Origin of the sequence: Belliella pelovolcani, assembly GCF_900156785.1 — a bacterium.
Classification (GTDB): domain Bacteria; phylum Bacteroidota; class Bacteroidia; order Cytophagales; family Cyclobacteriaceae; genus Belliella; species Belliella pelovolcani.
Genome location: NZ_FTOP01000009.1, coordinates 1 through 57,671, shown reverse-complemented (window position 1 = coordinate 57,671; position 57,671 = coordinate 1). Strand labels below are relative to the sequence as shown.

Here is a 57,671-nt window from a genome sequence, read left to right as displayed (position 1 = left end):
TCCAAACATCGTAGCCAATACTCGATCATATGCCATCGGTGTCCCTCCTCTTTGAATATGTCCCAAAACTGTCTCTCTAATTTCAGGTTTGCAACCTGCTGCCTTGAGTTCATGTGAAAGCTGAAACGCTACTCCTCCTAGCCTCAAATGCTCGGAAACAGTTTCTCGTACAGAGCCTACTACTTCACCTCCTCTAGACTTGGCTCCTTCTGCAATGACAATATTGACAAAACCTCTCCCCTTTTCGTAACGACTGTCTATTTTAGCTTTGACCTTGTTGATATCATAAGGGATCTCAGGTATGAGGCAGACTTCTGCACCTCCTGCTATAGCAGTATGCAACGCAATCCAGCCAGCATCTCTGCCCATCACCTCCATGATCATCACGCGATGATGACTTTCTGCGGTGGTGACCAACTTATCAAAACTATCTGTAGCGATCTGAACGGCTGTCTGAAAACCAAAAGTCGTATCTGTCGCCGAAAGATCATTATCTATGGTCTTGGGCACGCCAATGATTGGAACACCAAGTTTAAAAAGCGCATTCGAGATTTTTTGAGAGCCATCTCCACCAATATTGATCACTGCATCAAAGCCTAATGATTTGATTTTTTCAGAAAGTGCCTCGGTACGGTCTTCAAAAACTATATCCCCATTTTCATCTTGAACCGGGAATTGCAATGGGTTTCCCTTGTTGGTCGTCTTTAGAATAGTCCCTCCTTTTACATGAATACCTCCAACATTAGATTTCTTTAACTTGATCAAAAAAGGTGGTTCTGCCATCACACCATTAAATGCCTCAATACTTCCATATACTTCCCATTCTTTTGTTTTTTTTGCAGCTTTGAAGATTCCTCTGATCACTGCATTGAGTCCAGGACAATCTCCACCTCCAGTGCAAACAAGTAGCTTTTTCATTTTTCCAAAATTTAATTTCTCCGATTAAAGAATAATTGCTTTTATATAAAGATAGCTTGGATATATTTGTTTTCTGACGATCAACAAAAATTTTATGAGCATTCATCGATTAATCATCCCAATTCTTGGCCTATTTCTTTACCAAACCTCAGTCGCCCAGCGACTAGATGGGTTTCAAGTAAATACAAATGACAAGCAATTAGAATTAGAAAAAACTTTCTTGGATAAAGTTGATTTTGGACGGTTCAAGACGCATTTGACAGCGATCACTTCAGAGCCTCACCCTGCTGGTTCTGAGGCGAACGAAAGAGTCAAAGACTATATGGTCAAAGCTATGCAGGAAGCAGGCTGGGAAGTGAAGGTCCATCCTTATGATGTTTATCTTTCCAAAGAACCTGGAGAATCGCTTGTAGAGATTGTAAGGCCCTTTAGAATGCCTCTCAATCAACAGGAAAATTTTGTTGCAGAGGATCCATATGCTGATCATCCAGCGCTATGGAAAGGCTGGAATGCTTTCTCTGGAAGTGGTGATGTCACCGCAGAAATCGTCTATGCCAACTACGGCACCAAAGCCGATTTTGACAAACTCAAAGAATTGGGTATAGATGTCAAAGGCAAAATAGTCTTGGCTAGATATGGAGGAAACTTTAGAGGATTTAAGGCCAAATTTGCAGAAGCTGCTGGTGCTGCTGGACTACTAATCTATACAGACCCGGGAGACTCAGGCTATATGCGAGGCTTGACATATCCTGATGGCATTTTTTACAATGAGACCTCCATACAAAGAGGTTCATTACTTACCGTTGATTGGACAGGTGATGCCTTGACACCATTTGAACCAGCATTGCCTTTGGATAGCAAGGAAAAAATCAAAAGACTCAATCCAGAAGAAGTAGGTTTGCATACCATTCCTGTGACCCCTATTCCTTATGGTTCAGCCAAGGAAATCATGTCCCTAATGAAAGGTCAAGCCGTGCCTACTGGCTGGCAAGGAGGCCTTCCATTCACTTATAGGCTAGAAGGTGGAAAGGAGCTAAAAGTCCGCGTTAAGGTTGATCAAAAACGAGAGTTTGTCCGTGCTAATAATGTAGTAGGCACACTCAAAGGAAGTAGTAAGCCTGACGAATGGGTCATCTTGGGTTGTCATTATGATGCTTGGTCTTTTGGCTCTACCGATCCAAACAGTGGTACTGCCATGCTACTGGCATTGAGTGAAACTTTGGGGAAATTAGCCAAAGCAGGTCAGCGACCTGAAAGATCTATTCTGATTGCACACTGGGATGCTGAAGAGCATGGAGTCATTGGATCTACTGAATGGGTGGAGCAGTTTAGAGATGAACTTGGAGCCAAAGCTGTCGCATACATCAACTTAGACGCAGCAGTGTCAGGCCGAAACTTCGGTGCTTCTTCTTCACCAACCTTGAAAAAAATCATCATGGAATCTGCTAAGGCAGTTAGTTTTCCTGATTCTTCCAAAACGGTCTTTGAAGTATGGGCCAAAAACCAATCAGAGCCTAGCATAGGTAATCTAGGTGGTGGCTCGGACCATATCGCTTTCTATATGCATGCTGGTATTCCTTCGATGAGTGGTGGTGCAAGTGGACCTACACTTTATCACACGAATTATGACAACCTACATTTTTACGAAAAATTTGCAGACCCAAGCTTCAAAATGGGTGGAGCAGTAGAACAGCTTGTGGGTATAATCAGTCTGCGATTGGCCAATGCTGACATTATTCCATATCAAGTCAGTCGCTATGCAAAAGACCTTGAGGGACATTTCAGTGGGGCTGTCAATCAAATCAGAAGATTTGAAAAAGATTTTGGGGGATTTATGAAATCCCTTGAAGCAATCAGCAGCCTAAAAGAAAGTGCTGAAAATTTTGACAAGCAGCTGGCTGAGAAACTAGAAAGTGGAACATTCGATTCAAAAAAAGCTAAAGCTATCAATCAAGATCTATTATCATTGGAAAAATCTTTTATCGACCCAAAGGGTATGTATTTTGGAAATTGGTACAGGTCACTTTACGCTTCAAATGATCCTTTTAGTGGCTATGCATCTTGGATTCTACCAGGCATACAATACGAAATCGAGCTTAAATCTACAGCAAGGTTACAAGAATGGGACGACCGTTATGCAAATGCTATCTTAGATTTGAAAAGGAAGATTGATGATTTGTTAGAAAAGTTATAATTCATAAAAGGCGTTGAGAAAATCAACGCCTTTTTACTTTGGCAAAGTAAAATAGAAAGTACTACCCTTTCCTACTTCTGATTCCAGCCAGATTTTCCCTCCTAGATTATCAATGATTTTTTTCACAATAGCTAGTCCAATTCCAGTTCCTGAATATTCTTCTTTGGTATGAAGCCTCTGAAAAATAACAAATACCTTATCAAAGTATTCCTTTTCGATACCAATTCCATTGTCAGAAACTGCGATTTCCCAAAATTTTCCGATATCATTAGCACTAATTTTGATTTCAGGATTGATATCTGGTTTTCTATACTTAAGGGCATTACCAATCAAGTTGTTGAATACTTGCTCTACAGAAAGCTTGGTGGCTATTACTTGTGGAAGATTATCAGTCTCAATAATTGCATGATTTTCTTCAATAGCCTGTTTTTGCAGCTTTTTCACATCTTCTATGACAGCCATCAAATCAATTTTGACAGGAGCTTCTTCATTTCTTCCAACTCTTGAAAAATCTAATAAATCCAGAATGATTCTGCGCATTCTCACCGCACCATCCATAGCATATTCTATATAAGTCTTCCCTTTTGTATCAAATAGCGGCCCATATTTCTTTTGTATCAGTGCAAGGAAGCTCGTCACCATTCTCAATGGTTCCTGAAGGTCATGTGAAGCAACATAAGCAAACTGTTCTAATTCTTGGTTTGATTTTGCTAAAGCTTTGATTTGCTCCTCGATCTGGAACTCGGACATTTTTCTATCAGTAATATCCTGAAAACTACCGTAAATCCTGACACACTTACCATTTAAAAAGTCTGCTTGCCCCATAACCCTTGCCCATTTTTCATTCCCCAAAAAACTTATAATAGGTAATTCAAAATCAAAGGATTCACCAGTATCAATACAACGATATACTAATTCTGAAACTTCACTCCTGACATCCTCTCTATAAAATTGAAGCCCTGATTCAATAGTCATTTCAAGATCATCTGGAACCTCATGGATAGTCCTAGTCATCTTTGACCATTGATTTTTACCCGTATTTAAGTCTACCTCCCAGCCTCCAATTCTAGCCATTTCAGAAGCTGTATCCAAAAGTCGTTTCAATTCTTTTGTCTCGGTGACATCTCTGAGAATTCCAATCATCCTAGTAGGCACACCTGATTCATTTCTGATGATAAATCCAACTACTTCAACAAAAGCAATAGATCCATCTTTTTTTAGTAAACGGTGTCCTTTTTCTAGTTTACTAATTTCAGGATTATTCATAAACTCCGTGATATCTTTTGAAACCTCGTCAAAATCATCCGGGTGAATCAATGCATTCCAGTCCTTAGATGTGAATATTCCATTGTGCTTATATCCAAAAAAACGTTCAAAACTCTCTCCCCAATTTACGCTATCTTCCATAATATCCCACTCGTAAACAGCTTCATTAGTCGCTCTATAAATAAAAGCATTCAGTTCATTGATATGTTTGATTTGAGCTAAGTCTGAATACCTTTCTAGGATTAAAGATGCTAAGCGATGCGCTCGATTAATCGCAATCTTTTCAATTGGCCTTGGCTCACGTTTTTCATTATAATAATTAGCAAAAGTAGCTACAACCTCACCCTGCTTATTGAAAATAGGCCTTGACCAACAAGCTTGAAAACCATACAACTTTCCAAGATGACTATAATTCTCCCATCTCGGATCAGTCGACACATCTGAAACAATCACTTCTTCTTGTAAAAATGCTGCCGTACCACAAGATCCTGCTCTGGGACCAATCGGTTGCCCTGTTATCGACTGAAGATATTCTGCAGAAAGTGAAGGAGAGGCAAGGTTATATATTTTCTCATTTTTAATCTTCAATGTAGATGCCCTCATCTCTGGGAAGATTTCTTCTAATTTCCTCATTTGAAGCGTAAGTACTTCCTCAAGAGTAGCCTCTACTTCCATGCTTTTTTCCATCACAGACCTTTCCATCTGCTCTAGCTTTTGGTTAAAAAAGGAACTATTGATGTCAACCAATATCCCTTTCAATCTATTGGACTTACCCTTGGATTTGAGGACAGCTACCCTATCTTGCAGAAGAATGTATTCCCCAGATTTTTTCTGCATTCTATATTCAAAAGTATGGTCTTTACCATTCTCAATATTGGACTTACAAAAGCTGTAGGCATAATCTCTATCTTCTGGATGAATGTGATTGAGCCAAAAATCCTTTTCCTTCAGCCATTCTTCTGGTGAATAACCAAGGATCCTTTGAACTTGTGGACTTACAAATGAAAATTCGAAAGTATTGGCATCAGCTTCCCAAATAATCCCATCCACATTTTCAATCAGTGTTTGGTAATTATCTAAGGTCTCTTGGATTTTTCTTTCATTCTCAATTGCTTCTGTAATATCCTGAAAAACACCAATCAATTTGGCTGGTTCTCCATCGGGATTTTTAATCAAAGAGCCCCTAGAAAGTATATGCTTTATTTTGCCATTTTCTAACTGAAATCGCTTTTGAATTTTATATTCCTTTCCGGTATTCATGGTATCTTGCATAGCCTGAATGGCAATGGCCTGATCATCAGGATGGATTACACCTAGACCTCTTTCAAAAGTCACTTTAAAGGACTGTGGCTCAAACTCACATATCAAGAAAACACCATCACTCCATGTTAATTCATTTGTCTTGAGATCTAGCTCCCAAGTACCAAAACCAGACACCATCTCAGCATGACGCATCAGGGCTTTTTGTGCATCAAGACTCTGCTTGATTTGATTCAATTCAAGTGAATTTTCGGGTTGAATTCCCATAATGAAAAAAGGTTTGATTAAGCTGAGTAATTAATTCAAAACAAGTTACTTAAAATAGAGGATGAAAACAATCATTATTGGTAATGGGGGATATGTTCTGAAATTATCTTAATTCAAGGGGAATTCAACTTCAAATAAGGCCCCTTGCCCCTTGCCATCACTTTGTGCTTTGATTTTCGCTCTATGCCTTTCAGTAATTTTTTTAATCCCTGGTAAGCTGTAGAATTTTTTTAATAATTGATTCATGACAAGTAGTGTTTATTTTGATTTAAATACAAAATACTACTCTTTTCTATATTATTTGAATTCAACACCACACTAAATTCCAGGTTTCAACAAATTTAAGCGTTTATTATATTTTTTGTAACTTTAGTCACATTCCTGATTTTAGTCATGTTTTAATCAGTTTTGTCAATCTAACTTTGAACCACAAACTCAGCCAGCACAATGTCGAAATTTCAAAGTTTCAAAAGATTTCTTTTTAAGTATAGTCTTGTTCCTCCCCGAAAGTGGAGGCCTTACGCCACTGTCCTTGTAGCCACCATTTTTGGACTAGGAATATATGTTTTCAAGCTCAGCAATGCAGTATCATACTTATCTGATGATCCCCAAGCATGCGTCAATTGCCATATCATGACCCCGCAATACATCACTTGGACACACAGCTCTCACAGAGAAGTGGCCCATTGTAATGATTGCCATGTCCCTCACGATAATGTTTTCAACAAATACTTTTTCAAAGCGAAAGACGGTTTATACCATGCCTCTATATTCACCATCAGAGCTGAACCAGAGGTAATCAAAGCTTTGGAGCCATCGATTGCAGTCATTCAAAGTAATTGTATCCGATGCCACGAACCGCAGGTAACAGACGCCAAAACAGCCTCTTTTGTCGAAGATCATCATGCCAAAAGAACAGATAGAATATGCTGGGAATGCCATCGGGAAGTTCCTCACGGCAGAACCAAAAGTCTATCAGCAGTAGGCCATCAAATAGAACCCATCAAAGCACATGCCCCAGCAGATCTCAGCATAGTTCCCAAATGGCTGAAAGAATCAATGGAAGCACAAGAAGATATAAAAGCTAAAAAATAAATACTACACTTATGAAAAACTGGATCCTTTTTGGCCTTACAGCCATCGCAGTATTTTTATTAGCCATGCTAGCCTATACCATTATGGATAGGAAGACCGAAACTAGGTTTGCTTATCAAGCAAAAGTTAGCCTAGAAGGTATTGAGCCAAGAGATTCCATCTGGGGACTCAATTATCCAAGGCAATATCAATCCTACATGAAAACGCAAGACACCACATTCAGTAGCTTGTACAATACTTCAGCATTGAGAAGTGTCTTGGATGATCAGCCTGAACTGGTGATCTTATGGGCTGGATACGCCTTTAGTAAGGATTATAATCAACCTCGAGGACATGCCTATGCCGTAACAGATGTGCAAAATACCCTTAGGATAGGTTCTCCGATGGTAGCAGGTGAAGGCCCTCAACCCAGTACTTGCTGGACTTGTAAGAGCCCCGATGTACCAAGGTTGATGAGTGAGCTAGGTGTCACTGAATACTACAGTCAGAAGCTATCTGATTATGGATCTGAAGTCATCAATCCCATTGGTTGCGCAGATTGTCACAACCCAGAGACTATGAATCTGACCATTACAAGACCTGCTCTGATAGAAGCATTCGAAGCGATGGGCAAAGACATCAACCAAGCCTCACATCAAGAGATGCGCTCCCTAGTCTGTGCTCAGTGCCATGTGGAATATTATTTTGACAAAACAAAGCCTGGTAAAGAGAATGCACAATACCTGACTTTTCCATGGAAAGATGGCATGGATGTAGAATCAGTTGAGGCTTACTTTGATAATATTGATTTTGCCGATTGGGTACACCCCCTTTCGAAGGCAAGAATGCTCAAAGCACAGCATCCAGATTATGAACTTTTCACACTTGGTGTACATGCAAAGAGAGGTGTTTCTTGTGCAGATTGTCACATGCCTTATAAAACAGAAGGTGGACAAAAGTTCACAGATCACCACATTGGTTCTCCTTTGAACAATGTTGAAAACTCCTGTTTTGTATGTCACAGAGAGAAAGAGTCAGATTTGCTGACCGATGTCTATGACAGACAGAGAAAAATCAAAGAAGGTACTTCTAAACTCCAAAAACTCCTAGCAATGGCTCATATAGAAGCTGCAAAAGCATGGGAATTAGGCGCATCTGAAGCTCAAATGATGGATATTTTGAAGGGAATCCGCCATTCGCAGTGGCGATGGGATTATGCAGTAGCATCACATGGGGCAGCATTCCACGCTCCACTTGAAACCAGTAGAATCGTCACCTCTGCTACTGGCATCGCTCAAGAAACCAGGATCAAGCTCGCTAGGCTACTGGCAGACCTAGGGCATAATAAACCCGTAGACATGCCTGAATTTGATAAAAAAACGCTACAAGCCTATATAGGACTGGATATCCCAGCTGAGAAAGCTGCCAAAGAAACATTTCTGGAGCAAGTAGTACCTCAGTGGATTAAAGATGGAAAAGCCAGAGAATCAAAAAAAGAAGTAAACATCATCAGCAGCAGATAAAACATCAATCCTCAGCATTATGAAAAAGTTGTTGATTTTTGGATGGGCCATTTTTGTGGCCCTTTCTTTTAAACCGGCACAAGCACAATTCAGCCTAGATGGTCAGCTGCTACAAAGAGCGGAATTTAGGAATGGATTCAATAGGCCTATACTTGAGTCCGAAGTTCCCGCAAAATTCATAGCACAAAGAGCAAGGCTTCAAGCTAGCTATAAAATGGAAAATATTTCCTTTTACATGTCTATTCAAGACATCAGAACATGGGGAAATACACCTCAAATCAAAGCAACCGATAATTTCTTGTCAGTGCACGAAGCTTGGTTAGAAACGAAAATTGCCGAAAACTGGCAAATCAAATTGGGGAGGCAAGAATTGAATTATGATAATTTCAGGTTTCTTGGAAACTTGGACTGGGCACTACAGGCTAGAGCGCACGATTTTGCACTTGTCAAGCACGAGAAAAATGACATGAAATTACATTTCGGGGGTGGCTATAATCAGAGTGAGCAAAGATTGGCTGGCGTATTCTACGACATAAACAACAATTACAAAGCAGCTCAAATGATCCGATATGAAAATAAATTAGGCCAATTTAATTTTTCATTGCTCTTCTGGAATGACGGACGTCAATTTGCCGTGAGAAATACTGCTGGTACGATCATCAGTGAAGGTATCAATTACAGGCAAACAATTGGTCTTCCTACTATCAGGTATCAAACAGGTAATACAACCCTAAGTGGCTTTTACTATCACCAATTAGGTGTGGATAATTTTGGAAGAAATGTCAATGCCTTTGACCTTTCTGCACAAATTACTCAACAACTAACTATCGATCAGGAAGCTGGTAAAAAACTTAGAATGGTGGCTGGTTTTGAAATTCTCAGCGGCACACCCAATAATGTAAACACGGAAAACAGCTCTTTCTCTCCGCTCTATGGGACCAATCACCTTTTTAATGGTTACATGGATTTGTTCTATGTGGGAGGAGCCCATGAAAACAATGTGGGTTTGCAAGACTATTACCTTAAAGCAAGGTATGATTTCAATCCTAAATTCTTTATTCAAGCAGATTTCCATCAATTCCTTGCCCATGCTGATGTATTCAGTCAAAATGGACTATTTAAGTTGGATAAAAACTTGGGAACTGAACTAGATTTTTCTTTCGGTTACATCTTCAATTCAGCCATCTCGCTTCAGGGAGGATATTCACAGTTATTTTACAGCGATACTTTTGCAAGCTTACAAAACAGGGGAGATTTGAAAGACACCCAAAATTGGGCCTATTTGATGTTGATATTTAGGCCAAACATGAAAAATAGATTTGTTGGAATTTTACTCTAAGTATATGAAGTTTTTGAAAATTCTCTTTTCAACCAAAATTAGTTTAATCCTCTTATTAGCTTTTGCCATTTCCATGGCTGTGGCTACTTTCATAGAAAATGACCATGGGATTCCTGTTGCTTGGAAGTTGGTCTATGATGCTTGGTGGTTTGAGATCATTATGCTGTGGTTAGCCATCAATTTCCTAGCCCATATCAATCAGTACAGGCTCTTTCATGCCAATCGATGGCCAGTCGGACTTTTCCACATTGCTTTTGTGATCATTTTGGTAGGAGCTGGAGTGACGAGATATTTGAGTGTGGATGGCGTGATGCATATCAGACAGGGAGCATCTGAAGATTCGTTTTATACCAGCTCTGACTACTTGCAGGTACGCCAAACCCTAGCCAATCAGGGACTCAAATTTGAAAAACCTATCAGTATCATCCCACATCAATTCAAGCCGGAAACCCATTGGGTAGATTTTGGACAAGAACGCTTTCAGATCCATATCAAAGAATACATCAAAGCTGGAGTAGAATCATTTATAGATGGGACGGAGACATTTATCGACATAGCAGTGGCCATGGGTGCTGGTAGAGAGGATTTCATCTTAAGAGAAGGCAATGAAGTAGCATTAGGAGAGTTGGTTTTGGGAACTTCTAAAAATTCATCAAGTCCTATACGCATCTTCAAAGAGGATAGTCTCTGGATGATTCATTCAGATGTGCATTTACAAATTATGGAAATGAGCACCCAAAAAATCGGGGTCATGCACGAGGGCGAAAGTAGTCAATTACAACTTAGGTCTCTTTACCAATGGAATGGTGGAGCTTTTATGGTCAAATCTATCATCGAAGATGCTGCAATTGTCTATCAATCAGAAACTGACGAAAAACTCGCCAAAAACATGCTAGATGTCGTCAACATTGAGATTCTTGATGAAGCAGGAAAATTGGTCTCACAAGCTTATATCAGAAATGTCAGTTTTAACCCTAAGTGGCACCCATTTACACATAATGGACAAAATTTCACGCTTACTTTTGGCCCGAAAAAAATCAAACTTCCCTTCGAACTCTACCTCAATGCCTTCGAACTTGAAAGGTATCCTGGCAGTCAAAGCCCTGCTTCCTATGCCAGTGAAGTGATGGTCAGGTCTGACGGTGAGGAGTTTCCTTATAGGATATTTATGAACAATGTCCTCGATCACAAAGGCTTTAGATTCTATCAATCCTCCTATGACAATGATGAAAGAGGTACTATCCTTTCGGTCAATCAAGATCGCCCTGGAACTTACATCACCTACTTAGGCTATACTTTATTGAGTATAGGTATGCTTTTGACACTTTTTGCCAAAGGCAGTAGATTTCAACTTTTGAATAAAAAATTAAGTAGCTTACGTAGGAAAGCTGCTGCTACAGCCACCTTCTTTTTGTTGTTTTTATCGGGATTATCCGCACAGGAAATACCCATGCAAGACCCTAGGCAATCTTTGGTTCCCAAGGAAATTGCTGATGACTATGGGAAGCTGATTGTCCAAGACCTAGATGGAAGAATGAAGCCTCTCAACACCCTGGCAAATGAAATCATCCGTAAACTCAGTGGTAAATCAAAAATTGAAGTTCCAAGCCCTGACGGAGCAATTAGCTTTTCTTCTGAGCAGTTTGTATTAGCCATTCAATTAGATCCGGTGACTTTTAGTCACCTGCCTTTGATCAAAATTGATCAGAAAAAATCAAAATTAGCTTTTCAAGCTCTTGGGATAGAACCTACAGATCAGTTGAGTTTCAGAGAGTTTTTAGATGAAGAGGGTAACTACTTACTCCAAGAATTGGTAGAAACTAGCAATAGATTGAAGCCCGCTGAAAGGAATGAAGCGGACAAAGAGCTTCTCAAAACAGACGAAAGATTCAATATTTTCTATGCATTATTGACGGGGGATTTTCTGAGATTATTCCCAAACAAACTAGATCGAAACAACACATGGTTTACAAGTCAACAATGGACACAAGGCTTTGATGAAGATGATGCTGTTTTTGTCAAAAACATCACTACGCTCTACCTAGCAGCCTTGGAAAAGGGCATCCAAACAGGGAATTGGGAAGATGCTAAAGAAACACTTTCTTACATACATCTCTACCAGCAAAAAGCAGGAAGTGAGGTCTATCCAAATGAAAATGAAATCCATGGAGAGCTACTTTATAATAAGCTAAACCTCGGCACCAAGCTCTTTGGTCCTTTCTGGCTTTTGGGTATTGTGATGCTCATTTTAGGTATTCTGATGCTCTTCAAATCCAGTCAATGGATTGATAGACTTTGGAAGTTGGGTAAAGCATTGACTTGGGTTGGCTTTTTATTATTCTCCTTCCATCTAGCCCTTCGTTGGTACATAGCTAAACACCCACCGTGGTCTGATGGATTCGAAATGATGGTATTCGTCGCTTGGGGAATTTTGCTGTTTGGAATGCTATTCTCAAACAAATCGCAGTTTACTATTCCACTTTCACTATTGTTCTCTGGAACCTTGCTTTTTGTAGGTTTTCTTGATTGGCTTAATCCTGAGATCACCAATTTGATGCCCGTCCTGCACTCCTACTGGCTCAAAATACACGTAGCGATCATCGTAAGTGGCTATGCACCACTTGCGCTGTCCGCCATCATCGCATTGCTTAGCTTACTTTTGATCATCTTCAAGCCAGCAAATCCCAAAGCAAAATGGTGGTTGAGCCTTCAAGAGTTGAACATTGTGAATGAAATGTCCATCACTATTGGTTTGTTTCTCCTCACTGTGGGAACTTTCTTAGGTGGGGTATGGGCTAATGAAAGTTGGGGTCGCTACTGGGCTTGGGACCCCAAGGAAACTTGGGCCTTGATCTCAGTGATTGTCTATGCCATAGTCCTGCACTTGAGGTTAATACCTTCTTTGAAGAAGAGTTTGATTTATAATCTTGCCAGCTTATGGGCCTTCAGTTCGATTATCATGACCTCCTTTGGGGTGAATTATTACCTCTCTGGGCTTCACTCCTATGCAGCAGGCGATCCAGTCCCTATACCAATATGGGTCTATTGGGCTGTGGCTTTGCTTTTATTCATCTCTGCCGTTGCGATATGGCGTTATCAAAAAATGGATCAAACCCAATTGAAGAAATTGATGGTTTAAAATAAAAGACCTGGCAGGTTTTCGAAACCTGCCAGGTCTTTTATTGCCAAATTTATACTTTTCAATATTTTTAATTTCTGCCTTAGACAAGAATTTTGATCAATCAAGAATAAGCTGGAACTGCCAACTCTTCCAACTCGTGAAGTGCATCTTGAAACTGGCTTTGTATCTTCGGGACCAATTCATCCGCATCTATTGACACCTCTTCTAACAGATTCATATAATAGCCAATTCCTTGTCTTAAGTTTTCCTTAAACTTGCTGACATAATTTTCAAATTTCGCAGGCTGTTCAAGTATTGAGTCTTCTATTGCTTCTTTGAGGTAATCTATGTAGAGTTGCAACTCCTTGACAAACATATGCGGGCGATTTGAATCATGCATGATAGAAAGTCTCCCATAGATATGACCAACCATTTGTTTCAGACTGAAAACACCAGAGAAATAAGCCAAATTTGGCCCTGGGCAAATAGTCGCCGCGGTCAGGTTTCTAGCAGGTGTAGCCCCATTGGTAATTAAAGCTGCCGCACCTAAACCCTCACAAAGACAATCTTTAGCCAATACATTCTCAGCCTGTTTAGCAAATTCTTGTTCTGAAAATTGGTCTTTCATAGCCTTGATTTTCAAATTCAAATACTGTCTCGAAGCAGTACAAATGGGTTTTTCGGTGAATTCTGTATTGAAAGAAAGAAACTTCTTGTAGCAAGGACTACCAGCTCTATCTTTCTCTATGCGCTTTTTTCTCTGAGTCTCAGCGCTACTCGTTCTCAGATTATTGAACCTTACTCCAAGTGGGGAGGCATGACTGAGGTAGTAATCTGATTTCTTAGCCTGAATCAATTTTTGTAGGGTGTCCTCGTCTACATTGGTGGCTTCTGGAACCATCAAGAAAGGACTCCCCCAGCCTGTACCATCTAATTGATAATATTGTCTTAGGAACTTATCTTCTTGAGCAGTACCTATGCCTCCCTGCACGGTGATCAAAAGCTTTTCGTCTGAAAGTAAAAGTGGTTTCCCCTTTGCCAAAAGCGCTTGGTTGCATGCTTCTAGTAAGGTTTGTTGAAGCGATTCCCTGTTTTGTTTGAATTCTTCCAATATGGGGCCTAGCAAAATGCCATCAGTTGCAAAAGCATGTCCTCCACAATTAAGTCCTGATTCTATGCGGAATTCAGACACCCAAAGCCCTTTCTTTGCCAGAAACTTACCCTGGATCAAAGCCGACCTGTAATCACTGACTTTCAAAATTATTCTTTTCTCAAGGTTTCCAGACTTATCTGGAAAAAAAGCATCAAATTGCTCTGCATAGCCATAAAGGGCTGGATTCATTCCCGCTGAGAATACCACTGAAGCATTCAATTTACTCTGAGCAAAACCTCTCAATGCGGATAATGCATCAGAAAATTCTCTTGGTAATTCATCCCCCTTTTCATCATAATTGAGCTTATCCACTTTGGTCATGATGTTGACATCGATTTTTCCAGCTTGGATATAGCTTCTCAACTGACTTTCTATCAATGCTCGCGCACTACCACCCAAAGTAAACATCAGGTTATACAGTTTTTTGACTGGATGTTGCTCATCTAACAAATCAAAATAGGTGTCTATTTCTTGCCCTTTTTCAAAAACTTGCTTTTTGATTTTATCCAGCTGTAAATTGACTTGGTCATGAAGGAAATCTAGGTAAGCAGTGATTCTTTTGGCTCTACTATCTGCTACTTTTGACTCTATGGGTAAATAGGGCACGTCAAGCAATCGCGACTTCACGCGACGCATATCTTCCAAAAGTGCATCATCCATGATAGACACTACAGAAGAAATCCCAAATTGAGCGACTTTGAGGGGTGTTTCTAGGGTATAACCCAATCCCATCACTGGAATGTGAAAACTGTGAGGTTTGATGTTTTGAATAATCATACGCGGTTGGTCAATGAATAAAGCTCAAAAATACCGCTACCCTTTTCTAACAAACCTCACAATGCTCAGCTTAAACCCTGATTTAAATCAGGAATATTTTTATTCGGATTTCTTGCCTTTGTACAATTCGAATTTTAATAGCCTACAATCAATTGTTCCATTATAGAATTCTATTCTGCGCGATGGTCTTAAGCCTACTCGTTTCCCAAGTCCCATATTTCCTGTGAAAATGTAGCCAGTGTAACCAGCACATCGCTGCTTCATAAAATCGCCTAATCGCTTGTAGGTATCTGCTAGCTCGTCTTCATCACCTAGCCTCTCTCCATATTCAGGGTTGAACATGATGACTCCAGAGTCAGATTCAGGTATAGTGCAAGACTCAAAGTCACATGTCTCGTAACTGATCAGCTTTTCTACTCCAGCAGTTCCAGCATTTTCTCTTGTAAATAGTACAGCTTGCTCAGAAATATCAGAAGCAATTATTTCCAAATTTTCAGGTTGCGTGATTTTCTTTTCCAATTCCTGCTTCAGCTCTTGGAACACCTTCTCTTCATAGCCAATAAAATGCTGAAAAGAATAATGATCCCTAAAAAGCCCTGGGTATCTATTGGTCGCTATCAACGCTGCTTCTATGGCCAATGTTCCTGAGCCACACATAGGATTGATAAAGGGGGATTTCCTATCCCAATCAGAAGCATAAATAGTCGCTGCTGCTAAGGCTTCAAGCATCGGCGCTTTACCCGGAATCTTTCTGTATCCATGCTTGGCTAAAGTCTCCCCAGAAGTATTGATATAAAGTGTGGCCTGTGTTTCTTTCCAAAACAGCTGAAATACAGCCCCATCATAATTAGATCCAGTATCGGGTCTGATACCAGTATTTTCCCTAAATCTATCGACTATGGCATCTTTCACCCTTACATTCACAAAGAGTGGATTGTCTACGCTGTCATTTTCCACATGTGAATTGACTGAAAAGTAGGTTGTCTCTGTGATGTACTGCTCCCACGGCAAGGCTTTCACTCTTCTATAAATATCATCAGCATGGTGCAAGTAAAAAGACTTGATTTCGAAAAGTACATGACTGGCCACCCTCAAATGAAGGTTGAGGGTCATACATTCATTCAGAGAAGCATACAGCTCTATGTAAGTTCTATTGATGTTTTTAGGTTTAAAACCCAGTTCTCTGAGCTCTTGCTCTACATATGGAGCAAAACGATCTTTAAAAGTAACGACTACTTTGCCTTTTTGATTGAAATCTAACATGGGACAAAAGTAAGTATTCTGTTTGAGAACTCATCTCAAAATCATTCATCTGAGCGATCAGGATTGATATTGACTGTCGCACCAAGATAGGGGCTTACCATAAAATAGCCTAGCACATTACCCTCACCATCTACAGGACGGATATTGGATACAGGATTTTGAGGCGGTGGACTAAACAGACCTCCGTCATTGAAGAGTAAGCCAACCAATTGATTCAAATAATCATAGGCATCTCTGTTGAGTCTAAAAAGCTCCAGCCGAACTCGATCCCCTTCCCTAAAGGGAAATCCCCCTAACTCAAAGCCCCTATTTAAAATTTGTGTACCAAAGGTGTCATCGAAAAGCAAATAGTCTGTCCTCCTATTGAGCAAAGTATCATTTCTAATAATTCTAATCCTGTAATTATTATCTTGTGTAAAAGGAATATCACCATATAAAGTCAAATAGTATCCTTCCTCTCTAAATACGCGCTGATCTTTGAACTCGTAGGTGATTGAATCTAAGCTAGGAGGAGGCAAAAGTGTACCGGTAGAAATATAGGCTTTCCCATCTATGATCACATTAAGCTCGTAGGTTTGACCGATTTGACCGATTTGATTTTGAGTAGGTACATATCGATCTACCTGTTCGTTGTATCGAAAAGTGGCGATTCTTCCCGTCCCAATATTTCTCACAAAAACCTGTGCGTTTGTAACCGATTCATTAGGCTCATCTGAATAAAAATCCTTTGAGAAGGAAACAAATACCTGGTTAAAATTAGGCGTATTGGTCCAGATCGCCTCAATGACTGGCGTAGGCTCTAAGGTCTGCAAATCCAAGATTACTTCTTCCTGACAGGAAAAAGCAAGCCACGCTGTAATGATGATCAGTGATATTCTCTTCATCAGAAATTGAAATTATAAGTTAATGACGGCAGAAATGTAAACAAATAAGTCATCACTGTCCCAGGCCTTCTAGATGTGATCGGATCATTCGGAGCTGGAGAGAAATTAATATTTTCATTAAAAATTTCTCCAAATTGATATGAAAACGGATTTTTCCTTCCATACAGGTTATAAATACTGAAGTTCCAGCTTCCTCTCCACTTCTTTCCTTGATCGGCATTTTTCCAAGTCACAGAGGCATCCATTCTATGATAATCTGGAAATCTATCTGCATTTCTCTCTCCAGTAAATAATGGTAAGCGCTGACTGTCCACCACATAGCTTCCTGCTGGAAAAGTGACAGCCTGCCCTGTCGTGTAGACAAAAGTGAGATTTGCAGACCATCTTTTATTAAACTGATGATTGAGCACCAAATTCAAATCATGGGGTCTATCAAATCTAGGATTGTACCAATTATCAAAACTGATTCCCTCGATTCTTCTCCATGTTCTCGAGTAAGCATAACTTAACCAACCGCTTGTTTTCCCGATATTTTTTTTAACTAAAAACTCTACCCCATAAGCATACCCATCACCTACAAGAATTTCTGTTTCTACGTTATCTGTAAACAGGACAGTTGCTCCTTGCCGAAGATCGATGACATTCTTCATATCCTTGTAATAGCCCTCTAGAGAAACTTCCCAAGCATTATCATTCAGATTCTTAAAAATACCAACTGAAAACTGGTCACCTCTGATGGGCGGAATATAAGTTCCAGCCAATATCCACCTATCAATTGGTAAGCCCGCAGAACTATTTGAGGCAACTTGTAAATATTGAAAACCTCTGTTGGCTGCTACTTTGATCGATAAGTCATCTCGAATCAGGTATCTCAAAGCCAATCTAGGTTCTAAACCTTGATAGGCTTTGATACGCTCAAACCGATTGAAAGCAACTGAATCGATAATTTCATTATTGGGATCTGGAGTACCATTTTCATAGCTGTAATCTACACCTAAACCATGCTGCTGATAAAGTGACCACCTCAAACCTGCCTCCACGCTCAACTTCCGGGTCAACTCCTGATTTACTGTCACAAAAGGATTGAATTGCATGCCATTTCTAGGATTGGTAGCGATGGGTTGAATGGCACTATTGGGTGAAGGGTCGAGATCAATAGATGCGAAATGATAAAACTGAAGCATAGAACCCCATTTCAAGATAGTTTTATCAGAAAGTAGGTTAGTCCATTCTGATTTGATGCCTGTCTCACCTATGGTATTCCCCCATTCGAAACCATTTTCAGGATCATCAAATCCAACCTTATAATTGTACCTGCTATGGTAAGCATTCAAATCAAAAAATGCTTTGTCAGATATATTCCTATTCCAAGTCCCTGAACTGACCCAATTGGACCAACCAAAGCCAAATTGACCAGAAAGACCAAGAAAATCAGAACCATAATAACTAGACAAAGAAAGTTTATCCTTATTCCCAAGTTTGAAAGTCGTCTTACCGCTCAAATCATAGAAATAAAGGTCATTACTATTGATATTTGGATCAGAAGAAAGCCTTAAAAACACATCAGCATAAGTCCTCCGAGCGGATACTACAAAGCTTGAGTTTTCTGAGAATAAAGGTCCATCCACTGTCAGTCTTGAACTGATGGTCCCGATACCCCCTTCTCCATGAAGCTTATCATAATTCCCCTCTTTCAAAGAAATATCAATCAAACTAGAAATTCGCCCTCCATAATTTGCTGGAATATTCCCCTTGTAAAAATCCACACCACTCAGTGCATCAGGATTGAATACAGAAAAGAAACCAAAGAAGTGAGAAGGGTTATAAACAGGAGCTCCATCAATCTGCAAAAGGTTCTGATCGGCAGACCCTCCTCTCACAAAAAGTCCCGTGGTCCCCTCACCTGCTGTTTGTACACCAGGAAGCAACTGCAAGCTTCTTAACAAGTCTACCTCTCCAAAAAGCGCTGGAATATTTTTGATGGTCTCTATGGGGACGACAGACTTACCCAAATCTAGACTTTTCACATTTTCGTCAGGTCTGGTACTGCTGACAGTCACTTCTTGAAGATCCGTCTCTTCTACTCTCAAAAAAACTCGAATTTGCTTAGCAATGTCCTTTTCCTGAACCATCCTTTGTACCTGCTCAAAGCCCACAAAAGATATGATGAGTTTACTCGGAAGTGCTATTACTGGAATTTCAAAAAAACCATCTAGATCAGTGCTCACACCATTGTTAGGATCTGATTCCCAATAGACATTCGCACCTGGTATAGTTTGATTGCTAGCAAAGTCAAAAACAACACCTTGTAACTTGACATCCTCCTGAGCCACCAAGAGCATCGGAAAAAGGAGATTTGTAAGAAAAAACAACAAGCAATACCGGTTCAAAAATGGCATAAAGGCATTTGATTTCTTTGATAAACGACAAATAAGCGCTTTTGATTTCTGAAATCAAATATTTTTAATAAATCACGCTTTGAGATCAATCTAAATTTTGTGTACTTGAAATCATGAATCCAATAAAAATACTTATCATAGGATGTGGCAATATGGGTGCTTCCCATGCAAAGGCCTACCATGAAATCCCAGAATTTGAAATCTGTGGCCTTGTGAGCCGAGGGGAAAGTAAAGCCACATTGAATCAGCAACTCGGAGGACAATACGAACTTTTTGACAACTATATGGAAGCCTTACGTATCAGCAAGCCAGATGCTGTATGCATCTCCACTTATCCAGACACACATGAAGCCATAGCATTAGAAGCTTTGAAGCATCATTGTCATATTTTTGTAGAAAAGCCTTTGGCAGATACTATTGCAGGCTCCGAACGTATCATAGCAGCTGCGAAAAAAAACAATAGAAAAGTAGTCGTTGGTTATATTCTCAGACATCATCCATCGTGGACTCGTTTTGTAACAGAAGCTAGAGCGCTAGGAAAGCCCTTGGTCATGCGCATGAACCTCAATCAACAATCTCAAGGATATATGTGGAATGTACACAAAAACTTGATGCAAAGCTTGAGTCCCATAGTCGATTGCGGTGTGCATTACATCGATATCATGTGTCAGATGACCCAAAGTAAACCTATCTCTGTGAGTGCCATTGGTGTTCGTCTTTCCGATGAAATACCGCAGGATAATTACAATTATGGCCAACTACAAATCAGATTTGAGGATGGTTCTGTAGGTTGGTATGAAGCTGGGTGGGGGCCTATGATTTCTGATAATGCTTTTTTCATCAAAGATGTGATTGGGCCAAAGGGAGCGGTTTCCATTGTTGCCAAAAAGGCAGCAACCTCACAATCTGATCGTATCGAAGGACATACTAAAACAGAAAAAATAAAAATTCATTTTTCAGATTTGGATGATTCAAATGAATTTACCCGAAAAGATCAATGGATTGATCTTCAAGATGAACCAGATCATGAAGCATTATGCAAGCGCGAACAGTTATTCTTTTTGAAAAGCATAAAAGAAGACCTAGACATAAGCTCACATCAATTTGACGCAATCAATAGCCTGAAGATTGCACTGGCTTGTGACGAGTCCGTAAGAACAGGAAAAACTATAGCATTAAGCTGAGTCGATAGGAGTTTATTTACTTTCTAATTCAGAAAAATTGATCAAATGCCCCATTTCACCGATAATTGACAAAAAATACCAAAAATTTGTACATGTATATTATTGTATTTCGTCCTCAAAAAAATATTTGTCATAGAATAAAATACTGATTTTAAGCATTTTGTAAAAATTTTATTTTTTATTTATTCATAATTTTTATTCAAATTTAGATCCCGCTATATGGGAACCCCTAAATAAAATATCAATCAAAATTAGGTTCAACCTATGAATCGAATCTTTACCAAATCAAAAAATAACCTTGCTTTTGCATTGGTGATTTTTTTCAGCTCAATTTTTATTCTGGCTGCAAAAGAGTCTTTCAATGATGGCAAGCTTACAAGACTTACAGTGAATAAAGGCACTCTAAGTCCTGCATTCAATCCTGACATCAGGATATATGATGTTACTGTTTCTTTTCTTGATAGTGATATCACTGTCCGAGGAGAGGCTTTGGGCTCCGACAATTTGATCCAAGTAAATGGCAATACTCCAAGAGCACTGGTCAATGATGCCAGGGTTCAATTGGTTTTTGGTACTACTGTGATTCCAGTATTTATTTTTAACAACGGCCAATTGATTCACGAGTACTATGTCAGGGTCTTAAGACCAGAACCAACAGCTGCCGAAATAGATCAGTGGAGAAGATTCCCTAGAGAATGTTTTGAAGATCCTAATCGAAATACGGATGAGGATTGTACAAGAGATTCTGATGGGGATGGTGTGCCTGACATCATAGATCTTTGTCCAAATACACCTCCCGGCGAGGCAGTTGATCGATTTGGTTGTTCCTTAGATCAATATGATAGCGATGGAGATGGTGTTCCTAATCATTTAGATCAATGCCCTGGAACACCTGCTGGAGAACCTGTGGATGAAAACGGCTGTGCTGATTCTCAAAGAGATTCCGATGGTGACGGTGTCACAGATGATATGGACCTATGTCCTGATACTCCAGCTGGTGAAGAAGTAGATGAAAATGGGTGTTCAGATTCACAAAAAGATTCTGACGGCGATGGTGTAACGGACGACCTTGACCTTTGCCCAGACACACCCGCTGGCGAGGAAGTGGATGAAAATGGTTGCTCTGCTTCTCAAAGAGACTCTGATGGAGATGGAGTTACAGATGACCTGGACCTTTGTCCAGATACTCCTGAAGGGGAAGAAGTAGACGAAAATGGTTGCGCTGCATCTCAAAGAGATTCTGATGGAGATGGGGTTACAGATGACCTTGACCTTTGTCCAGATACTCCTGAAGGGGAAGAAGTAGACGAAAATGGTTGCGCTGCTTCTCAAAGAGATTCTGACGGAGATGGGGTTACTGATGACCTTGACCTTTGTCCTGACACACCTGAAGGGGAAGAAGTAGATGAGAATGGTTGTTCACTTGATCAAATTGACTCTGATGGAGATGGAGTACCTGATTATTTGGACTTATGTCCGGATACGCCAGCAGGTGCAGAAGTAGATGAAAACGGTTGTGCTGATTCTCAAAAAGATTCTGATGGAGACGGAGTAACTGATGACCTAGATCTTTGTCCTGATACACCTGAGGGAGAAGAAGTTGACGAAAATGGTTGTTCGCTTGATCAAATAGACTCTGATGGAGATGGAGTGCCAGATTATTTAGACTTATGTCCTGATACACCTGAAGGTGCAGAAGTAGATGAAAACGGTTGTGCTGATTCGCAGAAGGATTCTGATGGTGATGGTGTGACCGATGACCTTGACCTTTGTCCTGATACCCCTGCAGGGGCGGAAGTAGATGAAAATGGCTGTGCTGACTCACAAAAAGATTCGGATGGGGATGGCGTAACAGATGACCTTGATCTATGCCCGGAAACTCCTGCCGGTGAAGAAGTTGATGAAAATGGTTGTTCTCTCGATCAAATAGACTCTGATGGAGATGGAGTGCCTGATTATTTAGACTTATGTCCTGATACGCCAGAAGGTGCAGAAGTAGATGAAAATGGTTGTGCTGATTCTCAAAAAGATTCTGATGGGGATGGGGTGACTGATGATCTGGATCTTTGCCCAGATACGCCAGCTGGTGAAGAAGTTGACGAAAATGGTTGTTCTCTCGATCAAATAGACTCTGATGGAGATGGAGTGCCTGATTATTTAGACTTATGTCCTGACACTCCTGCTGGAGCCGACGTAGATGAGAACGGCTGTGCTGATTCACAAAAAGATTCTGACGGGGACGGTGTGACCGATGACCTTGACCTTTGTCCTGACACTCCTGCAGGGGCGGAAGTAGATGAAAACGGCTGTGCTGATTCGCAGAAAGACTCGGATGGGGATGGCGTAACGGATGACCTTGACCTTTGTCCTGACACTCCTGCTGGGGAGGAAGTAGATGAAAACGGCTGTGCTGATTCGCAGAAAGACTCTGACGGGGACGGTGTAACGGATGACCTTGACCTTTGTCCTGACACTCCTGCGGGGGCGGAAGTAGATGAAAACGGCTGTGCTGATTCACAAAAAGATTCAGATGGTGATGGTGTGACTGATGACCTAGACCTATGTCCTGATACTCCTGCCGGAGCAGAAGTGGACGAAAATGGCTGTGCTGATTCACAAAAAGATTCAGATGGTGATGGCGTAACGGATGACCTTGACCTTTGTCCTGATACTCCTGCTGGGGCGGAAGTGGACGAAAACGGATGTGCTGATTCTCAGAAAGACTCGGACGGGGATGGCGTAACAGATGACCTAGACCTTTGTCCTGACACTCCTGCTGGAGCGGAAGTGGATGAAAACGGCTGCGCTGATTCTCAGAAAGACTCTGACGGGGACGGTGTGACTGATGACCTAGACCTATGTCCTGATACTCCTGCTGGGGCGGAAGTGGACGAAAATGGCTGTGCTGATTCACAAAAAGACTCAGATGGGGATGGTGTAACGGATGACCTAGACCTATGTCCTGATACTCCTGCCGGAGCGGAAGTGGACGAAAATGGCTGTGCTGATTCACAAAAAGATTCAGATGGTGATGGCGTAACGGATGACCTAGACCTTTGTCCTGACACTCCTGCCGGAGCGGAAGTGGACGAAAATGGCTGTGCTGATTCACAAAAAGATTCAGATGGTGATGGCGTAACGGATGACCTAGACCTTTGTCCTGATACTCCTGCCAGAGCGGAAGTGGACGAAAATGGCTGTGCTGATTCACAAAAAGACTCAGATGGTGATGGTGTAACGGATGACCTAGACCTTTGTCCTGATACACCTGAAGGAGCAGAAGTAGATGAAAATGGCTGTGCTCTTTCTCAATTAGACTCTGATGGTGACGGCGTGACCGATGACATCGATTTATGTCCTAATACTCCTGAAGGTGCAGAGGTAGACGAATTTGGTTGTGCAATCAATGAGTTGGAAGAAACCTTAGTCATTGACTATGTGGATGAAGATGTAATCATCGTAGACTGGGGAACTGAATTTGACGATCTTGGACTTCCTACGCATATCTGGGTCATTTTAGAAAATGGAGAAAGAGTTCTACTACCCATCACTTGGTCTCAAGAAGATTATGATGGAAATAAGAGTGGTGTTTATGTATTGATAGGTACTATTACCTTCCCTAATAGTTGGATAGATGGTATAGAGAGACCCGTCAGTATCACTGTAATTGTGAATCAAAAGCCTGCTCCAGAAGATTTGCTTCTTACTGAGGACAGTTTCCTCCAGAATGAATATGAAGAGCCTATTTACATTGGGGATTTCATAGTAATAGATCCTGTAGATGATGAACATTTGATCGAACTGGTACCTGGTGAAGGTGATAATGATTTATTTATAATTATAGATGGCCAGCTTTATTGGAACAATTCAGAGCTGAGACCAGGAGAAACCACCTTTATCATTGTAGTCATAGTGACAGATAGAGATGGAAATACCTTTACCAAGGAATTTGTCATCACCAGAAGAATTCCAAGCCTTGAAGAAGTAGCCATTCCTAATACTTTCACACCAGATGGTGATGGCATCAATGACACTTGGGGTATCAATTCTTTGAGAATGTATACAGGAGTTCGATTGACTATTTATGAAAAAGGTGGTGAATTGATATTCAGGTCTAGCAATCCAATGGATCGCTGGGATGGGACTTATTTTGGAAATCCTTTGCCTATCGGTGTCTATTACTATGTGATAGAAGTCGATGATATCAAGCAAACGAGAAAGGGAGCAATTAACCTTCTCAGGAAAAAATAAATCAGAAAAGTGCTGGAATCTAATTATCCAATACTACTAGATAACATTCCAATCAATCATTCAAGAATCAGATCATGAAAAAAATATTCATCTTTTTATTCCTCAGCTTAACACTCAACCTAGACGGATTTGGGCAGATGAGGAGATATATGAGTCAATTCAATCAATTTCAGAATTACTTTAATCCAGCCATGACTGGCTATGAAGGTTCTAATTTGAAGGGATTTGTTCGTAATCAATGGGCAGGGTTTGATGGCTCACCACAATTATTCTATATGTCTACTGAACTAGATTTCTCAGAAATGAAAGGCATGAAAGACCCTTCTTTAGTTGGCAAAAACACTACTGGCGTGACTTTTCTAAATGAAAGTTACGGTGCTTTTGTAGACACTGAAATTCAAGCCGCGTATGCAGCTAGAGTTCGATTGTCAAGAGGCACCAATTTAAGACTTGGTGCTTCCATTAATTACATGCACTCTAGGCTAGATGGGAATAACCTGACCACTGAGCAAGCCAATGACCCCACAGTAGCACAATACCTCAATAGCTTTGGAAATATGAGCACGATCGATTTCAATGTTGGTTTGGCTCTGACCCATGAAAATTATTACATAGGCTACTCCCTTCAGAATGCAAATAGAGGAGCGCTCAACTTCGGGGAGGTATTTGTCGACAGAAAACCAAGTGTCAGTATCTTTCAATCAGGATTCAGACATACAGTCTCTCCTAGTGTAAGCATTGCTTCTCACTTCATGTATAGGTCTCAAATAGATTTACCTAACCATTTTGAAGCAAATGTAAAAGCCATTTTGCTGGACCGGATTTGGGTGGGCGCTGGACATCGAGTAAATTATGCTAATAATTTCACCTTTGGCTTTGTACATCAGCAGATTAAATTTGGATATACCCACGAGTTACCATCTCAAAAGGGCTATCTCCTACCCTATGCTACACATGAATTTATTTTAACATTTGCCTTTTGGAGGAAATATGGAAAATCAAATGAGAATTCATTAGTGATTTGGTAATGAATCATCACTAAAAAACACGCTTTCCTTAAGCTTAGTGATGATCCAAAAAATCTTCTTTCTGTTTAAAATGCTAATCAATACTATATTGGTTAGCATTTTTTTATATAAGATTACATGTAAATCCGCAATTATTCCCCTAACCAATTTAAATAAGGGCCTATTTAAATTCGATCCCGAGGCTTCGGGATTAGATCCGCCATGGCGGACAAGTTATTCATTGATATTGGCTATAAATCGCAGGTTTGTCCCATTATTTAGGTTCTACTTGTAAGTTAGCGGATAATCATGTAAGATTATTAGGGGTTAAATTTTAAATACCCATGATTATTTTTGATATTGATATAAAATCAGAAATTCTGTAAATTTTCTTTCCTTTAAGCTTTTATCCCTTCAAAATAATGTAATATGGCTCAGCAAAGTCGATTTGAATCTATTTTTGAGATCCTGCCAACACCTACATGGGAGGAAGATTTTTCGGAGGTCAAAAATTATTTGAAAAGTCTTGGACTACTTGGCAAAAAGGATAAGAAAATTCAATCATTTTTCGTCGATAACCCTGATAAATTATCAACATGTTTGAGTAAGGTAAAAATCAAAAACTTAAACCAAGCTTGTCTCAAGCTTCACCATGCTCAATCAAAAGAAATTCTACTTGAACGATTCCATGATATTTTCACAACGGAATCTCTCGAAACTATTATTCTTCAAATCACCTCCATCTGCCAAGGGCTCACAAATTTCAATTGCCAGACCAAAGCCAAAACCCTAGACGGAGAGATCAAAGACATTCATTTCCAATGGAGCGTAGTTCCAGGATATGAAAATTCCCTTGAATCAGTATTGATCACCACTGAGGACATTTCTAGACGATTGAGTTTCGAAAGGCAGTTGATACAAAGTCAAGAGCGATTGAATGAAGCTTCCGAGTTGGCACAGCTTGGATATTGGGAGCTTGATATAAATACTGGTTCACTTCAATGGTCTGATCAAACGTATATGATTTGGGAAGTCAAAAAAGACCAGATTATATTAACTCCAGAATATTTCTTTTCTACGATTCATCCTGAGGATTTAGAGTCTCTTCAAATCAATCAGATGATGGCAGTTCAAGGGGATGTTCCTTTGGATAGTACCAAGCGTATCTTAGTCTCTAATCACAAAATCAAATGGGTAAGAATCAAAGCAAAAAAGGAATTAGACCAGTATGGTAAGATTAAAAAACTTATTGGCACTGTTCAAGATGTCACAGACAGCGAAACTTTGAAACAATCTTTACAAGCTAGAAATGTATTTATAGAAACTGCGCTCAATAACTTACCAATAGGAATTGCGCTCAATGAAATAGATTCTGGCGAAGCTACATTGATGAATAAGCAATTTGCCGCAATTTATGGATGGACTGAAGAGACCTTAAGAAATATTTCTACATTTTTTGAAAAAGTATATCCTGATCCAGCATACAGAGAAAAAATAATCAATAGAATCATGGCCGATATCGAAAGCCGTGATCCTGAAAGAATGGCCTGGTCAGAAATAGAAATCACCACTCAACATGGGGAGAAAAGGATCGTATCTGCCAAGAATATACCTATCTATGATCAAAACATCATGATTTCTACTGTGGTAGATGAAACAGAAAAAATCAAAGCTGAAAAAGCGCTGAAAATTAGCAATGAGCGCTTTATTTATGCTGCTAGTGCTATTTCTGACGCGATTTGGGATTGGGATATGCAGGCTAAAACAGTATTTTGGGGATCTGGCTACAAAACACTCTTCGGGTATGACTATGGTAACTTTGTAGTTCCAGAAGATCTATGGGAAACTAAAGTTCACCCAGATGATTTTGAAGAGATCATGGCTGGAATCAATGAAGCGCGTAGTAACCCAGATGTTGATCGGTGGAAAGGAGAATATAGATTTCTCAAAAATGATGGCACTTATGCATTTGTAGTCGAACACACTATTATTTTGAGAGATCAAAGTGGTAAACCACGAAGAATGATCGGAGCACTACAAGATGTCACTGAGAAGAAACACGCAGAAAATGCCATCATTCAAAAAACCAAATTTCTAGAAGCCATTTCAAAAGTCGTAGAATCATTATTATCCTTTGAAAACTGGGAAAGTGTATTGGCTAGAAGTTTGAAAATAATGGGTGAAGCTGCGGCTGTGGACAGAGTTTACTTTCTAAAGCATTTTGAAGATCAAAAAACACATAGAGGTTTTCTTAAGCAAGAGTATGAATGGGTGAAAGACGGTATAACGCCTGAATTAGAAAATCCAGAATTTCAAGCAATCCCACTAGATGATTTTCCTGAATATTTGCAAATGGCTTTAGACAGAATTCCCTATCAGGTAATCACGAGCCAAATCTCAGATTCAGCTACTCGAGAACTACTTGAAAAACAAGACATCAAGTCAATACTTCAAATTCCAGTATTTACAAAAAACACATTCAAGGGATTTTTAGGTTTTGACGATTGTACCCAAGAAAGAGTTTGGACAAAAGATGAAATTTCCTTTTTGCAAACCATCGTGAACAATTTTGGTGCAGCCATTGAGAAACAAGAATTTGAGCTCTCCTTACAGCAAGTCAATGAACAACTGAAGGACACCAATAGAAGCTTAGAGATATCAAATTCTGAATTAGAACAATTTGCATATGTAGCATCACATGATTTGCAAGAACCCCTTAGGATGGTAAGCAGCTTTCTGTCACTTCTAGAAAAGAAATATGGAGAAGACCTCGACGAGAAAGCTAAAACTTACATTCAGTTTTCTAAAGATGGTGCCGCTCGAATGCGAAATATAATTCTTGACTTACTAGAATTCTCAAGAGTAGGACGAGCTGGAGATTTGGAAATCAAGAGTTTTGATCCCAAGGTGGCTATACAAGATGCTATGAGTTTGATCAGTCAGCAAATACGAGAATCAAAAGCTGAAATTACCATCAATGTGCCAAAAGAAATTCAGAGTAAAAAGTCTGCTTTCATTCAGCTAATACAAAACCTGTTATCAAACGCTATCAAATACCAAAATGCAGGAAATGTCCCTAGAATCCATATAGAAGTAGAAAACCTGGGAGACTTTTGGCGATTTGCTATGAGTGACAACGGCATTGGAATCGCTCCTGAATATCAAGACAAAATTTTCGTGATCTTCCAAAGACTCCATGACAAGTCACAATACTCAGGCACTGGTATTGGATTGGCCATTTGCAAGAAAATCGTGGAGTTCCTAGGTGGCGAGATTTCAGTGAGCTCAGAATTAGGTAAGGGCAGTACTTTTTATTTCACTTTACCCAAATGACAATAATCCTACATCCATATATTCGGACAAAAATATCATCTATATTTAGCTTATAGTTTTTAGAAATATCATGACATCAAAATCATCAAATATCTTGTTTAGAAATCCAATTGTTACGGGGGTTTTGGTTTTCATTCTGATTACTGGCTTACAATATTTTACAGTAAAAGATTATGACTTAAAGAAAAAGACAGAGGAACAACGCGTCATTGAGCAAGCCACAATCCTTGAAAAGCAAATCTCAGGAGCATTGGCCAATAGCATTTCTACTACAAGGGTATTAGAATATATCGAGCGCAACTATGGCATCGGAAATGACTTTGATAGTATAGCGGCAGGATTACTGAGTACCAATAAGTTTATAGATGCAATACAACTTGTAGAAGGTGGCACTATCATCAAAACTTTCCCACTTGAAGGCAACGAGGAGGTCATAGGATACAACATCCTAGAAGATCCTAAAACGAAATACGAAGCAGAAAGAGCGATTGAAAAGCGGCAATTGTATTTCGCTGGTCCATTTGAATTGAAACAAGGTGGCGTTGGAATTGTCGGAAGAAACCCAATTTTTAAAGATGATGAATTTTGGGGCTTTGCAGCTGTAATAATCAAGTTTGAGTCTTTCATAAAAGTAGCAAACATCGACATCTCAGATAAAAGTCCATTCTATATTCAACTTTCTAAGGTCAACCCAGAATCAGGACAGGAGGAATATTTTTTACCAAAAAATAATGCTGAGTTGGATGGATTCAAGCAAACCATTTTGCTCCGAGAAGGTGATTGGACGATCACTGTCCAATTGAAAAAATCTACAGCTTTCAAAGAGGTCTATCCCTTCATGGTGCTTCGTGTAGTACTATCTATGATACTCGGTTATCTTACTTTCTATGTCACGAGTCTTCCAGCTTATTTATCTAGGAAAGTTGAAGAACAATCACAAGAAATCAAACTGAGTAATGAAAGATTTACCCTAGCAGCCAGGGCTACATCAGATGCTATCTGGGATTGGAATATTTTGAATGGGGAAGTGTATAGAACAGATAATTTCGAAAAACTTTTTGGTCACCCTATTGATAGTTATTCAGGCACTGGAGAGTTTTGGATCAGTCAAATTCACCCAGATGATTACTCAAGGGTTGAAAAGGACATGAAGGACTTTTTGAAAAGCGACAGGGAATACTGGGAAGCAGAATTTAGATTCAAAAAAGCTGATCGAACCTTCGCATATGTCCTAGACAAAGGAATTGTCATCAGAGATGAAGAAGGTAAAGCTATCCGGATGATCGGAGCAGTAGAAGACATTACCAAACGGAAAGAAGCAGAAATAGAGCTGGAAAACGAGCGAGAGTTTCTCAAATCCATGCTCGAAAATCTTTCAGATGCTATCATCGCCTGTGACCAAAGTGGTAAGCTCATTTTATCCAATCATGCGGCAAGGGTACTACATGGTAAGGATATTTTAGATACACCGCCAGAAGATTGGAACGAGGATTATGGCATATTTGAAGCAGATGGCATTTCAAAACTCTCATTAGAAAATATCCCGCTTTACAAAGCATGGAAGGGTGAAACTATCATCAACCAAGAAATCATCATTAGAAGAAATGATGGATCATCACGAATTGTACTTTCTTCTGGAACACCTATTATCACTTCCTCAGGAAGGAAACTCGGAGCAGTGATTGTCATGAAAGACATTACAGAGATTCGGTCTAACGAGCAGGAGCTATTGAAATTGAGTCAAGAGTTGGAAATGAGAGCAAAAAAGCTGGAAGTATCTAATGAAGAACTTGAACAGTTTGCCTACGTGGCTTCACATGACCTCCAAGAACCCCTGAGAATGATCACAGGCTTCTTGAATCGGCTTGAAATCAAATATGCACAAGTTTTAGATGCAAAGGCAAAAGAATATATTTTTTACGCCACTGACGGTGCCAAGCGCATGCGACAGATTATTTTGGATCTATTAGAATATTCAAAAGTTGGAAGTTATGAAGACAAGAAGCAATTGATTGCGGTAGACCAAGTATTGAAGAATGTCTCCATACTCAACCGTAGGATCATCAAAGAGAAAAAAGCAGATATTACTTGGTCAGAGATGCCTCAAATCTATTTTCAAGAAACACCGCTTCAGCAAATGTTCCAAAATCTGATCAGTAATGCCATCAAATACCATCATCCAGATAGAAACCCAGAGATAAGAATAGACTACGAGGAGACTAAAGACTCTTGGGTATTTTCTATCAAAGACAATGGAATTGGAATTGAAAAATCATATTTGGAAAAAATATTTATTATCTTCCAAAAACTTCACCCAAAAGACCTGTATGAGGGCTCAGGAATAGGATTAGCTATATGCAAAAAGATAGTTGATAAATATGGGGGTAAAATATGGGTGGAATCTACCACCGATGAAGGAAGTACCTTCTATTTTTCATTACCAAAATCATCACTATGAAACCAAGTTTTAAGATTGCATTGATTTATTTGATATTAGGTACATCTTGGATTTTGCTCAGTGATAGACTGCTAAGCTGGCTATTGGATAGTACAGATATTATCAATTATGAATACTTCCAATCGATCAAAGGAATCACTTATGTCACACTGACGGCCATTTTGCTATATGTACTGGTAGAGAAATTTTACAAAGAACTATCCTCCAAAATCAATGAACTGAAAGAGGTAAACGAGGAACTAAACATCCAATCTAGAAAACTAGAGAACACAAACAAGGAACTGGAGCAAATCGTCTTTGTGGCTTCCCATGACTTGCAAGAACCCCTTAGAATGATCTCAAGTTTCATGACCCAATTGGAAAGGAAGTATCTCTCCGAGGTCAATGAAAAGGGCAAGAAATACATACAATTTGCAATCGATGGAGCAGAGCGTATGAAAAGGATCATTCTAGACTTACTTGACTTTTCTGAGGCTACAAAAATCGAAGAAACGACCATTGAACTTGATCTCAATCAAATGATGGAAAAGCTTGTAGCTTCACATCAAAAAACCATTTTTGAGAAAAACGCAATTGTGACCTGGAGTCCTATGCCTATTATTCAAGGAAAAAGAATACAATTGATCCAAATTTTTCAAAATCTCCTCAGAAATGCATTAGCTTACCAAAGAGAGCATGTCAAACCTGAAATCAGAATAAACTTTGAGGACATAGGTCAATTTTATCAATTCAGTGTGCAAGACAATGGTATTGGAATCAAACCAAGGTATCATGACCGCATATTTAATATTTTCCAACGTCTACATACACATGACGAGGTCGCAGGTACTGGAATGGGATTAGCTATCTGCAAAAAAATAGTTACGAATTTAGGGGGTAAAATATGGGTAGAATCAGAAGAAGGTCTAGGGAGCAATTTTTATTTTACAATACCTAAAAATTTCACTTAAATCAGAATACTTAGACTTTTAGCAAACTTCTAAATTAGAGTGTATTATTTCCAAACCCTTTTGTTAAATCAACCTCTCATGAAAGCTCCCAAATTACAAACAGATGACCTAATCAATACAATCAATGGAATTGTATGGGAGGCTCAGATTCAACCAATTCTTTTTACTTATATCAGCCCTCAGACCCTTGATATATTAGGTTATAGTAGTGAAGATTGGCTTCATGAAGGGTTTTGGGAATCAAAAATACATCCTTCCGATAGGGATTTTACACTCAGATACTTTCTCAAACACGCAAAAGAGGGGATTAACCACTCCTTTGAATTTAGAATGTTTGATATAAATGGGGCTATCAAATGGCTCAACAATGTAGTAAGTGTAGTAGAGTCAAAAAATAGACTTATTGCAAGGGGTGTGATGACTGATATTACAGAAAAAAAGAATATTCAAACTGAAAGAGATAGGAACAGATACAAGCTTTCCAAAATCATGGACAGGTCGCTTGATGTAATTTGTACCATTGACAAAGACGGGAGGTTTGAAGACATGAGTGCAGCCTCTTTAGACTTGTGGGGTTACCATCCTGATGAAATGAAAGGGAGGCCATTTATGGACTTCGTCCATACAGAAGACCATCCCAAAACCGCCCATGCAGCTGAGGCTATCATGAATGGGCAGAACATGACCATCTTTGAAAATAGATATATCAAAAAAGATGGTACCGAAGTTCCAATCATTTGGTCTGCCAAATGGGATTTCTTGGATGAATTGATGTACTGTGTCGCCAAGGATGGTACAGACAAAAAAAATAGTGAGATCCAAACAGAAATCAGACTTCAGGTGGTGGATATTTTTTCGAAAAATAGGCAGCTTAAAGTAGCTTACGAAGCAACTTTAAAAGTCATTTTAGCATACTTAAAATTAGACTATGCGGAAATTTGGACCAGTAGTATCGATGGTAAGTCACTGATTTTATCGGCTTTTATGGGGCCAGATCAAATTATCCCAGAAAATGAATTTAGACCCGTGGATGGAAATAAGGGACTGATGGCTGAGGTTTACAGAAAACGAAAACCTATACACATAATCGACCTTAAAACAGGAAACAATCTACTTAGAAAAGAATTTGCGATAAGCCATAACTTAGAAGGCGCAGTGGCTTACCCTATTGATTTTGAAGAGAAGGTAATTGCTGTAATGGTATTCTCTGCTATAGGTCGTCCAATTGATTTGCAGAGCATCCCAAAACTTGAAAAAGATTTGCTCAATCAACTTGGTGCAATGATCAAAAGAAAGCAAGCTGAATATGAACTCAATCAGTTTTTTGACTTGACATCAGATTTACTTTGCATAGCTGGATTTGATGGCTACTTCAAAAAAGTAAATCCTGCTTTTGAAACAATTCTAGGGTATAGTCAGGAGGAAATGTTAGCAAGACCATATCTTGAATTTACTCCTGAAGAAGATAAAGAAACTTTGTTGGGGATTTTGTCTGACCTAGCAATGGGACAATCCTACGCACGATATGAGACTCGATTCATCACCAAATCAGGAAATACAATCTGGCTATCATGGACTGCTACGCCTGTTCCTGAAGAAGGTCTGATTTACGCCTCAGCAAAAGACATCTCTGATGCAAAAGCTGCAGAGAATCAACTTTTAGAACTCAATGACTTCCTCAAAGAACAATCAAAGCAACTCGCTGACTCCAATGCTGAGCTTGAGCAATTTGCCTATATCGCATCCCATGACTTACAAGAACCATTGAGAATGGTGACAGGCTTCCTGCATCAACTGGAGAAAAAATATGAAAATCAATTGGATGAAAAAGCTTTAAAATACATTCATTTTGCAACTGATGGTGCTAAAAGGATGCGTCAAATCATCCATGACCTTTTAGAGTATTCCAGAGTAGGCAGGTCAAATGTTGCTAAGGAAACCATCAATCTCAATGAAATGATGATGGAATTGAGTAAAATATTTCAACCTACGTTAGAGGAAAAACAAGCGCTTTTAACTTGGGATAAATTACCTGAAATTCATGCGACAAAGAGTGGTATGTTTCAACTTTTGCAAAATTTAATATCGAATGGTTTCAAATATCAAGAAACTAACAATCATCCCATAGTTCATGTAAGTTGTGAAGATTTGAAATCTCACTGGCAAATTACAGTTCGTGACAATGGAATTGGAATAGCTAAAGAGCATCAAAAAAAGGTTTTTGAAATTTTTCAACGTTTGCACACCAAGGAGAAATATACAGGCAATGGAATCGGCTTAGCTATTTGTAAAAAAATCGTAGAAGCCGCTGGTGGTTATATAACAGTTGAGTCAGAAGAGGGAAAAGGAAGTGCTTTTAACTTCACCGTGAAAAAACAGTAATTCAGATTCTTAAGTATGCAAATCCGCAATTATACCATTAATCAAATTAAATAGGTGCCTAGATTAATCCGATTCCGAGGCTTCGGGATTGGATCCGCCATGACGGACAAGTTATTCATTGATATTGGCTTGAAATCATAGGCTTATACCACTTTATAGGTTCTACTGGTAAGAAAGCTGATATACATATTCATAAGTTTTAAAATTGATTTAAGGAGAGTTAATTTCATTGGATATTATGATTATTTCTATTTAAATTAACCAAGCTTAAATCCACCTTAATGAATCACCTAAAAAAAGGGAACACTACACTTACCCTACAAGTTGGTATTATAATTTTAGGAATACTGATTTCCTTTCTTTCCACTGGAATCATTCAGCTTTTCTCTATTATCATTGTACTACTTGCAGGCTCCTTATTATTCCTCAATCTCTACATAAAATCAAAGAGGAAACTACAAACAATAATAAATCTTAAGGATGACTTTAATACAGCATTTGAATTTGCAGCCATAGGCATGGCACTTGTAAATGAAAATGGGAGGTTCACCAAGGTTAATAAAAGTCTTTGTAAACTTTTAGGTTATACTCCCGAAGAATTGACAAACCTTACCTTTCAAGAGATCACCCACGCAGAAGATCTTGATATTGATTTGGAGTTTATGGGCAAACTCAACAGAGGAGAAATAGATAACTACCAAATTGAAAAACGTTACTTTACCAAATCAGGAGAGGTCATGTGGATCAATTTAAGTGGTTCAAAAGTCCTCAATTCAGATGGAAGCTTCAAGCACTACATCGCTCAAATACAAAACATCACTCCACGAAAAAGAGCACTTAAAGAGCTCGAAGAACAAAAATCAAGAATCGAAAATATATTAATTGGAACCAATGCTGGTACTTGGGAATGGAATGTACAAACAGGAGAAACCATCTTCAACGAGCGCTGGGCTGAAATGATCGGTTATACCCTAGATGAACTTCAACCAGTTTCGATCAAAACATGGGAAAATTTTGCTCATCCCGAAGACTTAAAAGTGTCTGGGCAAAAGCTCCAAGCATGCTTTGATAAAAAATCTCCATACTACAACTGTGAGTGTAGAATGAAACATAAAGATGGGCATTGGGTCTGGGTATTGGATAGAGGAAAAGTAATTACTTGGACCGAAGATGGACAACCCTTGATGATGTTTGGTACACATACTGATATTACAGAAAACAAGTCAATTGAATTGAAATTAGAAGAACTTGCCAATAAGTTTTCTGGAATATTCAATTCAACTTTTCAATTTATCGGATTTCTGAGCCCTGAAGGAATTCTATTGGAGGCCAATCAAACTGCAATGGATTTTGCAGGGCTCTACAAGGAAGATTTAATTGGGAAGCCTTTTTGGGAGTGCTATTGGTGGACGATCAACGAAGAAACACAAAACTACCTGAAAGAAAACATCAAAAGGGCTGCAAAGGGCGAGTTTATCCAATACGAAGTAGAAGTCCTGGGCAAAGATTCCACCGTTACGATTCATTTCAACCTAAAACCACTTTTTGATGACCAAGGAAAAGTAATCGCAATCATTCCAGAAGGTAGGCCAATCCAAGATATTGTAGAAGCGAGAAAGGCTCTTGAAATGAAAAATCAGGAACTAGAGCGCTTTGCCCACATTGCTTCCCATGACTTGAAAGAACCACTCAGGATGGTTCACAATTTTATGGGTTTAATGGAAAAAAACTATGCTGCACAGCTTGATGAAAAAGCGAGAAAATACATTCATTTTGCATTAGATGCAACTCAAAGGATGACTATCTTAATCAATGATATTTTAGAATATGCTAAAATTGGTGCAGACTCTACTCCATTTCAAAAAGTAGATTGCAATCAACTTCTTGATGAAATCATTCCTCTATTCCAAGCTGAATTAGAAGAAACAAATGGTAAGATTCAATTTCAAAATCTCCCAATCATAATTTCTCAACGAACACCCATTAAATTACTTTTCCAGAACCTAATCAACAATGCCATCAAATATCAAAAGCCTGCAAATCCTCCAAGGATTCAAATTAGTTTCGTAGAACACCCCGACTTTTGGGAGTTTTGTGTGGCAGACAATGGCATCGGTATTCCTGAAAAATACTTTCAAGAAATTTTTTCTATGTTCAAGAGACTGCATAGCAAAGAAGTATATACTGGTACAGGCATGGGCTTAGCTACTTGTAGTAAAATAGTACAACAACACGGAGGAGAAATCTGGGTAGTATCAGAAGAAGGCCTAGGAAGTAAGTTCTTTTTCACCATCAAAAAATATTCAATAAACTGATTATAAATGCATATAAAAAAATAGCCTAAAATTTCTCTAACTTAAAATTTCCTATTGCATCAATTAATACTATCTTCAAGAAGATTTTGACTGTTTTAACTAGCTTAAACCGTAATCACCTGTAAAAAATGATAGCAAAGCAGTTCTTATTGACTTTTGCAATGAAAGTAATCATTTGCTTGCTCTCTGCTCAAAGTCATGCGCAGCAACTTCCTATAGGAAAGGAAGGCAAGCTTTACATGACTCGCTTCTATGACAATCAAAACGGTCTTCCTCAAAATACAGTTTTTGATATCGAAAAGGATGATTATGGATTTCTTTGGATAGCGACTGAAGAGGGCATGGTGAGATTTGATGGATCTACATTTCAAGTGTTCAATAGAGACAATAATCCTTTGGTGGTCTCCAATCTTTTTTACGATGTATACCGAGTAGAAGGCGAAGGTGTATGGGCAGCGAGTGACAATAGCTTAGTATTATTTAATAAAAGTGCTATCAAATCTATAGATGCAAGAGCGGTAATTAAAAATGATATCATACGCTCCATTTCCAAAGATCAATATGGAAGACTATGGGTCAGTACATCAGGAGATCATCTTTATTATTTGGAAAAAGATCAACTTCTGCCTTTTGACGAGTGGGTACCTGTCTCGGGTCGCAGAATTCAAGCCATAGAAGCGGTTGGGGATTTATTGATCATTGGAACCAACAAGGGGCTATACCATTTGAACTTAAAGAATTTGACAACAAAAATAGTCAAAGGCTTTGAAGCTATGGATATAGAAACAATCCATCCTGATGGGGAAAATTATTACTTTGGCACCAAGGGGAATGGATTATTTGCCAGCTACAACAGTGAAATATTTTCCCATCCACTGAATGAATATACTAAAGACACCTATTTTAGTAATCTAAGTATAGACCAAGATGGAGTACTCTATGCCAGTACAAACAACGACGGGCTTTTCCTATTAGATCAAGAGTTTGTCCAAAACATAGACATTGATAATGTTGATGAAGATTTGATTCTGATCGTTTTTAATGATGAAGATAATATTTGGTTGGGTCTAAGTGGGGGCGGATTAGTACATATCAAGCCAGCTAGTATCAAAATGCTTTCAAAGGACATTCAGCTTCCAAAAGAATCTATACATCCTCTATATCATCATACAAACGGAGATATCTTTGTTGGCACATACGGTGCTGGATTTACCCATATCAAGGAAGAGAAGTCAAATGTTTTTTCAGAGAAAAATGGCTTAGCAAGTGATTTTATCTTGTCTATTTATGGCAGAAATGATGATTTGTATTTGGGCACTGCTGGAGGTCTTAGCAAATTCCAGATCTCTACACAGAAATTCATACCCATACCAGAAATCAACAATCAAATCAAAGGAAGTGTAGTCACAACCATTTACAGAGATCTGAAAAATAATATCTGGATCCTAAGTAATGAAGGTGGTGTTTACATACTGGACCAAAAGAATAATCTGAGATCAATTGCCATTCCTGAAAAATTCAGTCATACAGAACTCAATTCCATATTTGAAGATTCCAAAGGAAGAATCTGGATTAGCACTTTTGCTTCTGGATTGATTTGTATAGCAAACTATCAGTATCAAAAAGACTTTCAGCTGCCTTCAGCTGAGCATTCAAATATGATTTTCAGCATTTATGAAGATCCTGAAGGAAGTCTTTGGTTTGGGACTGAGATTGGACTTGCTTATTTTGATGAAGAAAAATTCAAAATAGTAAAGCCTGAAAATGGTCTTAAAACAAAAGGCCTATATGCATTGCAACCTGATGATCACGGTCATCTATGGATGAGTAGCAACTTTGGTTTATCCAGCATCCCTATCGAAGACCTTTTGGCTTTCAAAAAATCTACTGATAAAAGATTCCTGCTCAGAGTCAAGAGATACAACCAATCCCATGGAATGGCTAACCCAGAATGTAATGGAAATGTATTTCCTTCCTCCATCAAATTACCCAATGGTTCATTATGGTTTCCAACTATAAAAGGCGTAGCCATCGTCGACCCTAAGAATATTATTTACGACGATCAAGAGATTGAAATTCAAATAGAAGGTATACGTATCGGAGATCTATTCCTAAGTGAAAACCAAAAGATTATCATTCCGCCAGGAACATTCAAATTTGACATAATTTTCACTTCCATCGATTTTGAAGATCCTGAGAATACACAGTATTACTACAAGTTTATCAACAAAGACATGGAATATGTCCCCATTGGTAGTGGTAGAGTCATCAACCTTACCTCCATAGAGAGCGGTAATTACACTGTCGAAATCGTAGGCTATAAATCTGGTAAGTGGTCAAAACCAGCAACGATTAGCTTTAGTGTAGAATCATTTTTCTTCGAAAGTAATGCATTCAAACTCTTGATTGCATTATTCACCTTTTTGGCAGGCGCTCTGAGTATATTTATTTTAAGAAAAATTAGTAGAGGCATTAAGCTAGAGGAATTAGTTAAGGAAAGGACTAAGGAACTGGAGCATTCCACTTCAGAGCTTCAAAGAGCATTATCCAATATAGAACAGCAAAACCTTAAACTAAGAGAAATCACTTGGCAACAATCACATATTGTGAGAGCGCCATTGACCAGAATCATGGGAATATTACATTTGCTAAAGAATTCAGATAACTTCAAACACCTTAACAAAAGCAAAGAAGAGCTCTTGCAAGAATTGGAAGATAGCCTGATAGAAATGGATGACATCATCCGAGCAATACATAAGAGTTCCGAAAAAACAGAAGATAATCCAAATGAGCAGAACTGAGGTATTGATCATAGACGATGACCCTGGAGTACTATTCTACCATGAGTTGATGGTCAAGGAAAGTGGGCTATCAGAAAAGCCGTTGACATTCAATAATGCAGAGAAAGCATTGCATTATATCAATTCCAAAAGGTTTGAGGACATAAATCTTTTGATATTTTTAGATTTAAACATGCCGAAGGTGAGTGGCTGGGAGCTTCTGGATACCTTGACCAAAGGTAATTTTAAGAATATTGATCAAGTAATCATCGTCACCTCTTCTCTCAGTCTGTCTGATAAGGCTAAAGCAAAAGAGTACAAGCTAGTGAAAAATTTTTGGGAAAAACCCTTGACAGAGAAAAATTGTAAATCGCTAATGGACTCGTAATGATATAGGTTTTTTAATCTTTAATTGATATTTTTAGGTACTTAGCACTATGTACCATGAAGACATTTCGAGATCTATCTATTAAGACAAAACTATTTGTTCTTTTCTGTCTTTTATCCATTCCTCTCTTCTATTTTACATCAAAACTCCTTTGGGAAGAATATCGATTTACCCAGGTCATGTCTCGCTCGGCAGACAAGCTCACAGAAGTGCAACTCCTTACAGACCTATTACAAAAAATTGAAGTAGAATGGGTGGTAGGATATGATTACTACCTCTCCCCTTCATCAAGTGCCCTTCAAAAATTTGAAAACGAAATAGAAAGGACAGATCAAGCAATTGAAAAACTGATCAAGCATGGGCGAAAGACCAATAGTAATCTGTCAGAAACAGTCATGCTAAATAGTCTTAATCAATTGCGAGAGGACTTCAAAACAACAAACGAAGATCCTTTATCAATCAGAAGTTTGTTTAATCAAATCACCAATTTTTTGATAAATGAAATAGATAATTCAGGTGAACTTGCAGAAAACACAGCCATCAAAAGCAGAATCAATGAAATATTCCATTTATCTAGTGCTAAGGAACAGCATGCCTCTATTAGGTTTTTGATCAAAACGCTTCTGCTAGCCGAAACGGATCAAAACGCTTTGATTGCTAAAACCCAAGCGGCTAGTGACCTTTTTGATTATCACCTATCCAAATTCAAAGCAAGTATCAGCGAAGAGCAACTCATTCAGTTCTACACTCATTTTTCAGCTCCTGAAATGGATCAATTCATTGGCGCAAAAAATGAAATTCTTAGCAATTCAAATACAAATTCTATTTCTTACACCCCAGCACAATGGACAGATATCTCTATCAAAGGGTTTGATAAGCTTTTCCAATACGAGACTTCATTTATTGACATGGTAATCCTTGAAATAGACTCCATGATTAGAAAATCTAAGGCTCGCTTCAACTTGATATTGACCGTGGCAATAATTGTATTTGGCCTTACACTTTTACTCGCCTTTTACCTTACACAATATATCGCCAACAATCTCCAAGAGCTGACCAATTCTGCAGAAAGAATCAGTAAAGGAGAAACAGCGGTTACGCTCTTCAATACAAGCAATGATGAGTTAGGAAGACTTTCACTTTCCTTCAATTCTTTGATTCAAAATGCACAAAACCTCAGTGATGCAGCTATTTCAATTGGAAATGGTGATTATCAAGCAAACATTCAAGTCAGAAGTGATCAAGACAAGCTGGGGAATGCGCTCGTCCAAATGAGGAATAACCTCAACAAGCTATCCTTAGAAAATCAAATGCGAAATTGGTTGCTTTCTGGTAATTCAGAATTGAATGACACCATCAGAGGCGACAAAGAACCCAAGCAACTCGCCGATGATGTCATCACTCAGATTTGCAATTATCTTGAGGCGAACATGGGAGCTATTTTCATGCTTGATGGACACACTTACAATCTCTTTGGTAGCTATGCCTATCTTCCTAAATCAGACTACAGTAAAAGCTTCGAATCTGGAGAGGGACTTTTGGGGCAGGTTGCAGTAGAAAAGAAGCCTATGATCATCTCAGATATACCATCAGACTATATCAAGATCAAAAGTGGCTTGGGAAATGCACTACCCAACAACCTCCTACTCTACCCGATTATCTTTGACGAGCAAGTCTTAGGCATAATTGAATTAGGCACTTTAAAGACTTTCGGTCAAAAAGAGCTTGAATTGATGCTGATGGTGGGAGAAAACTTAGGCATTGCATTCAACTCAGCTTTTTCAAGAGAAAAAATGAGAGAACTTCTTGAAGAGACTCAGAGACAAGCTGAGGAACTTGAAACACAGCAGGAAGAGCTGAGACAGACCAACGAGGAGTTGACTGAAAAAACCGAAATGCTGCTCCGCTCCGAAGCAGAGCTAAAGACACAGCAGGAAGAACTTCAGCAAACCAACGAAGAGTTGGAAGAAAAGGCCAATCTACTTCAGGAGCAAAAAGAGAGGCTTGAAAATGCCACTAACGAACTGGAAACTAAAGCACGAGAATTGGAGATTACAAGTAAGTACAAGTCAGAATTTCTGGCAAATATGTCGCATGAATTACGGACTCCCCTCAATAGTATTCTGATACTTTCACAGCTGATGGCTGAAAATAAGAATAATCAGCTAGCAGAAAAAGAAGTGGAATTTGCTAAAAACATCTACAGCTCTGGCACAGATCTATTGGCCCTGATCAATGAAATTCTTGATCTTTCCAAAGTTGAAGCTGGCAAAATGGAGTTGGATATTGAACAAGTAGCAGTCTCGGAGATCATTGGAGATCTGAAAACCATGTTTGTAGAAGTAGCTCAAAACAAAAACATCAATTTCGAACTCAAGCAATCATTGACCGATATTCATGCGTTACAAACAGACCGCTTACGCTTAAATCAAATACTCAGAAACCTACTTTCTAACGCTTTCAAATTTACACCGAAAGGTGGCAATGTCTCTTTCGAAGTATTACAAACCAAAAGCTCCCAAAAATTCAGAAGTAAAAAACTACAAAACTGTGAAAATGTACTAGCTTTCAAGGTAAAAGATAATGGCATCGGGATAGCAGCAGAGAAGCTAGGGATTATTTTTGAAGCCTTCCAGCAAGCTGACGGCAGTACTAAAAGACAGTATGGAGGAACAGGTCTTGGGCTATCCATCAGCCGGGAACTAGCAGCGGCCCTTGGAGGTGAAATAGAAGTAGAAAGCATTTCTGGTTCTGGCAGCGTTTTTACCCTATACCTGCCTGAAAATTACATAGAGAGTAAGGACACTTTCCCAAAAGACCCATCCATTTCCAAGGAGTCGATTCAAAATCAATCTAGCTCTCACTTTCAAATTCCAACTTCCAAGCAAGAGAAAAAAGAGCATGATATCGAAGATGATAGAGATACTATTCAAAAAGGAGACAAGGTGGTATTGATCATGGAAGATGATGAGGTGTTCGCGACAACACTTTTGGAATTTGTAAGGAGCAGAGGATTCAAAGGTATCGTAGCTACACAGGGTGATATTGGAATCAGTCATGCATTGAAATATTCACCCTTAGCGATCTTACTAGATCTCAAACTCCCAGTCATCAATGGTGAAGAAGTACTAAAAATGCTAAAAAGCAGTCCTGAATTGAGACATATTCCTGTACAAATCATTTCGGGACAAGACAAAAAAATTGAGACACTGACAGCGGGGGCTTTCGATTTCCTCAAAACACCTGTTGACCTAGCCTCGCTACAAAAAGCCTTTGACAAGATTGCTGATTTCTATCAAAGGAAAATCAAGAAACTGCTTATCGTGGAGGATAATTCCACGCAAAACACAGCTATCAAGTCCCTGATGGAGGGCCATGATATTGAAATTCATAGTGCATTTACAGGAGCAGAAGCATTGACTTATTTCGAAAAAGAAAAATTTGACTGTGTGATCATAGATCTCGGACTTCCTGACATCAGTGGCATTGATCTTATTGAGCAAATCAGGCAAAACAAGGAGATCAATCAGACTCCAATCATTGTCTACACAGGTAAAGAATTGAGTAAAGAAGAACATCAAAAACTTCTCAAATTAGCCAATAAAATTGTAATCAAAACTGTAGAAAGTAATGAAAGATTGCTAGATGAAACCATGCTTTTCTTGCATCGTGTGGAATCAAAGCTCCCAAAAGAAAGACAAATCAACTTCAAATCAGTACCTAAAAGTGACGAAGCACTAAAAGGAAAACGAGTATTGGTTGTGGATGATGATATCCGAAACATTTATTCCCTCACCAATTTGCTAGAAGAAGAAGGTGTCATCTGTCATACTGCTGAAAACGGAAAGGTAGCACTAGATGTACTGCATCATCTGAAAGATGTGGACTTAATCTTAATGGACATCATGATGCCCGAAATGGATGGCTATGAAGCTACCAAAGCTATTAAAAACATCCCCAAACTTTCAAAAATCCCAATCATCGCCTTAACAGCCAAAGCCATGAAAGGTGATCGAGAAAAATGCCTCAATGCTGGAATGTCTGATTATATTTCAAAACCAATCGATATTGATCAGTTGCTCTCTTTAATGCGGGTTTGGCTTTACAAGTAAGATGATATGGAATTAGAAGAAGTAGAACTTCGTGAATTTTTAAATAAGCTTTATTTGAATTTTGGTTATGACTTTAGAGATTATGCACAAGCTTCTCTCAAAAGAAGAATTTGTCATTATCTACAGCTCAAAAAAATCAACTCGCTTTCAGAGTTGTGGGACAACATTACATCTGACAATGCTGCTCTTGAGCAGATGATTCAAGAAATATCTGTCACGGTCACTGAGATGTTTCGGGATCCTTCTTTTTTCAAGAGTCTCAACAAACATGTGATTCCGAGACTCAAAACTTATCCATTTTTCAAAGTGTGGGTGGCAGGTTGTGCCACTGGAGAAGAGGCTTACACAATAGCCATCATTTTAAAAGAAGCTGGCTTGCTAGAAAGAAGCATCATCTATGCTACAGATATCAATCAACGATCTTTAAGAAAAGCAGCTGATGGTATTTTCCCTATAGACTCCATGAAAAACTACATTGCTAACTATCAGCAATATGGAGGATTGGGAGATTTTAGCCAATATTATTCTGCCAAATACAATTCAGTCATGATGAATAAGGAGCTTAGTAAAAACATGGTCTTTGCTCCTCACAATTTGGCAGTAGACAGTGTATTCAATGAATTTGAATTGATCATTTGTAGAAATGTTTTGATCTACTTCAATCAAACATTACAAAATAAGGTAATCAATTTATTCTATCAGAGTTTATGTGATTTTGGATATTTGGGCTTAGGAAGCAAGGAGTCGCTACTCTTTACGGACAAAAGAAAAGAATTTACCGAAATAGATCGCAAAGAGAAATTATTCATGAAAACGGCTAAATAATGAGGGAATTCAGAGTCATAGTGATCGGGTGCTCGGCAGGTGGCTTACAGGCCATGATGCAGATAGTTCCTGAGCTTCCAAAAGAATTCCCTATTCCCATTATTTTAGTACAGCATAGAGCAAAGGAACCTAAAGACTTACTTGAAGAAGTTCTCCAACACAAAACCAAGCTCAACGTAAAACAAGCTGACGAAAAGGAGAAAATCCTCCCGGGTTACTTGTACATTGCTCCACCAGATTACCATCTACTTATCGAACAAGACGAGACCTTTTCTCTGAGTAGCGATGAACCAGTACAATACAGCCGTCCATCCATAGATGTACTTTTTGAATCAGCCGCATCAGTTTATGGAGCAGGGCTTTTAGGAATCATCCTCACTGGGGCAAACCAAGACGGGACGTATGGACTGAAAGCAATAAAATCAAAGAATGGATATACAATTAGTCAAAACCCAAAAGAGGCCGCTTTCCAATTGATGCCTGAGAGTGCTATTGCATCAAACGCTGTAGATCAAGTACTTAAACTACAAGAGATCAAGCAATTTTTAATAAATTTAACGAGCGATGTATAAGCCTGTCAAAGAAACCATATTGATCGTAGATGATAAGCCGGGGAATATCCTAGCCTTGGAAGCATTGTTGGAAACTAAAGAACGAAGGATTTTTCATGCGCTCACGGGCAATGAAGCCTTAAAACTTGCCTTAGACCAGGAGATTGACCTGATTCTATTGGACATCCAAATGCCGGAAATGGATGGCTTCGAGGTAGCTCAAATCCTAAAAACAAATAAAAGAACGAGAGAAATCCCTATTATATTCATCACCGCAGAGATCATTGATTCTAAAAATATCCTCAAGGGCTATGAAGAAGGTGCTGTGGACTATTTGACCAAGCCATTAGATCCACAGCTGGTCAAAGCAAAAGTGAAGGTACTACTCAGGCTTCAAACTCAAAAAAAGGAGCTCGTCCAACAAAACCTTATTCTCGAAAAATACAATCTCTTGATCAACAATTCAGCCGATATGATTGGGGTGATTGACCGAAAGTCGCTGAGGTTCGAACAAGTCAATCAGGCAGTAGCTGAAATCTTGTACTACGATGAAACTGAGCTATTGAAATTGGACTTGCTCTATCTACATGACAAATCCAATCATCAATACTTAAAAAATCTCAGTCAGCAAGAGGAGGAGTTGATCAATTTTGAAACTTGGATTTTTACCAAAAAAAGAGAACAAAAATGGCTGCATTGGAAAATCAGAGTAAAGGGTGAAAAGTGGTTTTTTAATGCACGAGATATTACCGAAATCAAGAAAAACCAAAGGATAAGAAGCTACTTAGCCACAGTTGTCAAGCAGTCTAACAATGCCGTGTACATTTCTGACTCTGATGGCAATATCATATCCTGGAACATCGGTGCTGAAAAGATCTACGGATACTCAGAACGTGAGGCCTTAAAAATGAAAATCTGGAATATCATACCAGATATTATCAAACCCGAAGCCAGTCTCTTGATGCAAAAAATCCTCACAGGAGAAAGAATCCTAGATCTTGAAACCAAAAGGATCAATAAGTTTGGAAAACTGATCGATGTACTTTACTCTGCGACGCTACTGGACGAGGGAAAAAAAAGTACAGAGTCATCTATTGCCATTACTGAGCGAGATATTACTCAGCAAAATATTGCAGAAGAAAAGATCAAGAAACTAAATCAAGACCTACAAGATAATGTGGCACAATTAGAATTCTCAAATCAGGAACTTGAATCTTTTTCCTATTCAGTTTCTCATGACCTAAGAGCTCCACTAAGAGCACTTTACGGCTATGCTCAGATCATAGAGGAGGATTTTGGAGAAGAGTTGAGCAAGGAGGCAAGGAAGTACTTGGATAATATCAAAAGAAATGCCCATCGAATGGGAATATTGATTGATGATTTGTTAAATTTATCACGTCTAGGAAGAAAGAACCTAGACAAAAATAAGGTTGATATGCACCAAATGGTAAATGAAGTGCTTGATTCCATAGATAAAAATTTCAGAGGAAATACAATAGTTATGATAGATACACTCCCACCCTGTCATGTTGATTATACACTTTTCAGACAAGTTTGGGAGAATTTGATATCGAATGCCATCAAGTACTCCAGCAAGAAATCCCAGCCCGAGATACATATCTATTCTGAAAATTCAGATGAAGAAATCACTTACCATATCAAAGACAATGGAGTAGGTTTTAACATGGCTTATGCTGACAAGCTTTTTGGAGTTTTTCAGCGCTTACATAGTGATCAAGAATTCGAAGGTACAGGAGTGGGTCTTGCCATCGTCAAGCGAATCATCAACAAGCATCAAGGAAAAATTTGGGTTGATTCTCAAGAAGGTATTGGTACAACATTTTCATTCACCTTACCAAAAAACTAAAATGGTAGCGATAGATATTTTATTGGTTGAGGACAATTCCAGCGATGCGGAACTGAGTTTGAGAGCTATCAAAAAATATGATTCTGGCCTTCAAGTTTTGCATTTAGAAGATGGTGAAAAAGTGCTTCATTTTATTAAAAATAGTAAAGACAAATACAACATCAACTCCCTCAAATTGATTATCTTAGATTTGAAAATACCGAAGATCAATGGTTTAGAAGTTCTAGCTTTTATCAAGGAGTCAAGTCAGTTCAAAAACACCCCAATCGTCATGTTGACTTCTTCCATGGAAGAAAAAGACATAGAAGCTGCATTCAAAAAAGGTGTCAATAGTTATTTGGTGAAGCCGATGATCTATGAAGAATATACCAAAATGATGCACGAGATGTTACAGTATTGGATTGATTACTATCACAATTCCCAGCAAGATGAATAAATTAAAAATTTTGTACCTAGAAGATTCAGAAGATGATATCAACTTGGTGAGTCGGGTCTTAAAAAACTCCAATTTGGACCATGAGTTAATAACTGTAGATACTAGAGCTGATTTTGAGCATTATTTGAGTTCTGAAACAGTGGATACTATTTTATCAGATCATACACTTTTTCAATTCAATTCTAGAGATGCTCTGAAGATTTTTAAAGAAAAGCAATTGGACTGCCCGTTCATCTTAGTGACAGGTACGGTTTCTGAAGAATTTGCAGTAGAAATTTTAAAAGATGGTGCCGATGACTATGTACTCAAGGACAGGTTACAGCGACTTCCAGTAGCGATCGAAAATGCACTCAAAAAGAAAGGAAATGAGAAGTCCAAAAATAAAGTCAATTCAGAAAATCAGCTGATTCTTCAGCTGCTCAACAATGTGTCTGATGAAATCTATGTGATGCACTCAGACACCTTAAATTTCACCTACGCCAACCAAGGAGCAATTAACAACTTAGGATATTCCAAAGAAGAGTTGCTTGGCATGACCCCATTTGATCTCAAGCCTAATATCAGCCATGCCCAGTTTAGAGAAATGGTGGCGCCTATGGTAAAAAGGGAACAAGAAACCATCAATTTTCAAACAGTTCATAAACGAAAAGATGGATCTATTTATCCTATTGAAGTAGTGCTTAAGTATCAAGATATCAATGGACAGACTTATTTTGTAGCCACAGCAAGGGACATATCTGAACGCTTGGCTACAGAAGATAAACTTCAAAGACTCAATTTTGAATTACAAAATTCAAATGAAGAACTTGCCAAGTTTGCATCAGTGGCTTCCCATGATATGCGCGAACCACTGAGAATGATCAAGAGCTTTTTGGATCTTTTGGAGCGTAAGTATGGACAGGATTTGGATGATAAAGCAAAAACCTACATCCATTATGCAGTAGATGGATCTGAGCGACTCACCGCCTTGATCAATGACTTATTGACCTACGCGCGAATAGATGGCAATGACAGTCAAATCAAAAATGTAGACTGTAATGAAGTGCTAAATGAAGTCATTGAACTTTATGGTTCAGTGATTGAAGAAAAGAATGCGAACATTCAATCAGAATTGCTGCCCACTATCAGAGGAAAAAAAATCCCAATCAAGCTAGTATTTCAAAACCTCATCAACAATGCATTGAAATACCATGCCCCTGAAGTAAAGCCTGAAATTAAAATCAAAGCTAAATCATTGCCAGATCATTGGTTATTTTCTATAAGCGATAATGGCATAGGGATAGAAAAAGCTTATCATGAACAAATCTTCCATGTTTTCAGAAGGCTACATCCAAAAAATGAATATGGTGGCTCTGGCATGGGACTTGCGATTGCTAAGAAGATAGTGGAACAACACCAAGGTGAAATCTGGGTTGAATCTGAGAAAGGTGAAAACAGCACATTTTATTTCTCAATAAATAAAACCCTCTGAGTCTTGTATCAGGCGCTTTTTGACATATCGCCAATACCATCTTTGATTATTCGGCAAGAGTCGGGCATCATGAAATTAATTGCTTGCAATGAAGCTTTTTGCGAGTGGGCAGATTGTCATGATCAAAACTTTGATCTTTGGCCGATAGATAGCGCCTTGTCTCCGCATCTCGAAAGTAATCAACTGGAAGAATTGGGCCATCTTTTAGATGTCGTGAATGAACGAGGGAAAACAAGGTTTTATAATTTCATCAAGAATTCTGCACAGCTAGAGGAGTTTAAAATTGAGATTAAAAAACTATCAAATGAAAATCAAGATTTAGCCTTATTTATTCAGCCCATCCACCCCAGCGGTAATAAATTGAAATCCATTTTAAACAATATCCCAACTGCTATCATAGACGTGGGTTTAGATGGTAAGATATTGGGATGCAACCCCATCACCTTAGATACTTTAGGTTCTGAAAATTACGCCGATATACTTGGTGTTAATATTCTTAAATTCTTCCATGACCATGATAGGTCTGTTGCTAATGAAATCATTAAGAGCATAGATCATTTTGAAAGACTAGAAAGGGAACTTCGAATCATAGACTTGAAAGGGAATAAAAAATGGCTCTCCATAACAGTCACTCCATTGTTTAACAAAGAAGGGAAAGTCATTTCTATTTTGAGCATAGCCAAAGACATCACCGACGAAAAGAAAGCTCTGAGAGCGCTCAAGAGAGAGAAAGAACTTACTCAAACGCTAATTAACAATGTACCCTCTTTATTTTTCTTATTTGACCAAAAAGGAAAACTCCTAAAATGGAACGGCTATACCGAAACTGCTACAGGTTATTCTCATCAAGAGTTTTCCAATCTGCCAAATGTATTAGACCTTATCTTAGAAGAAGATAGAACCAAAGTTCAGGAAGCCATACTGAAAGCCTATGAATTAGGAAGTTACCAAGTAGATGCCTATCTGGAACATAAAACAGGTGCACCAACACCCTATCTTTTCAAAGCCAAACCAATCATCTACCGTGGGCAACCATGTATTATTGGAACTGGGGTAAATATCAGTACAAGAAAAGAATTTGAAGAGGCACTTTCGGACAAAAACCAAGCGCTGGAGGCTGCAAATCAAGAACTTAATACCTTTGCTTCCATGGTCTCACATGATTTGAAAGAGCCACTTAGAATGGTCAAAAGCTTCATGGAACTCCTTGACAAAAAATACAGTGACAATCTTCCCGAAAAAGCCAAGCAATATATTCAAATATCAAGAGATAGTGCGATCAAGATGCAGGACTTGATCACAGAAATGCTTAATCATGCAAGGCTTGGCTATGTAGATCAAGCCAGAGAAACCTTCAATCCAGAAGTACTGATCCATGAAATCAAAGAATTGCATCAAGCTCAGATTGACGAGAAAAACATGAATCTTACTGTCCATCCTCTCCCTATGATAGAAGCATCAAGAACTTCAATCAAGATTGTCCTTCAGAATCTGATCAGCAATGCCTTGAAATATAGCGCTGAAAAAGCAACACCAGAGGTAGAAATCTCTGGAAAAGACTTGGAAGATTATTGGGAGTTTACAATCAAGGATAATGGCCCGGGAATAGCCAAGAAAGATCAAGAATTGATATTTCTCCTTTTCACAAGAACCAAAGCCTCAGGGAAATATCAGGGGATAGGAATGGGACTGGCCACTTGTAAGAAAATCATCCAACAACATGGTGGTCATATATCAGTTGAATCAGCCCTTGGTCAAGGTGCCAAATTCACCTTTACCATCAAAAAATCACCTGAAAATTTTGCTTAAACATGTGATAAGCCAAACTTTTTAGTATATTCGGATAGTACAATACTGATTTAAAATTTGGGATAATCACCTCAAGAATCACAATATCAATATGAAAAATGTCCATATTTTACTGGTGGAAGACAACGAGGGTGATATCCTTTTGACACTAGAAGCATTAGAAGAAGCCAAGATGAAAAACACCATCAGTGTAGTCAAAGATGGTGAAAGAGCAATACAGTATGTAGAAAAAATCGGTGAATACGAAGATGCTTTACCGCCAGATCTAATCATTCTAGATGTAAATCTTCCTAAACTAAATGGTCACGAGGTTTTGCAGTATTTTAAAAATAGTGAAGCGTATAAGCACATACCTATTATCATGCTGACTACTTCATCTTCTCCAAAAGACATCAATGAATCATATAAAAATCATGTCAATTGCTACATTACAAAACCAATCGATGTGGATGACTTTATAAAAGCAGTAGTAAGTATTGAGAACTTTTGGTTATCCATTGTAACTCTACCCAACAAAACCAGCTAATATGAACGAGAAGGAAGCATTGATGCGGATATTGGTTATCGAAGACAATATGGGGGATTTTTTGCTCATTTCTGAGTATTTGGAGGAAGAGTTTAATTACTTAGAAATCGAACATACCAGTACCTGTAAAGAAGCCCTCACTAGAGATACTTCAAAATACGATGTGATCCTCTTGGACCTGAGTCTTCCTGATCGAAGTGGAGAAGAGTTGGTGACTGAGATCTTAAAATTTGCCGGAAATATCCCTGTAATCGTACTGACAGGCTATTCAGATAGGAACTTTGCTATCAAGTCCATTGGGATGGGTACTGCGGATTATTTGTTAAAAGATGAACTTAAATCTGACATTCTCCAGAAAAGCATCACCTATTCCATTGAGCGTAAGAAAGTTTTCAATCAATTAGAAGATTCTGAGAAGAGATATAGAGAACTGTTTCATTTAAGTCCCCTTCCAATGTATGTTTTTGACAAGGAAACTTTCAAGTTTCTAGATGTCAATAGGGCAGCAATTTCACATTATGGGTATAGTAAGGAGGAGTTTTTGGAAATGACTGTATTTGACATTCGTCCTGAATCAGAAAAGGATAGAGTCATGGAAACCATAGCACAAAATGAGGAGCTTGAAGGAAGAAAAAACCCTGGTGTTTTCAAGCATCTCAAAAAAAATGGAGAACAAATCGATGTAGAAATCAGCTACAATGACTTGGACTTTGAAGGAAATCCAGCCCTACTGGTCTTAGCTAATGACGTAACCTTAAAGTTTCAATACATCAGTGCCATAGAAAAGCAAAATGAGAAGTTAAAGGAAATCGCTTGGATTCAGTCGCATGTGGTTAGAGCCCCACTAGCAAGATTGATGGGTTTAGTCAACTTGATCAATATGACTGATGATGATGATCCAGATATAGACAAAAAAGAAATGATGCAGCATATCCTCAACTCAACAGATGAATTGGATAGAATTATCAGAGATATTACGAATAAAACTGAGCAAATCAATATAGATTCCCTAAAATGAAATACGATATTTTAATTGTTGACGACGAAGATATTATCATCAAACTCGTCAGACACCTACTTATTAAAAGTGGACTGCACCATGATCCACAAGGTTTTCTGACAGGTCAAGATGCTTTGGGCTATCTGAACAATCAAAAAGACAGTAATAATCCCCAAATTATCTTATTGGATATCAATATGCCTGATTTCGACGGTTGGGATTTCTTGGATTTTATCCCTTCCATGGGATTAGATTTCCCCGTGTATGTTGTCATCATCACCTCATCCATCAATAAATCCGATCGTATCAAAGCTAGTCAGTATGAATTAGTGGCAGGTTATATAGAAAAACCAGTCAGCATGAAAAATATGGAAGAAATCAAGGCACTAGAGCCATTATCCTCATTATTTAATACTTAAGGTAGCCTTGATATAGCTTTCAGGAGATTGACCTGTGTGGATTATTTAAAATTATATATCAAATGCCTCAACAACCTGACTATTCCACCTTGTTTTTTCTCAACCCTCTCCCCTCTTGGGTATATGACCTGAATACTTTTGAATTCTTGGAAGTCAATGATGCCGCTGTAAAGCATTACGGCTATACCAGGGAAGAATTTTTGAACATGAACCTAAAAGATATCAGACCTGCATCAGAACTTCCCAAGTTGAAAAAAGCCATTCAGAAGGCAAAAAAGAGTACAGGTAATTTAACATTTGGAGAGTTTATCCATTTGAAAAAAATAAAAGTCAGCTATTGATGGCTGTCAATGGACACCGCTTAATATTCGGTGAAAGAGATGCTGTTTTGGTAATTTGTAGAGATATTACTTTTAAGAAAAAAGAAGAGCATCACCTCAAATTACTAGAAAGTGTCATCAAGCATACCAAAGATGCTGTGATGATTACTGAAGCAGAACCTTTTGAAGAACCTGGACCAAAAATCATTTTTGTGAATGATGCTTTCACCAAAATGACTGGTTATTCTGCCAAAGAAGTAATAGGACAGACACCAAGAATTCTTCAAGGTCCTAAATCTGATAAAAAGGCATTAGCTAACTTAGGTAGCGCATTGAGAAATTGGGAATCACATGAGATTACGACGGTCAATTATAAAAAAGACGGAACACCTTTTTGGATCAATTTTTCTGTATCACCCGTCGCAGATGAATCAGGTTGGTACACCCATTGGATAGCCATAGAGCGGGATGTCAGCAACTTAAAAAACCAAGAGCTTGAAAAGCAACTTCTAGCAGATATCAGTGAAGTTTTTCAGCAATATGATAATCTCAATGAATCTTTGAGAGAAGTTTGCAAAGTAATTGCAGATTTTGGTGAGTTTAGCTTAGCTGAAGCTTGGCTGCCTAATCTTCAGCAAACAGGGATATTCCAAAGAGCGAAGTACTTTACTGATCAAGCCGGTGAGGTATTTTTCACAAATAGTGAAATATTTAGCTACTTCGAGATGGGTGAAGGATTACCAGGGGCAGTATGGGAAGAAAGGAAACCAATTATTTGGGACAAGAGTCAAATCAAAACCAATTTTATCAGACAAGAAGCAGCTACTAGAGCAAATATTAGATCCTTACTTGGTATTCCATTACTACATAATGCACGGGTGATTGGTGCTTTGGTAATCGGTAGTACAAAAGAAGACACTTACTTACAACCTTTTAAAAATCTATTTTATAGACTAGAGCAGTTTATTGGTTCTGAAATATTTAGGAAAAGACAAGAAGAAGAATACAAGGAACTATTCAATGCACTTCCAGATTTGATTTGTATTACCAATTTTGATGGAGCAATTCTCAAAGTCAACCCTAGTGGCTCTCAAATGCTCGGCTACGAAATCGAAGAATTAATAGGGAAAAACTACCGAGAACTACTACATCCAGAAGACCTAATCAAAACCAATCAAGAACATAGTCAGGTGGTCAACAATGAAGTCAGTGAGGTATTTGAAAATCGGTATATCACTAAATCTGGGGAAGTTATCTGGCTCAGCTGGAACTCAATCATCAATGAGGAGGAAGGTTTGATCTATTCTTCTGCAAAGAATATTACGCTTGAAAAGAAGTTAAACAGGTTATATGAAGAGACGGCCGCTCTTTCTAAGACAGGGAGCTGGGAAATTGATCTGAGTACGAATAAAGTATTCTTTTCCGAGGTCACTAAAGAGATTCATGAAATAGACCTTCATCAAGATTTATCTATTGAGGAAGGAATAGGTTTTTACAGGGAAGATTTCAAAAGTATTATCAAAGAAAAGGTTGAACATGCGATATTGACTGGAGAACCCTGGGATTTGGAAGCAGTAATCATGACAGCTAAAGGCAATGAAAAATGGGTAAGGTCCATCGGTGAAGTTGAGTTTTTAAATGAAAAGCCTATTCGTGTCTTTGGTAGCTTCCAAGATATTGATGAACAAAAGAAAATTATCTCACAGAAGGAAAACTTACTGAATACTTAGGAGAGTAGTCTTAATGAAATTTACATTTTTGATGCCAAAACTCTCAAGTTCAATTATGTGAATCATTGCGCATTGTTGAATTTGGGTTATTCCAGCGAAGAAATAAAAGAATTGACACCTGTTGATATCAAACCAAATTATGCCCTTGATGATTTCAAGAAATTAGTCGCTCCACTAATTAATCATCAAGAAAATAAAATTGTCTTTTTCACTATCCATCAGCGTAAGAATCAATCAACCTATCCTGTTGAAGTTCATTTGCAGCTTGTAGAGGAAAGAGGAATTCAAGAGTTTTTGGCGATTATATTGGACATCACTGATCGTAAAAAGGCAGAGATAGACATGCTTAATGCTTTAGAAGAAAAGAAGAAAATCCTTGAGAGTATTGGAGATGCCTTTTTCGCAATGGATAAGAACTATAAAGTTACCTATTGGAATCAAACTGCTGAGAAGTTATTGCATGTCAAAAAAGATAATATTCTCAATAAAAACCTTTGGGACGTATTCCCTGACGCTATAAACCTGCCATCATACCATAATTACAAGAAAGTAATGGAAACAGGCGAAGCGATTACTTTTGAAGATTATTATGGCAAATGGTTCGAAGTCAACGCTTATCCAGCAGAGGATGGTATAAGTGTGTTTTTCAGAGATATAGATTATAAAAAGGAAGCTGAGCTTGAAATTCTAAAAGCTAACGAACGATTTCAAAAAGTTGCCCAAGCTACGGCAGATGCTATTTGGGATTGGGATATTGCCAATGATCAGTTTTATAGAACAGATGGGTTTGAAGCGCTATTTGGTTACGAGGTAAAGAAAAACTTCAAAGAAGCCGAATTCTGGCAAGATAGTTTTTATCTGGAAGATATTCCTAAAGTAAAAGGAAGTCTAAAAAAAGCACTTGCAGATACTACTCAGGAGTATTGGCAAGCAGAATATAGGGTTCATCATCAAACTGAAGGTATCAAAACAGTGATAGACAAAGGAATCATCATTAGAGATGAATCTGGAAAAGCAATCAGGATGGTGGGGGCTATGACGGATATCACAGAGAGGATCAAACAAGAGCAAGCAGTAAAAGAACTCAATATCAAGCTTCAAAAACATATCAAGGAGCTAGAGTTGAGTAACGAACAACTAGAACAGTTTGCCTTTATCAATTCTCATGATCTTCAAGAGCCTTTGAGAATGATCACGAGTTTTATGAATCAATTGCAACGGAAGTATGGTGGTGTATTAGATGAAAAAGCACATCAATATATCCACTTTGCAACTGATGGTGCTCGTAGAATGAAACAGATCATATTGGATCTATTAGAATATTCTAGAGCTGGCAATGCCATGGAGGACCAAATAGAAATTGATTTGAATGAGCTTTTTGCTCAGTATAAAATACTCAGGAGGAAGGTGATTCAAGAAAAAGATGTCCAATTCATCAATCATGGCTTGCCAAAAATAATGGGACCAATAGCAGCTCTGACTCAAACACTTCATTCTCTCCTAGACAATGCGGTAAAATATACTAAACAAAACGAGCCTCCTTTGATTGAGATTAGTGCTCAAGAAGAGTCTGATCATTATATCATTCAAATCAAAGATCATGGAATAGGCATAGATGCTAAGTTTTTTGATAAGATTTTCATAATTTTCCAAAGACTACACGATAAGGAGCAGTTTGACGGAACAGGCTTAGGCCTTGCAGTCGCAAAAAAACATGTAGACTCTTGGGGAGGGAAAATCTGGGTTGAATCTACCTTAGGTAAGGGTAGCAGTTTTTACTTTACTATTAAAAAATAAAAAAATCATATGGAAGCAGTTCATATATTATTGGTAGAGGACAATGAAGGAGATGTAGTCTTGACACTTGATGCATTTGAAGAAAGTAAAATTTTGACCAATATCAGTGTGACTAAAAATGGAGAGGAAGCGCTTGATTTTTTATTTCAAAGAGGAAAACATCAGAATGCCCAACGACCTGATTTGATTCTTTTAGATATCAACTTACCCATCTACAATGGTCACGATATAATACTCCCCAAAATTGAGACCAGAGGTTAAGTTAAAAAAAACCGTTTAAATTTAACCTTATGAACAAGCAAACAAGACGAAAGTTTTCTCC

General features: G+C 38.6%; 36 protein-coding genes (1 of these 36 running past the window's edge). 29 read left to right on the top strand and 7 right to left on the bottom strand.

The window, feature by feature from the left end:
* Positions 1-918: the 5' portion of a 6-phosphofructokinase gene (locus BW935_RS11180; RefSeq protein WP_076501522.1), read on the bottom strand. It extends 174 nt beyond the left edge of the window; 918 of the gene's 1,092 nt are visible here — the first part of the coding sequence; it begins with the start codon at positions 916-918; its stop codon lies beyond the left edge, outside the window.
* Between the two features lie 94 nt (positions 919-1,012).
* Here BW935_RS11180 and BW935_RS11175 point away from each other — a divergent pair, with 94 nt between their 5' ends.
* The gene (locus BW935_RS11175) at positions 1,013-3,112 is read left to right on the top strand and encodes a M28 family peptidase (protein WP_076501520.1); all 2,100 of its coding nucleotides are present in this window, start codon (positions 1,013-1,015) and stop codon (positions 3,110-3,112) included.
* Between the two features lie 33 nt (positions 3,113-3,145).
* Here the strand turns inward: BW935_RS11175 and BW935_RS11170 are convergent, their stop codons facing one another.
* Together BW935_RS11170 and BW935_RS18215 are read right to left on the bottom strand one after the other, a co-directional pair.
* The gene (locus BW935_RS11170) at positions 3,146-5,905 is read right to left on the bottom strand and encodes a PAS domain-containing protein (RefSeq protein WP_076501518.1); all 2,760 of its coding nucleotides are present in this window, start codon (positions 5,903-5,905) and stop codon (positions 3,146-3,148) included.
* A gap of 108 nt (positions 5,906-6,013) precedes the next feature.
* Positions 6,014-6,151 (bottom strand): HAMP domain-containing histidine kinase, encoded by a 138-nt coding sequence (locus BW935_RS18215; RefSeq protein WP_139325540.1) that lies wholly within the window; start codon positions 6,149-6,151, stop codon positions 6,014-6,016.
* Positions 6,152-6,352: 201 nt separating this feature from the next.
* Between BW935_RS18215 and nrfH the strand changes: the two genes are divergently transcribed.
* Genes nrfH through ccsA form a run of 4 tightly spaced genes read left to right on the top strand, consistent with a single transcriptional unit; the run spans position 6,353 to position 12,980 of the window.
* Positions 6,353-7,000: a cytochrome c nitrite reductase small subunit gene (nrfH, locus tag BW935_RS11165; protein ID WP_076501516.1), complete on the top strand. Its 648-nt coding sequence runs from the start codon at positions 6,353-6,355 to the stop codon at positions 6,998-7,000.
* 11 nt (positions 7,001-7,011) lie between these two features.
* Positions 7,012-8,502 carry an ammonia-forming cytochrome c nitrite reductase gene (nrfA, locus tag BW935_RS11160; RefSeq protein ID WP_076501514.1) on the top strand — a complete coding sequence of 497 codons (1,491 nt, stop codon included), beginning with the start codon at positions 7,012-7,014 and terminating at the stop codon, positions 8,500-8,502.
* Positions 8,503-8,521: 19 nt separating this feature from the next.
* Positions 8,522-9,841 carry a hypothetical protein gene (locus BW935_RS11155; RefSeq protein WP_076501512.1) on the top strand — a complete coding sequence of 440 codons (1,320 nt, stop codon included), beginning with the start codon at positions 8,522-8,524 and terminating at the stop codon, positions 9,839-9,841.
* Positions 9,842-9,845: 4 nt separating this feature from the next.
* Positions 9,846-12,980, top strand: a complete 3,135-nt coding sequence (ccsA, locus tag BW935_RS11150) for a cytochrome c biogenesis protein CcsA (protein WP_076501684.1) — start codon at positions 9,846-9,848, stop codon at positions 12,978-12,980.
* 103 nt (positions 12,981-13,083) lie between these two features.
* Here the strand turns inward: ccsA and BW935_RS11145 are convergent, their stop codons facing one another.
* From BW935_RS11145 to BW935_RS11130, 4 genes are all read right to left on the bottom strand, one after another.
* A complete protein-coding gene (locus tag BW935_RS11145; RefSeq protein WP_076501510.1) occupies positions 13,084-14,892 on the bottom strand; it encodes a hypothetical protein in 1,809 nt (602 codons plus the stop codon).
* 99 nt (positions 14,893-14,991) lie between these two features.
* Entirely contained in the window at positions 14,992-16,155 is a 1,164-nt protein-coding gene (locus BW935_RS11140) for a THUMP domain-containing class I SAM-dependent RNA methyltransferase (protein ID WP_076501508.1), read from the bottom strand.
* A 41-nt stretch (positions 16,156-16,196) separates the two neighbouring features.
* Positions 16,197-17,039: a DUF4249 family protein gene (locus BW935_RS11135; RefSeq protein WP_076501506.1), complete on the bottom strand. Its 843-nt coding sequence runs from the start codon at positions 17,037-17,039 to the stop codon at positions 16,197-16,199.
* Positions 17,039-19,438, bottom strand: a complete 2,400-nt coding sequence (locus tag BW935_RS11130) for a TonB-dependent receptor (RefSeq protein ID WP_076501504.1) — start codon at positions 19,436-19,438, stop codon at positions 17,039-17,041. The genes BW935_RS11135 and BW935_RS11130 overlap by 1 nt, the downstream gene beginning before the upstream one ends.
* A gap of 113 nt (positions 19,439-19,551) precedes the next feature.
* On the opposite strand from BW935_RS11130, the gene BW935_RS11125 reads away from it, so the two are divergent.
* From BW935_RS11125 to BW935_RS11010, 24 genes are all read left to right on the top strand, one after another.
* Complete coding sequence (locus BW935_RS11125) at positions 19,552-20,622, top strand: Gfo/Idh/MocA family protein (RefSeq protein WP_076501502.1); 1,071 nt, start codon at positions 19,552-19,554, stop codon at positions 20,620-20,622.
* Positions 20,623-20,886: 264 nt separating this feature from the next.
* Positions 20,887-24,873 carry a thrombospondin type 3 repeat-containing protein gene (locus BW935_RS18685; RefSeq protein ID WP_076501500.1) on the top strand — a complete coding sequence of 1,329 codons (3,987 nt, stop codon included), beginning with the start codon at positions 20,887-20,889 and terminating at the stop codon, positions 24,871-24,873.
* Positions 24,874-24,947: 74 nt separating this feature from the next.
* Positions 24,948-25,901, top strand: a complete 954-nt coding sequence (locus tag BW935_RS11115) for a PorP/SprF family type IX secretion system membrane protein (protein ID WP_076501498.1) — start codon at positions 24,948-24,950, stop codon at positions 25,899-25,901.
* A gap of 408 nt (positions 25,902-26,309) precedes the next feature.
* Positions 26,310-29,213, top strand: coding sequence for a PAS domain-containing protein (locus BW935_RS11110; RefSeq protein ID WP_076501496.1), 2,904 nt, complete (start codon positions 26,310-26,312; stop codon positions 29,211-29,213).
* A gap of 70 nt (positions 29,214-29,283) precedes the next feature.
* Positions 29,284-31,671 carry an ATP-binding protein gene (locus BW935_RS11105; RefSeq protein WP_076501494.1) on the top strand — a complete coding sequence of 796 codons (2,388 nt, stop codon included), beginning with the start codon at positions 29,284-29,286 and terminating at the stop codon, positions 31,669-31,671.
* A complete protein-coding gene (locus tag BW935_RS11100; protein ID WP_076501491.1) occupies positions 31,668-32,621 on the top strand; it encodes a sensor histidine kinase in 954 nt (317 codons plus the stop codon). The genes BW935_RS11105 and BW935_RS11100 overlap by 4 nt, the downstream gene beginning before the upstream one ends.
* 78 nt (positions 32,622-32,699) lie before the next feature.
* Entirely contained in the window at positions 32,700-35,003 is a 2,304-nt protein-coding gene (locus tag BW935_RS11095; protein WP_076501489.1) for a PAS domain S-box protein, read from the top strand.
* Positions 35,004-35,284: 281 nt separating this feature from the next.
* On the top strand, positions 35,285-37,318 hold the full coding sequence (locus BW935_RS11090) for a PAS domain S-box protein (protein WP_076501488.1): 2,034 nt from the start codon (positions 35,285-35,287) through the stop codon (positions 37,316-37,318).
* A gap of 128 nt (positions 37,319-37,446) precedes the next feature.
* Entirely contained in the window at positions 37,447-40,119 is a 2,673-nt protein-coding gene (locus BW935_RS11085) for a ligand-binding sensor domain-containing protein (protein WP_076501486.1), read from the top strand.
* Entirely contained in the window at positions 40,106-40,486 is a 381-nt protein-coding gene (locus BW935_RS11080) for a response regulator (RefSeq protein ID WP_076501484.1), read from the top strand. The genes BW935_RS11085 and BW935_RS11080 overlap by 14 nt, the downstream gene beginning before the upstream one ends.
* Positions 40,487-40,542: 56 nt before the next feature.
* The gene (locus BW935_RS11075; RefSeq protein ID WP_084565942.1) at positions 40,543-44,598 is read left to right on the top strand and encodes a response regulator; all 4,056 of its coding nucleotides are present in this window, start codon (positions 40,543-40,545) and stop codon (positions 44,596-44,598) included.
* A 6-nt stretch (positions 44,599-44,604) separates the two neighbouring features.
* Positions 44,605-45,423, top strand: coding sequence for a CheR family methyltransferase (locus BW935_RS11070; protein WP_076501479.1), 819 nt, complete (start codon positions 44,605-44,607; stop codon positions 45,421-45,423).
* Positions 45,423-45,995: a chemotaxis protein CheB gene (locus BW935_RS11065; RefSeq protein ID WP_076501477.1), complete on the top strand. Its 573-nt coding sequence runs from the start codon at positions 45,423-45,425 to the stop codon at positions 45,993-45,995. Before BW935_RS11070 ends, BW935_RS11065 begins: the two co-directional genes overlap by 1 nt.
* A complete protein-coding gene (locus BW935_RS11060; protein ID WP_076501476.1) occupies positions 45,988-47,841 on the top strand; it encodes a PAS domain S-box protein in 1,854 nt (617 codons plus the stop codon). Before BW935_RS11065 ends, BW935_RS11060 begins: the two co-directional genes overlap by 8 nt.
* A 1-nt stretch (position 47,842) precedes the next feature.
* A complete protein-coding gene (locus BW935_RS11055; RefSeq protein WP_076501474.1) occupies positions 47,843-48,277 on the top strand; it encodes a response regulator in 435 nt (144 codons plus the stop codon).
* The gene (locus BW935_RS11050) at positions 48,270-49,748 is read left to right on the top strand and encodes an ATP-binding protein (protein ID WP_076501472.1); all 1,479 of its coding nucleotides are present in this window, start codon (positions 48,270-48,272) and stop codon (positions 49,746-49,748) included. Before BW935_RS11055 ends, BW935_RS11050 begins: the two co-directional genes overlap by 8 nt.
* Positions 49,749-49,817: 69 nt before the next feature.
* Complete coding sequence (locus tag BW935_RS11045) at positions 49,818-51,557, top strand: PAS domain-containing sensor histidine kinase (protein WP_076501470.1); 1,740 nt, start codon at positions 49,818-49,820, stop codon at positions 51,555-51,557.
* Positions 51,558-51,648: 91 nt separating this feature from the next.
* A complete protein-coding gene (locus BW935_RS11040; RefSeq protein WP_076501469.1) occupies positions 51,649-52,083 on the top strand; it encodes a response regulator in 435 nt (144 codons plus the stop codon).
* A 1-nt stretch (position 52,084) separates the two neighbouring features.
* Positions 52,085-53,101 (top strand): response regulator, encoded by a 1,017-nt coding sequence (locus BW935_RS11035; protein ID WP_076501467.1) that lies wholly within the window; start codon positions 52,085-52,087, stop codon positions 53,099-53,101.
* Positions 53,098-53,502 carry a response regulator gene (locus tag BW935_RS11030; protein ID WP_076501465.1) on the top strand — a complete coding sequence of 135 codons (405 nt, stop codon included), beginning with the start codon at positions 53,098-53,100 and terminating at the stop codon, positions 53,500-53,502. The genes BW935_RS11035 and BW935_RS11030 overlap by 4 nt, the downstream gene beginning before the upstream one ends.
* Before the next feature lie 62 nt (positions 53,503-53,564).
* Positions 53,565-53,843, top strand: a complete 279-nt coding sequence (locus tag BW935_RS11025; RefSeq protein ID WP_076501463.1) for a PAS domain-containing protein — start codon at positions 53,565-53,567, stop codon at positions 53,841-53,843.
* Positions 53,843-55,552 (top strand): PAS domain S-box protein, encoded by a 1,710-nt coding sequence (locus BW935_RS11020; protein ID WP_076501461.1) that lies wholly within the window; start codon positions 53,843-53,845, stop codon positions 55,550-55,552. Before BW935_RS11025 ends, BW935_RS11020 begins: the two co-directional genes overlap by 1 nt.
* Before the next feature lie 18 nt (positions 55,553-55,570).
* Positions 55,571-57,349, top strand: a complete 1,779-nt coding sequence (locus BW935_RS11015; RefSeq protein WP_317044804.1) for a PAS domain-containing sensor histidine kinase — start codon at positions 55,571-55,573, stop codon at positions 57,347-57,349.
* Between the two features lie 9 nt (positions 57,350-57,358).
* On the top strand, positions 57,359-57,610 hold the full coding sequence (locus BW935_RS11010) for a response regulator (protein WP_076501458.1): 252 nt from the start codon (positions 57,359-57,361) through the stop codon (positions 57,608-57,610).
* The last annotated feature ends 61 nt before the right edge of the window (positions 57,611-57,671 follow it).

Bases quoted from the DNA above. Each gene is read 5' to 3' on its own strand.
- BW935_RS11030 (WP_076501465.1), top strand. From the start codon at position 53,098: ATGAAATACGATATTTTAATTGTTGACGACGAAGATATTATCATCAAA.
- ccsA (WP_076501684.1), top strand. From the start codon at position 9,846: ATGAAGTTTTTGAAAATTCTCTTTTCAACCAAAATTAGTTTAATCCTC.
- nrfA (WP_076501514.1), top strand. From the start codon at position 7,012: ATGAAAAACTGGATCCTTTTTGGCCTTACAGCCATCGCAGTATTTTTA.
- BW935_RS11140 (WP_076501508.1), bottom strand. From the start codon at position 16,155: ATGTTAGATTTCAATCAAAAAGGCAAAGTAGTCGTTACTTTTAAAGAT.
- BW935_RS11070 (WP_076501479.1), top strand. From the start codon at position 44,605: ATGGAATTAGAAGAAGTAGAACTTCGTGAATTTTTAAATAAGCTTTAT.
- BW935_RS18685 (WP_076501500.1), top strand. From the start codon at position 20,887: ATGAATCGAATCTTTACCAAATCAAAAAATAACCTTGCTTTTGCATTG.
- BW935_RS11065 (WP_076501477.1), top strand. From the start codon at position 45,423: ATGAGGGAATTCAGAGTCATAGTGATCGGGTGCTCGGCAGGTGGCTTA.
- BW935_RS11035 (WP_076501467.1), top strand. From the start codon at position 52,085: ATGAACGAGAAGGAAGCATTGATGCGGATATTGGTTATCGAAGACAAT.
- BW935_RS11090 (WP_076501488.1), top strand. From the start codon at position 35,285: ATGAATCACCTAAAAAAAGGGAACACTACACTTACCCTACAAGTTGGT.
- BW935_RS11105 (WP_076501494.1), top strand. From the start codon at position 29,284: ATGACATCAAAATCATCAAATATCTTGTTTAGAAATCCAATTGTTACG.
- BW935_RS11060 (WP_076501476.1), top strand. From the start codon at position 45,988: ATGTATAAGCCTGTCAAAGAAACCATATTGATCGTAGATGATAAGCCG.
- BW935_RS11025 (WP_076501463.1), top strand. From the start codon at position 53,565: ATGCCTCAACAACCTGACTATTCCACCTTGTTTTTTCTCAACCCTCTC.
- BW935_RS11055 (WP_076501474.1), top strand. From the start codon at position 47,843: ATGGTAGCGATAGATATTTTATTGGTTGAGGACAATTCCAGCGATGCG.
- BW935_RS11045 (WP_076501470.1), top strand. From the start codon at position 49,818: ATGAAATTAATTGCTTGCAATGAAGCTTTTTGCGAGTGGGCAGATTGT.
- BW935_RS11130 (WP_076501504.1), bottom strand. From the start codon at position 19,438: ATGCCATTTTTGAACCGGTATTGCTTGTTGTTTTTTCTTACAAATCTC.
- BW935_RS11075 (WP_084565942.1), top strand. From the start codon at position 40,543: ATGAAGACATTTCGAGATCTATCTATTAAGACAAAACTATTTGTTCTT.
- BW935_RS11040 (WP_076501469.1), top strand. From the start codon at position 51,649: ATGAAAAATGTCCATATTTTACTGGTGGAAGACAACGAGGGTGATATC.
- BW935_RS11135 (WP_076501506.1), bottom strand. From the start codon at position 17,039: ATGAAGAGAATATCACTGATCATCATTACAGCGTGGCTTGCTTTTTCC.
- BW935_RS11020 (WP_076501461.1), top strand. From the start codon at position 53,843: ATGGCTGTCAATGGACACCGCTTAATATTCGGTGAAAGAGATGCTGTT.
- nrfH (WP_076501516.1), top strand. From the start codon at position 6,353: ATGTCGAAATTTCAAAGTTTCAAAAGATTTCTTTTTAAGTATAGTCTT.
- BW935_RS11085 (WP_076501486.1), top strand. From the start codon at position 37,447: ATGATAGCAAAGCAGTTCTTATTGACTTTTGCAATGAAAGTAATCATT.
- BW935_RS11010 (WP_076501458.1), top strand. From the start codon at position 57,359: ATGGAAGCAGTTCATATATTATTGGTAGAGGACAATGAAGGAGATGTA.
- BW935_RS11155 (WP_076501512.1), top strand. From the start codon at position 8,522: ATGAAAAAGTTGTTGATTTTTGGATGGGCCATTTTTGTGGCCCTTTCT.
- BW935_RS11145 (WP_076501510.1), bottom strand. From the start codon at position 14,892: ATGATTATTCAAAACATCAAACCTCACAGTTTTCACATTCCAGTGATG.
- BW935_RS11175 (WP_076501520.1), top strand. From the start codon at position 1,013: ATGAGCATTCATCGATTAATCATCCCAATTCTTGGCCTATTTCTTTAC.
- BW935_RS11115 (WP_076501498.1), top strand. From the start codon at position 24,948: ATGAAAAAAATATTCATCTTTTTATTCCTCAGCTTAACACTCAACCTA.
- BW935_RS11100 (WP_076501491.1), top strand. From the start codon at position 31,668: ATGAAACCAAGTTTTAAGATTGCATTGATTTATTTGATATTAGGTACA.
- BW935_RS11110 (WP_076501496.1), top strand. From the start codon at position 26,310: ATGGCTCAGCAAAGTCGATTTGAATCTATTTTTGAGATCCTGCCAACA.
- BW935_RS11170 (WP_076501518.1), bottom strand. From the start codon at position 5,905: ATGGGAATTCAACCCGAAAATTCACTTGAATTGAATCAAATCAAGCAG.
- BW935_RS11095 (WP_076501489.1), top strand. From the start codon at position 32,700: ATGAAAGCTCCCAAATTACAAACAGATGACCTAATCAATACAATCAAT.
- BW935_RS11125 (WP_076501502.1), top strand. From the start codon at position 19,552: ATGAATCCAATAAAAATACTTATCATAGGATGTGGCAATATGGGTGCT.
- BW935_RS11080 (WP_076501484.1), top strand. From the start codon at position 40,106: ATGAGCAGAACTGAGGTATTGATCATAGACGATGACCCTGGAGTACTA.
- BW935_RS18215 (WP_139325540.1), bottom strand. From the start codon at position 6,151: ATGAATCAATTATTAAAAAAATTCTACAGCTTACCAGGGATTAAAAAA.
- BW935_RS11050 (WP_076501472.1), top strand. From the start codon at position 48,270: ATGAATAAATTAAAAATTTTGTACCTAGAAGATTCAGAAGATGATATC.